We start from the raw sequence: 56,906 nt of genomic DNA on the forward strand, positions 1-56,906 counted from the left end.
GCCCTCAAAAGAAGGCCTAACAAGTACCCGCCCCTGACCGCACCGCGGGGAGTTTACCGGGACAAACCGAACAAGGGAAAAACCAAGCGGGCCGCTTAAGTGAGCGCCATTCGAGCCGGGACCTTATTGTCCCGTTCATTCCCGGCCACACTTTCACTCTCCAATCCCCCTGCTCAAAGGCCGCGGGCGCTGCAGTAAAGGCGGAGCCCCCGGACTTTAACCGGCTCCCGGTCCGTCCAAAGCGACAATAAGGTCGATGCTCCTTATGCGGGGTCGAAATCCGGCCGGACCCAGACGATTCCCACAACATCCCGGCTCTTACCCAACGACTTCGAAATGCGCACGCTGTCCGACTAAGCGCGGCTCAACCAAGAGCGCCAACGCATGCTCGCTGCCTTCCGGACCGATGACCGATGACCTCACGTCCCCGGCTGCTTCTCCGGCTCGACAAACTCATCCACCGCCCGGAAGTCGAGGCGCTTGGTGGTCGGGTTCATGAAGAAGAAGACATACGAGCGGATCTTGTTGTCCACAGGCCAGCGGGTGGTGCTCAGCGCGCGGTCGCCTTCTTTTTCACGCACGCCGAAGCCGACGTCATAGTAGTTCTCCGGCTTCGCACCCTTCGGCGTGAGCGTCTGGCCCTTGCCGGGCTGGAGCACGAAGGTGGCGGTGCCGACATAGCCGAGCACCGGCTTGTCGCCGTGATTGTAGAAATACACGTCGCCCGGCTTGAATGACGGGTCATCCGCGGGAATGACCACCGTCTTGTAACCGGTGGCGGCGGGAACGAGCAGGACGATGAACGACTTCCCATTCTCCGGCAGCGTCACGTTGGTGAGCGAGCCTTCCTTCTCCGCGGCCGTCGCCTGCTTCAGGCTGAACAAGCGGGCCGGCGCGGCCTGATATTCAGAGAGGTTGTTGATCGGCAGATCGAAGGGCGCGGACTTCGCCTCGGGCGTGGCCATGAGGACCTGGCCGAGATCCTTCGGCGCACGTTCGGCGAGGAAGCGGACCTTGAGATCCCCGGATTTGGGGGCGTCCTGAGCCGGAGCCAGGGCGGAGAGAAGCAGGGCGAAAACGGTGGCGAGGCGCATCATGGATGACGAGGTATCAAACTTCTTCCGGGTGGAGCCAGCGGAATGACGTCATTTCGTAGCGGCGGCCGAAGGTCTTGTTCACCTCGGAACTCAGGTTCGCGATCACCGTCTCCGCCTTGTCAGCGGTATCCACGAAGTCCTTGCTGCGCTCGACCGTGGCTTCGCACCAGGCGCGGGCGAGCACCTTTCCTTCCTTGTCCACGCTTTCCCCGTAGGCACGGATGATGAAGCTGTCCGAGCGAGCAGCCAAAACCGGCGCGATCGGGGTCAGGATGTCGGCCTGCTTGACGATGCCCGGCATGCCGTATCCGGAGGGTCCCTCCTCCGCTTCGGGAAAGGCGAAGCGCTTTGTAACATCGCTTCCCACCGCGCGGTCGCTGCTTTGCCACGCGGAATTGATTTCCACCTCCTCTGAATCGAGCGCGCTCTGGATCGCCCCGGCGCGTGCCAGGTCCTTGTCGCTGCCCGGACGACGGTTGACGAAGTCGGAGAGCGAAAGGAAGGGGCCGCGCCTGCGGACTTCCTTCACGATCGCGCGGGCGAGTTGCTCGATCTCGTCCGCACTGAGCACCCGGCGGCCGATCCATTGCTCCGGGTCCATGACCTGCGAATCCTGGCCGTCCGCAACCAAGTCCACCGGAGCCAGCAAGCCGGCCACGGGCACTTCTTCCTCGTCCGCGGCGGCGTTGGACTCTTTTCCTTCAGGCGAGCGGATCACGATCTCGCGACCCTTGAGACCGCCCAGCACGGACTTCCACGCTTCCACCGAGGTGGAGTTGACGTTGAACATGCCATCCACCCGGATCAGCGAGGCAATGAGCTGGGTCGCTGTCTCAGCGGGAGCCGAACCGGAGAACATCGAGGTCACCAACTTGGTGACGTCCTGGCCACCGGTCTCGGGCAGGTAGCGGACCGTCGGGAGCTTGGCGGTGCCGTCGAAGAACTCCTGGGCAACCTGCTTCTGGGCGCGCTGTTTGCTGTAAGTGCGGGCAGGGTTGTTCTGCGGCGAGATGCCGGAGAAGAACCAGTCATCCCACAAGTTGAGATTGGCGAGATAGGAGTGATCGGCCACCGGACGGCCGCCCGCGAGCGAGCTTTCCGTCTGGCTAGGCGAAAGGATGGGCGGTGCCACCGAATTGCCGATCGCGTGGGAAATCTGCGGCATCATCGGCTCGCGGGCATTGAGGCAGGCATAGCCGTCCTTCGGCTTGAAGATTTCAAAGCCGTTGGCGCACGAATGCTGGAGCGCAGCCAGGGAAACGATCGGCTCTTTCGGCACCGAGTGGGTGGTCACGAAGCTGGTGCCGAGTTGGGCATTCAGGCCACCACCGAAGTAGGCATTGCCGGTAGTGCTGGTTTCCAGCGCGCGGTTTTTCCAGCTCACCAAGGGGTCGACGACATACTCGTAGGGCAGCAGGTCACGCTCCTTTTGGCTGAGGTCGTAGAAGTCAACGTGATGGGCCCGCGGGTTGAAGCGCCCGAGGTAGCGGGTCCGGGCGGCAGCCTCGGTGCTGCCCTCCGTCTTCGCATTGTACGACATGATCATGATCGGCGACTTGCTGTTTTGAAGCTGGGCGGAGGTGAGAGGGCGACCCATCGCTTCCGTGATCTCGCGGAATACCTGGGGGTGCGCCTTGGCATTCGTCCGTTGGTTCGTCGGCTTGGTCCCGCCTGCGTTCTCGGCGCGCAGTTCGCTGGTCTTCAGGCGTTTGTTACCAAAGTCAAAGTCCACATACATGCCACCGTAGCCGAGGCTTCCCTCAGGCTTTCCCTTGCGATCGTAACCCACGTAAACCTCGTGGTGGGTCGTCGAGAAATGACGGGTGTGTGTGGAGTAACCGGGCGGCACCAAGCCGCTGCTGCCGTTGGAGCCAGCGGTGTAGGCATTCGGACGGGCCCGATAAGTGACCGAGACGTTTGCGGGGACGGTGATCGTGCTCCCCGCCTCGTTTTTCAGCGGATAGCGCAGGCCATTGCCGATGTTGAAGCCCGCCTTCGCCTGCAGCTCGTGATTGACACCACCCGCGGTCATGCCGCCGGACTGGGACACCTTGATCACCTCACCGGGCTTGAAGACGAGTTGCTGGACTGAGTTTCCGGCAACCAGCGAGAGGTAGTTGCTATCGCTGGTGGAGAACGCCCGGATCAAGGGGCAGACATGCGTGGTGCCGGCGACGTTGACGACGATGTCGTACGGGACCGCGAAGTACTTGATCGAGAAGAACGACGACGTGGGAACCACCACCGGAACATCAAGTGGATTCCAGAACGTGATGATCGGATCCATCACCACATGGAGCTGCTGGGTCGTGACGCCGTTCGTCGTCACCGGCTCGGTCTTCAGCGACAGCACCATCTGATAGCTGGTGATGACCGGCTGCTTGAAAAAGAACTCGTCATCCGTGGCGCAAGTGGCCGGAGTCGAGTCCACCACCACGTGCGGCGTGCCGGACGCCAAGGTGCCGCCGGTGGTGAAGCGATAGCTGCCACTGACGCGGATCTCCTTGTAGAGGTTGTAGTAGGCCCACAGCTCGTGGAGATTGATGCCGTTCTCGCCGCCGACCTTGTAAAGGACGTTGGTGGGGCGGGTGGTGGCCAGTTGGCTGTTGGCCTGAGTGGCGGCGCGCTCCAACTGCATCGACAGGTCCTTGCGGAAGCCGCCGGTGCGGAGATTGGTCAGCAGGCCCGTGGAGAAGGGGGCGATGTCATGGAAAAGGCCGCGCGGCGAATCGCGATCAGCAGCTAGGAAAGCGGACTGCTGCCAGTCGGTCACCATCGCCACCTTCGGATCCTTGAGATCGAGTTTGGCGAAGGGCTTGCCAGCGGTGCCCGCGGAAGCGAGTTCGACGGCATTGCGCGGCGCCCCTTGCGTGGACGAGCGGAGCGCGGCCAGCGACTTGTCTTCAGAGGCCGGTGGCGTGGCCATCGCAGCCTTGGTGCCCTGGTCGCCGGTCCACCAACCAAGGCGGGCGGCACCGCCGGACTGAGAATTCACCGTGAGTGCCGGCACCCGGACTTCACCCTCGGCCTTGTCCCCCACCGTACCAGAGCCGACGAGTTTGATTTCGCCCGTGCCGCCAGCATTGCCACTGCCCTTGGCGGTCTCGACGTCCTCCAGCTTGTTGCTTTCCCCCGACACCAGCCACGAGAGGAACTGCGGAGCCGGGCGCTGGGTGGACGTGGATCCCCACGAGCGGTAAACCCCGGTCCAGTGACGCTGGCCCGGCGCGGCGGCGCTATCTTCCCCGCCATTCGAGCTCAACTGATCCGCCGTGGTGGTCACCCGCTGGTCAGGACCGCTCTGCTTCTGGAGCTGGGCAATGGCCAGGCCGAGCGCCATCCGGGCATTCGCCCGTGCCTCCGCCCGATCCGTTTCACGGGTCGAGGTCTGGAGCGACAGGCTGGATAGGCCGAGCAGGCCAACCGCCAGGACGGTCAGCAGGACCATCAGGGAAAGGGAAATGACGAGGGCAAAGCCACGGGGCCTCCGCCAAGAACCGTTAATGTAAGCGCCAATGCGCGGGTTTTTCATGGGATTTCGTCAGCTTGGGTTTTCAGATGTAAATACACTCCTAAACCTGTCTGACAACTCCTCAGTTGAAGTAGCAGTAAAAAAATTCCCGCGTCACTTCAACAATCTGAAGCGATTTGCCATACAGATACCAACCTCAGCCTGACCTCCGCCCTTAGGTCATTGTCCAAGAATTGGCAGCTTAAAGAGCACTCTGAAGCCTTGGAACGCTCATCGCAGGCTTTTCGCACGACAAAAATGGGAAGCCCTGAAACTTAGTTTCAGGAGAATCCCGCCAAACCGTACCCACCCAGCAAACCGCCGTCAGAACTCGCAGTGTCCCGGCGTGCGCGCAAACGGGATCACGTCGCGAATATTCTGCATGCCGGTGACGAACATCAGCATGCGCTCGAAGCCCATCCCGAAGCCCGCGTGCGGCACCGTCCCATACTTCCGCGTGTCCACGTACCACGAGTAATCCTCCACACTCAGTCCGTGGCGCTCCATGTTCGCCAGCAGCACATCCAGCCGCTCCTCGCGCTGGCTGCCGCCGACGATCTCGCCGATCCCCGGCACTAACAGGTCCATCGCAGTCACCGTTTTGTCGTCATCGTTCAGGCGCATGTAGAACGGTTTGATCTCCTTCGGGTAGTTGAAGACGGTCGTCGGCTTCTTGAAATACTCCTCGGTCAACCAGCGCTCGTGCTCGCTCTGGAGGTTCAAGCCATACTCGACCGGATACTCGAAGGTCTTGCCCGACTTCCTCAGGATCTCCACCGCCTCGGTATAGGAGACGCGCTCGAAAGGATTCTCCGCCACGAACTCCAGCCGCTCGCGCAGGCCCTTGTCCACGAACTTCTCGAAGATCGTCAGGTCGCCGTCCTGACCCTCCAGCGCTTCTCTAACAAGATACTTCACCATCGCCTCGGCGAGGTCCATGTCGCCCTGCAGGTCACAGAAGGCCATCTCCGGCTCGATCATCCAGAACTCCGCCGCGTGCCGCGAGGTGTTCGAGTTCTCCGCGCGGAAGGTCGGGCCGAAGGTGTAAATATTCCCCAGCGCGGTCGCGAAGAGCTCGCCTTCAAGCTGGCCGGACACCGTCAGGTGCGCCGCCTTGCCGAAGAAGTCCTCCTCGAACTTCTGCTTCGCCCCGCCGGTCGGATCGAGCGTCGTCACCCGGAACATCTCCCCCGCCCCCTCGCAATCGCTGGCCGTGATGATCGGCGTGTGGATGTAGTAGAAGGAGCGCTCCTCGAAAAAGCGGTGCACCGCCTGGCTCATCCGGCTGCGGATGCGGAACATCGCGCCGTAGAGATTCGTCCGCGGCCGCAGGTGGGCGATGCTCCGCAGGAACTCCTGCGAGTGCCCCTTCTTCTGCAGCGGGAAGTCATCCGGTGCCTCGCCTAACAGTCGGATCGCCGTCGCCTGCACCTCCCACGCCTGGTTTCCGCCCTGCGACGCCACCAGCCTGCCCTCGACAGTGATCGACGCGCCGGTGCTCATCTTCGCAAGATGCTCCGATCCGGGAATCCCCACGTCAGCGATGATCTGCAAATTCCCCGCACAAGAGCCATCGTTGATCTCCAGGAAAGAGAACGCCTTCGAATCCCGCCGCGTCCGCACCCAACCGGCGGCATGGATCGAGTCGGACGGAGCGGTCGAGCGGAGCAAATCGCGGACGAGGGTGCGCATGGGGGATTTCTAGCAAGGGCCGCGGCCGCTGCAAGAGATCCGGCGGCAAACCCGCTCGCCACGGCTACTTTGGCGAAAGCGACGTCCGGTCCACCACGAACTCAAGCACCTCATCCGGCCATCTCGCCATAAGGCCAATTTCAACTTTCATCCCCGGTTTCAACTCGCCGCTCCAATCGCCCGCCCAATCGAAATCGAAAGAACCACCTGGGGAGGATGTTCCGCTGCGCTTGAACTGAACGGAACCCGAGGAGTGGTCCTCATCGTCGAGAAAAACCACCGGCGTCCAGCGCTCGATCGGCCCGATGGCGGCCTCCGCGGCGCTTCTCTCCGACGCATCCGCCCAAGTGCCATCGAATGAAATCGAGAACTGGTGCGAAGCCGGATACCAGGTCTTCACCGCAGCTCCAACCGGGCCCACCTTCAACGACTTGATCCCCCTCCTCGCATGCTGGGAGGTGATCTCGATCCTTTTCCCGTCCGGCGAAACCTTTCCCTCCAACAACATCGGAATCCCGCGCTTCGGATAGGGATAGTGCGCGTCGTAGTGGATCCGGTAGAGAAACTTGAAGCAATTTTCGTCCGGAGGCATCGGATAGGCCAGCGAGTCCATCGCGACATTCGGCTTGTAGTCCAAATTCATGCTGCGGGTGCCCAAGGCTCCGAGCACTCCGGCATTCGATCCGCGGGCCGGCGGGAAGTCCCCTACCACCGGCAAGTCGCTGCTGAATTCGAAGTCTCCGATCAACCCCTTGCCGCTGTCGGCCATCGTGATCTCCCTCGCCTTCACCAGCCGCACTTCCCAGTGCTTGCCGGTTTTCACCTGCGGCAATGGAGTCGCGGCCCACGACGCCGGCGAACTGCCTGCCGCCGGATTGGGCAGCCGGAATTCCACCGGCGGCTGCCCCTTCATCGTTGCTTGAAAGACCAGATCCTTTCCGCTTCGCGGCCAGCCCGCGAAAGAAACGATTCCGCGGGCTTGCGGATCATCATCGGCTCCGACGGGACCACTGCCATCGATCCACAGGCCACCGCCGTCCGAAAGTCGGAGGACCAGACTACCCGGCTTCATCGTTCCAGGCGACTCTGCAGTGCCGGTCCCGGTCAGATACCGCAGCGACATCACCAGCCGTCCCTCACCCGGCAAATAGCGCACCCCGGCGATCTTCCCACCCATCGTGAAGCGCTCGATCTTCAGATCGCCATCAACGGAGGTGCTCCCCCCCGTTGACCCCATATTCCAGCTTCCCGGCGGCTTGGTCATCACGCCATCCACCCACTCGCTGTCGGCCAAGCCGTAGATCTCGACCTGAGAACCATCATCGAACCGGATCGTGGCGACCGCTGCCTTCAGCGCCATGGCATTCGCCGCTGGCCCGCCCCCGCCAAACAATCCTGCCCGGGCAAGCCACCATCCCGCGGCCACCACCACGATCAACAGAATGATGACACCGGCGACCCGCGATTGCTTCCGCTTCATCTCTGGATTGGCTCATCTCGCCGCTAGAATGACAAGCCGTGCGATCAAGCCTCCAAGCCATCCCGATCGCCGCGGCGCAGCCGCCCTCGGACTGCTGCAATCCTTTGCAGCTCTCTGAATGAAGAGTGAAGCCCGCTGTGCGGCACGACTGAAGCGATCCTCCCGATCACTTCCACCTGCTGGAACAGCGAGCTCAACACTGCACTCAAGAAAAGCGGCAAAGGATTGCCACAGTCCGGAGGCCCGCGGCTTTCATCACGCGAAAGCCGCAGGCAAATCACAATCACGGCACCGTCACCTTCACCCGTCCAAAGCGCGCGTTTCCGTGGGTTGTGTCCGTGATGACATGCTCGCGGCGGCCGTTTGCAACAGGTGCGACAGCCGAGGCAGCGTCGCCGCTCCAGCCAACCGCTCCGGATTGCTCGGCGACCACGGTCCACTCGTCGAGGTCATCGGAGACTTCGATTTGGTAGAGCACATCAGCAGGAATGAACTGCGGCAAGGTGAAGCGCAGGCGCAGGCGGCTTTCATTCGCAACCTTCACCATCTCCGGCCTCACCCGGGTGAGATCACGATCGGAGTCGCCCTCCCGCGGCTCGGTGCCGAAGGCGTACTCGATCACGTTGGCAATCCCATCATCATCGGGATCGGCATCCTGGCCGACGATGGCGGGATCGCCGATCTCCTGCTCGGTGAAGTGGTCGGAGACCCACTCGCTGTAGCTGCCCTCGGGGATCCATTGGACGGCGTCGACCCACGCGGTATCGGAACCCGCGATGCCGCTGCTGTTCTTCATGTAACGCCAGCGGAGCACGTGCTGGCCGGGATCCACGGCGTAGGACTTGAGCTGCCAATCGACTTCGCCGGTAATGCGGCCGGTCATCAGCACCCCATCGATGTAGAACTCAAGGTAGTCACCGCTTTGCGAGGACACCTTCCACGCGAAGGCGATCTCGCCCGGACCATTCACTGTCGTCTCCATCCATGCCTGCTGGCTATGGCCGATGGGAGCACTCTGCGCCGCGTCCTCGCCATCCATGCTGGTGACGACCTGACCCATCCAGAGACCATCGCCGCCGGTGGTGAAGGTCAGCGGGCTCTCCAGCGCGACCGGCAAGTTGACGCCGAAGTGCGCCGTGATGTTCCGGTTCGCGGCGATGGCGAACTGCAGCGGATTGTCCGTGCCGGTCGCACCGACCGACCAGCCGGTGAAGATCAACCCGGCATTGGGCGTGGGAGTGAGCGTGACACTGGTGCCACGGTCATACTTCGGCAGGTTCGGCGACTTCGTCACGCTGCCGAAATTGGCGTTCACCGTGAGGAAGTACTTCGCGGAGTTGATGTCATTCGGGGTCGTCTGATCCGTGAACTCCACCGAGTTGATCACACCATCGCCATCCGGGTCGGTCGTCGCGGTCTGATTGAGATTGCTGAAGTACTGGCGCTCCCAGGCATCCAGCAATCCGTCATTATCCTCGTCCTCGGTACCCGCATTCAGGCCCGCGATGTTGACGACAACGCTCGCAGGAGAAGCACCGTTGTTCAAGATCCGAACATAATACGTCTGCGACGATTGCCAAGGCCAGCCCGTGCTCGTGAGCGCCTGGCTGAGCGTGCTGTTGGCCACGCTGCTGGTGCTGTGCTGGTTTCCCATGAATGCGGGAATCGTCCCCTGCTCCACCCGGATCTGCACCGCAGCCGGATGCGTGCTGGTCCACTTCAGGCGCGTGGCATCGGCAGGCGCGGCGATCTTGTAGAGCACATTGCCGCCGGCAGGGATGCTCGTGTCGATCACGCCGTTGTAGAAGCTCACGGGTATCGCCGCGGGTGCGCTGCCGGTCGTCGTGCTGGTCAGGCTGAAGGTCGCATCGCTATTCGCACGGAAGCCCGCATAGTAGGTGTGGCCGGGACGCAGCGGCGGCGTGTTGAACCCGTACACCTGCGGGGCATCGTAGCCGCCTGTTAGATAAGGTCCTTGGTTCTTGTTGTCGTCCACCCAGCTCTCGATCGAACTGTTCACCGAATTGGTAGGCGAGTTTTGCCCCGAAGGCACGGTATCCCGCACCCACATTACCACGTCACCAACCTGCTGCGTGAAGCCCAGGTTCCACGTGGCCGGAGCATCCACCGGCACGGTGAAGCGGTAGTAGCGCCAGTCGCGGCCGATCAATGTCTGGTTGTTCACGCTGGCGCTCGTCAGATCGAGATCCGTCACATTGCCGGTGGATGCCAGCAGACGGTAGCGCGCATTGCTGCCCCCGCTCGCCTTCACCCCCAGGTACCAGCGGCCGGGGCGAAGCTGGCGCTCAGCCCGCCCATCCACGGGCACCCAGTTGCCATACTCGGAGCCGCTGTCCTTCATCTCTCGATGGACCAGGGAGGCACCGCCCAATTCGCCACCGTTGATATCGTGGTCGGTGGTCGGCACACCGTCCTCGCGGATGAAGAGGTCGGGATTGCCGCTGATCGCACGCAGCTCGGTGCGCAGCAGGCCGGAGTTCCCCTGCGGCACGTCGATCGCGTAAATGTGCCAATCGTCCTGGCCGATGTCCACGCCGCGGTCGCCGGGCAGCGGATTGCCGGAGCTGTCATTGCCACTATCGCCGAAGGTAAAGTTGTGACCCGCGGGCATCTGCCACACCGGGCGCTCCAGCGTCACCGGCTGGCTCGTCAGGGTGTAATTCGTCAAGCCACTGGCCGTCACCTCAACGAACCAGGTTTCGTCGAAGGTGAGAAACGGAGGTACGATGAGTGCCGTATTTCCCGTGACTTGGATCCCGGTGGCGGTATTCCCCCAGGTCCTGTAAACGCGCAGCGTGGTATCGCCCTGGGCGTGATTCACCTTCAGGATCCAGCCGATCACCGGCTGGCCCGTGAGCGTGGCGGGAACCGCAATCTCATAGAACTGCTTCTGACCGGTCGCGAGCTGCTTGGTATCGCTATGCGAGAGACCGTTGCCATTCTGAATCGCGGCAAAGTTCAGCGTCGTGCGCGGCCGTGCCACGATTACCAGATCGCCGGTGGCGTCCGGATAGACTCCCGTGCCAACCTCGTCAGCGCGCACGGTGAGGCTGTAGATTCCCGCCGGCGGATTCGGCACGGTGATCAAGCTGTCCGCCATCACGCGGGCGACACTGCCTGCCGGCGTCGTCGATTGGCCACCGCCGGTGCCGAATTTGTTTGCACCGGTGTCCACGAAGGTCAGGCGGCTGCCCGAGATGAGTGCCATGCGGGGATTCCCGGTGCGATTGTTGAGCTGGAGCTCCAGACTCACCACACCCTCCGGCACGGTGAATTGATAGCCCGTGACCTGAGCACCGGCCAGACTCACGGCATGGTTGATCGGGGTGAGCGAGGCCGTACCGAGGTGGTTTACCGCCGGCGAGCCATTGCTGGCCAGGGTGCCGCTGCTGGTGCCGCTGCCTATCACCCCTGCCGGTGGATTCACTCCCTCGGAAACCACGGCGAGGTAATAGTCGCCCGCCACGATCTTGTCCTCGTTGTTCGGCGGCAGGAGCAAGTAGCGCTCGCCACCCGCCTTCTGCACCTTGACCTGCCGGCTGCCCGTGGCGAGCTGCAGGTCGCCGGCTGCCGCCGCATTGAAGTCGGGGATGTAACCCTGGCGTGCAGCCACCAGCATCTCGCCCGAGGTCGTTGCAAAGGTGAACTCCCAGCTCGGCACATTGTCCGGAATACTAACCTTGTAGTAGTTGGCCTCGCGGGGCGTCAGGTTGTTCACCGCCACGCTGCTACCCGCGGCGAAGCTAAGCGTTCCGATCGGGATCGCCTTGCCCGCCCCGATGAAGCGGCTCTCGATCGTGTAGGAGGACGGCTGGTTGCTGCCAACGCCAAATGGGTCCGACCCTCCATTCAAGATGCCAATGTAATACGTGCCGGCTTCAAGCGGCCGTCCCATCGCCATCACCAGGCGATCGTTCAGCTCGCGTCGTGGTGAGGCCGCGGCGTCATAGCTCCGCTCGGTCCAATCCTTGCCCCCTGCCCACTGGTTGCCGCTCGGCCACGTGGCCGATGACGAGGGGCTCCACGGGGTACTCCCGCCGGTATTGGTGCCGGTGTTCGCGGGAATCTGATCGCGACGGATCGCCCAGCTCACGTCGCCGCCGGTGATGTCCTTGATGCGCAGGTCCCAGCCCGCGATATCGGCCGGAATCTCGACGCGGAAATACTTCCACGAATTCGGCCCGTGGTTTGTCACCTCCGTCGTCCCGCCACCGAGCGGAAGATCCTGCGGCGCATTCGCGCGGATCACGAAGTTCGCGCTCGCCGCACTGACCGCATCGTCCGCTCGCACCGTGGCGGTGTAAACGCCTGCCGGGGGATTCGTGAATGTCAGCAAGCCGCTGCCCGACTGACGGCTCATGCCGCCACCGGCAGGAGCTGCCGTCTGGCCACCGGCCACCCCGTAATCCTGCAACGAACCGTCCGGCTGGGGAATCCGTGTGCCGGAAATGAAGGCCATCTGCGGATTTCCAGTCTTGTTCTCCACACCGATCTCCATACTCACCGTGCCTGCCGGGACCGTGAACTGGAATGCCTTCGTCTCCGCCGCCGCAAGCGCCACCGCCTGCGTGATACCGGCCGTGCTGACCGTGCCGAGATCAGCCACCGCCAGCGGTTGCTGGATCGTGAAGATCGCGCTGCTGCTGCCCGTGCCGATCACTGACGCGTTCGGCGGATTCACCCCCTCGGCGACGATCGCCAAGTAGTAGTCATCCGCCACGATGAAGTCCTGGTTGTTCTCGGGCAGCAACAGGTAGCGATCCATGCCCGCCCGCTGCATCTTCATCGCGCGATTGCCGCTGGCATCCTGGATGTTGCCAGCCTCCGCACCATTGAAGTCCGGCAACACACCGCGGCGCACCAACATCAAGGCTTCACCAACCGTCGGGCTCATATTGAACTCCCAGCGAGCGGTATTCGGCGGCACCGTGATCTTGAAGAAGGCGGCCTCACGGCGCGGCAGCTCCGTCACCGTTGCGCTGCTGCCCACCGCGAAAGGAATCTCGCCCACGGTGACCGGCTGGCCAGTGCCCACGCCACGGCTTTCGATGCTGTAGCTCGCCAGCGTGTTGGCGGTATTCGTCACCGGATCGGTGCCTTGGTTGAGGACACCCACGAGGTAAGTGCCGGGCACCAGCGGACGCCCCATGGCGGCGAAGACCCGGTCTCCCACACCACGCCGCGGGCTACTGGGAAGGTCGAAGCCTCGCCCTGTCCAGTCGCTGCTTCCAGCCCACTGATAAGCGCTCGGCCACGATGAGTCGCCCGAGGGATTCCAAGGCGTGCTCCCGCCCGCGTTGGTTCCCACCGAGGAAGGAAGCTGGTCGCGACGGATGACCATCTGCGGATTGCCGCTGGTGATGTTCGTCAGGCGGATGTCCCATGCCATCACGCCTTCGGGCACCGTCACCTGGAAGTATCGCCACGCCGTGGCCGTGTGGTTCGTCACCGTCTCCGTGCCATTGAAAGCGAGCGGCACCGGCGCATTTGCCATGATCACGAGATCCGCGCTCGCGTCCGGATACACGCTGCTCACATCTTCCGCCCGCACCGTCAGCGTATAGACGCCAGCCACCGGATTGGCGATGTTGAGCAAGTTCCCGGTCGTCACCCGCGCCATGCCACCGGCCGGAGCCGCCGTCTGCCCGCCTGCCACGCCGTAGTCCTGGATCGAGGCATCGGGCTGCGGGATCATCGTGCCGGAAATCATCGCCAACTGCGGATTCCCCACGCGGTTTTCCAAGCGCACCTCCAGCGCGGCCGTACCCACCGGCACCGTGAATTGATAGGCCTTCACCTGGGCACCGCTCAGGCTGATCGACTGGTTGATCCCGGAGATGCTCGCAGCGCCCAGGTTCTGGATGGCAAGCGGGCCGCGGCTCGTCAGCGTCGCGCTCACCGGGCCACTGCCGATCACGTCCCACGCGGGAGGATTGAGACCCTCGCTCAGCACGCCGATGTAATAGTCTCCCTGCATGAGCGAAGCCTGATTGTTGTAAGGGAGGAGCAGGTAACGCTCGCTGCCGATGCGCTGGACCTTCACCTGGCGGGTCCCATTGCTCGCGGTGTCCTGCACATTCCCATTATAGGCGGCAGTGAACTCCGGGATCATGTCGCGGCGTGCGACGACCGCCGATTCGCCCGAGCTCTGCTCGAGGGTGAATTCCCAGCTCTGCGTATTCTCCGGAATACTAACTTTATAGTAGGCCGCCTCGCGCGGCTCGAGATTGTTCACCGTCACGCTGCTCCCTGCTGCCAACCCCAGCGTTCCCACCGGAATATCCAGTCCTTCCCCGATGGCCCGGCTTTCGAGCGTCATGCTCGCGGTTTGGCCGGTGGTCTTGGTCACAGGGTCGGAGCCATCATTGTAGATGCCAATGTAGTAGGTGCCGGGAACCAGCGGACGACCGGCTGCGACCAGGATACGGTCGTTCATCTCGCGGCGTGCGGAACCGGTCACATCGTAGGCCCTGCCGGTCCAATCGTTGCCGCCGGTGATTTGATAGCCGCTCGGCCAGACGGCCTCGGATACCGGCGACCACGGGGTGTTGACGCCGTTGTTGGTGCCGGTAGTCGAGGGCAGTTGGTCACGGCGCACCACCAGGGTGCAATTCCCGCCGGTCGAGTTGGCAAGGAGCAGGTCCCAGGCCAGCATCCCGCTGCCAATGTCCATGCGGTAGTAGCGCCACTTCTGCGATGGAATCGGCCCCACCACCGTGCTTCCTTGGAACGACAGCGTTGAAGGGGCGATCGGATGCACGTCGAGCGTGAAGGCACCGAGAGCCTGCTGGGGAAGGAAGACACCGACATACCAAACATCGGCCTGATGATTCATGCGCTGGATGAATCCATTCGTGCTCGATTCATCCATGTAGGTCGCGGCGGTGTCGGTCACGCCAATGCCACCGTCCACGCGCTTCTGCCAGCGGCCCGGGACCTTGTTGCGGCGCAGCGCGATCTGGGTGCCGGGAACGTGATTGGAAAGCTGGAGTTCCCAGCCAAGTGCACCGACCTGCGAAGGAATGTCGGTCAGCGCATAGAAGCGCCATCCGGACCGCGCGGACTGGTCATTCACCTTGGTGTCGGTGAAGGACAGCGGCGTGATCACCGGGTCGCCGTTCTTCAAGGTGAAGGTGTAGGGCGCATCGCTCCACGTCGTGATGTACCACGTTCCATCGGTCAGGTAATTCGGCACCAGCGTGATGCCTTCCGTCGCGCTGCCCGCCGTGGCGGAGAAGGCTTCGTTGTCGAACTCCGCAGCCACGCTACCCTTGCGCACCGCGATGTCCGGATTGCCCGCGATCGCCACCGCATGGATGTCCCACGCGATCTGGTCCACCGGCACCTGCACGCGATACACGCGGTACGGCGTACCGGTCACCGCCACATTCGAAACCGTGCCGTTGTAGGCAAGGTCGCTGACCATCTGGATCCGTGAATCCAGGCCGATCGACTCGCCAGCCGGAGCCACGATGCTCGCATACCACGTGCTGCCCGTGGTGCCGATCACCGGTGGCACCGCCAGCATGCGACCGGCCTGCTTGCGGACGTAGTTGCTAGAGTGATTGTGGAAGGGCAGCTTGTTCGAGCGCAGCGCGATCTCGCGATTGCTGCCGCCGAGATACAGGCTCCATCCCGGCGTGCCCGTGGGCAGCACCGACTTGTAGAAGCGGATGCCTTCCGGCGGCATCGGCGCGGCCGGAGCATTCTGCGGGGCCACTGCTTCACCGATGTCGTATTGACCGTTCGAGTTCGCATCGGTGAAGGGCAGCGTGCCGAGATCGTGAACGTAGGGCTTGCCGCTGACGAGACTCCACTGCGCGCCTTCCGTCGCGTAAACCATCAGGCTCCACTCTTCGTTCGCGGCGAATTGATCGTCGCGCAGCACCAGGCCATCTGACCCCGTCTGCACCGAGCTGTGGGTGCTGCTGCTCGTCGTCGGAAGCGCGGTCTTCGAGAAATACAGCGCCGCCTCGCCCGAGGTCACCGTAAGTCGCGAGCGCCAACCGCCGAGGTCGCTCGATTGCGTCGTCACCTTGAAGTAATGGCGGCCGGCACGCGTGTTGGTGTTAGAAAAAATCGCCGTGCCTGTTTCCGCGGTTCCCGGATCCCAAGTCAGCGTGTGGATCACCGGCTGCCAGTCATCCAGCGTCACGGTCTTGGAGTTGTAGTTGATCCGGAATGAGCCCCTGTCATTCGCCAGCGTGTAGCGCGAGCCATTCGGCAAGCCCGTGAAGGTCCCGCTGATGCTCAGCCCCTCGAGGATCGTAAAGGTGCCGGCCGCAATGGTGTCGTGGAAGTTGTTCACCAAATCCACCTGCAAGGCACCGGCGATCGTGACCGCTCCGGTGGCGGTGATCTTGTCGTAAGTGCTACCCATCGAAGTGCCGCCGAGCTCGATGTTCGTGGTGGATCCGGCTTGGATAGCCAGCGCGCCACTCACGGACAGCGACCCCGTGGCACCCGGTAGCGCCGGTGAAACGCTACCCGCCACGGTCAAGGAACCCGTGACCGAGCCGGGCATCCTCAGCGACGCCCCCGAAGCAATCGTCAACGAGGACGTGGTGATCACCGGAGAAGCGATGCTTGAGCGGAGGAGCCCGCTTTTCAGCGTCACCGCCCCAGCACCGGCATTCAAGCCGGACCCGAGAATCAGTTCCTCCACCGGATTGAGCAGGATGGAGCCGCCATTGGTCGTGATTCCTTGCGTGATCGTGATCTTGCGACCGGCGTTCAAGGTCAGCGGCATCGCCCCGCCGCTCGCGGACAAGGTCGCATTGATCGTGATGTCGCGCGCAGCATTCCAAACCATCGCGCCGGGACTCGCCCCAGCGCTTTTCGACAGCGCGGACGAGAGCACGATGTCGCCATTGCCAGCGGCCGCACTAGCGGTGTTGATCGTCACACCCGTGCCCGCATTGAGGTCGGTTTGAATGATACTCGCCTGCACGAAGGCCGCGGCATCAACCGGGGTGAACACCCTCGGATTCGTTCCGCTGAACGAGCCGCCCGATGTGGAGGCGGTGGAAATGGTGACGTCGCTTGCCGCGTGGAGCACGGCGGGTAGCAACAGCGATAGGACGACAAGGGTGGAGGATGGGCGGGGCTTCATGATCTAACAAACCGGAGAGGGTCGCGAACAAATTGGGTCGCTTGAATCAAGGCGGGTGACCGCGCGATTCCTTGGCAAATACCCCGAAAAAAATTTCCCCGTCGATGTCGAGTTGGCGGACTACACCTAAAGTCCCAATCGCTCCGCACGCGACGACGACCACCTAACACCCCCCTCTCTTCACCCACAAAGCCCGGATAACCAACGCCATCCAGACACGACCAAAGGAGGCCGGCATCATCCCATTCAAGCACACCGGGCAAGCCGGCCATTCATCCTCGTGGACACGAGATCCGGCAGGAAAATTCGCATCCCGTTCACGAAGCATTCACCTCACGCTCCCAGGATTCCGCACATGAGCCATGGATTCGCCACCGTCTTCCCGCGACGACTTCGCTATTGGTCGCTTCACTGCGCGCTGAACTCGCTTCCCAGCCTCATCATTGCGCTATGGGCCCTGGAGCTCCGCCATAAGCCCCTCGCCATCGCCGCCATGTTCTCGGCGATTGCCACGTTCATCCTTCTCTACGCCACACTCACTTCGCTGCCCGGTCCTCTGGCGGAAGAGTCGAATCTCTTGTCGAAATCCCTCCGGCTTGGAACAAAGATCCGCAGCTGGATTTCCGGCGTGTCTCTCCTCCTGATCCCCGCAAAGGGGCTATTCTTCATGCCCGATTTCTGGTGCGGCTGGGCGGCCATCGGGCTATACAACTGGGTCCTCCGGACACTCGGCATCTGGACCCAGCGATTCCCCATGAACCGGGGAAATCAGCCGGATAGCTTCCTGCCCGTTTACACCGTCACGCTTCTGGAAGGTCTCATCCTCTCCTTCCTGCTGCTGATGATTTCCTTCTTCGCCCTGCTCGTGCTTCAGGCGAAGGAACGTCGCCGTTCTTTCGCCGAAGCACGCCTCTCCGAAAGACTCAGCGCAGCGGATTCGCCGGCACGCCTTCAATAGTCATCTTCACCGGCTTGATCAGGCCCTTCTCGTCGAACTCCATCTTTTCAATGCAGGTCTCGCGGTGGTCGCGCGCGGTGACATTGATCGGGCGGCGGTGATAGACGATGTACCACGAGTCGTCTTTCTTGTTGTGGATCACCGAATGGTGACCTGCGCCGCGAGCGATCTTGTCATCCTGCTCAAGCACCACTCCAATCCGTTCGTGCGGGCCGAGAAGAGTGTCGGAGATCGCATACGCAACCTTGTAGTCCGGACCAGTCCAGCCGCCCTCGGACCACATGAAGTAGTATTTCCCGTTCTTCTTGAAGACAAACGGCCCCTCGACATAGCCCTTCGGCGTGATCGATTTGAACGTCTCGCCGTTCTCGAAGGGAATGAAGCCGGTGAAGTCGTCCTTCAGCTTGGCGATGTTGCAGTGCCGCCAGCCGCCGTAGATGAAGTAGTGGCTGCCATCGTCGTCCTTGAAAACGAAGCCATCGATCGGCTGCGCGCCATGATGGAACTTATCGATCAGCGGCTTGCCGATGAGATCCTTGTAAGGCCCCTGCGGCTTGTTCGCCACCGCCACGCCGATACCGCCTTCCTGCTCGTCGTTCTGGATATCGTTCGCGGCGAAGAAAAAGTAATACTTGCGGTCCTTCTCGATGATCGAGGGAGCCCACATCGCCCGCTTGGCCCACTTGATGTCGCCCGTATCGAGGATCTTCTCATGCTTGGTCCACTTCTTCAGATCGGGCGATGAGAAGGCGTCGAAGTGGAGCTGCTGCTCATACGCCGCGGAGAAGGTCGGGAAGATCCAGTACTCGTTGCCGAATACGATGCCTTCCGGATCGGCGTACCAGCCTTCGAAGACTGGGTTGCCGGGTTTCTTCTCTTGAGCGGAAGCCAGTGGCGAGATCGCCACGGCGGCGGACAGGGCGAGTTTGGAAATCGAGGTCATGCGAGGTGCCGCGTTCATTGATCGAACGCGTTTGAATTCCTAGCAATTGACCGGATTCGTTCAAGCGGCTTCCGCGGGGACCTCTCCCGGCACGCATCCGCACCTCATCAGGAAAGGATTCCCATCCCCTCCTGCGCCATCCAGCCGCTCTCCGGAGATTCGGGCAGAAGCGCCCGCTCCCCTCCACGACCAGTGGCGGAGAGCCTCATTCGATCGTCGTGATGCTTCCGTTCGAGCGGATCGTGCGGTTGAGCACGAAGCTGACGCTAGCCAGCAGTTCCGGGGCACCACCGTTGAAGGGCGTGATCGTCAGCACCTCGATGGTGTAGTCCCCGTCCTCATCCACCAGGGCGGCCAGGTCGCTCAGCGCGAGCTGGGCATTTTGCGGGGCATGGGTGTTGTAAGAAAGGACGGTGGAAGGAACAGGAGCACCCACCGATCCGATCGCCTGCTTGCCCTTGTAGATCTGCGCATAGGTCACGCTTTTCGGATAGAGATCGCGGAGGGTCACGCTGCCTGTTAGAGGAGCGGCATTATAGGTCTTGCCGGCATCGATCCCCTGGATCGAGCCCTCGGCCACCGGCCAGATGGTGACCGTGGCTTTCGCCAGCTCTGCTTGCAGCGCACCGGCATCCGGATGGATGTACACGGTGAAGGACTCTTCGCCCACGGCCTTCGTCGGACGCTGGACGGGCAGGCGCTGCAGGATGGCATTGTCTGTGAAAGTCCCGTTCTCACGGAAGGCGAAGCTGTCGGCATAGGTTCCCGAAGTCCCCGTGGCCGCATAGGTGGTGGTGTCGTAGAGCTTGTAGCTGCGGGCCACCTGGACCTTCTTCAAGTAGTCCGGCACCGTGGGCAGATTCGACATGCCCGCGATCGAGATGCGCATGCCATACGGCTTGTCCGCGCGCGTCCGGGCCGGGAAGTAGGGGTCCTCGGACAAGGCGGTAACCGTCACCTGTGGAAGGAACGTGCCCACGGTCTTTTCATCCAGCTTCTTCAGTGTGGTGTTATTGTTCGTTCCAGCCACCGTGGTGTAGAGTTGGAAGATCGCCGATTCCGCCGTTAGAGGCCTCGAATTGACGCTGCCCTCGTTGGAGGTCACCGGGATGTCGTAGATCACCGACGCGCTGTTCACCGTTTGGATCTGGCGAATGAAATCCGCGCCGTGGGTCACGGGAGCGAGGGAGAGCAAGACCAGGGAAAAGAAAGCTTTCATGATTCAGAGGAGTGTGTCGGTTCAGCGGGCGGAAGGGGCCGCGGCATTGGCCGGCGGCGTGCGCTTGGTCACCGATATCGGATTGTGATTGAGGGTGCCGACGAGGATGAGTCCCGTCTTGCGAGCGACCTCAAGGCGCTCCGGCTTAATCTCCGTCTCTCCGGAAGCCTCGGGCATCGATACTTCGAAGGAGCCGACGAGGCCGCGGTAGCGTGCGCTGAATTCGCTCCAAAGCATGAAGTTCCCCTTCATCGCGGACACCACGTTCGCGCGATAGCGATCGGGGATGTGGAGGATCGAGCCCTTGGGAACCAGGGTGACGGCTCCTTCAAAGGTGATGAACTCGGAGTTCTTCTCCAGATCCCAACCTTGCGGTTCTGTTCCGGCCTTCGCGAAGCCACCGAACTTCTCACCTTGTTGGCGGGACTTGAGATCCTTGTCCGAGATCGCTTTGCCAACGGGTGGCTTCAGGTCCTTGGGAAGGTGTTCGATGCCCAGTCCTCCGCTGGCCGGCGGTTCGGCGAAGGCGATCGAGGAAAATGCTGCAAGCAAGATGGCGACAGATGTTTTCACGGCGAAGTGGTGTGATGGGTGTGAATTATTGACCCGCCAGGAAAACCACTTCCCCGCTCGCGTCGTAGCCCGTGAATGGCGGCGTTTGCGGGGTGCCGCCGGTGCGGTTGATCTTGTAGCCGACGGGAGTGACGTTGTTCCTGAGGATTGCCGTGTTGGACACGGTCAAGCTTCCGGTCACCTGCGGAGCGGTGACGTTGTATTCGGCCACCACGTAGAAGAAGCCATTCGGATTGCGGTTCGGAATCGCGGAGTCTTGGGATCCCGCGAGGTGGAAAACCAAGGTCACTTCCGGATAACCGAACTTCGTCGTGCAATCCCAAGTCTCTCCGTAGAGGCGGACCGGGCCGGAGGTGGAACCGGGACGATCGCCGGTCACTTCGAGACGCCGCGGGTAGAATTGCGCCCAGTTCACCTGAAGCTTCACCGAGGAGTAGATGTTTGTCCGGTCGCCGAGACCGCCAATCCACCAACCCTTGCGGAAGCGCTTGTGTGGATCCCCTGGATCAGGAAAGGCACCGTCACACTGGTCTCCCAGCGTGATCCGGCCGGCGACGCCGAAGATTTTGTAACCGTAAGGACGACCCGCGTAGCTGCCGACTCCCATCCCGTGGGAATCTAGCAGGATCGGCGACGACAGGTGCGGAGCCCAACAATAGACTTGGGCACCGGTTCCCGCCTCGAGGGCGGACAGGGACAAGAGCAGGCCGATGGCCGCTCGAAGAAGGGACGTGATGTTCATGGCTGGGGAGAAGGCCGTTAACCGAAGCGCCGACAAAATTTCTTTGTGGGACCGACGCTCCGTTGAAGCGCCCGCAAGCACTTCAGCCGCCCGGAACCTACCAACGATTCTTGAGCACCAAATTACGCGAAAGCGTAGTTTTGTCCGATTTTCCCCCTTCATTTTAATTGCACAATGCCCGAAAATAAGATATGGGGACGCTAGGTTCGCGGTGTAGAGCGCAATTCTCCGCAGCTTGACCACCATCTCCCCGGCGCTCATCCATAGCCCGGTCGCCATCGCGGCGATGTTCTCCGCCACCGCCACCTTTCGTCCCGCTCTGCGGAACGCCTGACGTCGTAGAAGGGACCCCTCGCCGGGCAGTCGCATCTCCTGTCCAGCTCCCTCCACCTCGGCGCGCGGATCCGCGCCGCGATTTCGATGTTGTCGCTGTGCGCCCTAACAGACCGCGACCGTCAGCTATCCAGGAAGCCCTTCAAGCTGCCAAAGAAATTACCGAGTTCCTCGTCATCCGCCTCGGCACCCATGATGTCGTCGTAGGTGGTGTGAATGAGATACTCTTCGTCGAGCTCCGGGATGAAGCTGCTCGGCTGGCAGGACTGCTCCTGACCCCACTTCATTCGAACGGTACAGTAGGTCATCGCCAGCTTCTGCTGGGCGCGGGTAATGCCCACGTAGAGAAGGCGACGCTCTTCGTCCTTCGTCCCTTCGGTCACGCTGCGCTGGTGCGGCAGCACGCCTTCTTCGAGGCCCACCAGGAACACGCTGGGAAATTCCAGGCCCTTCGAGGCATGCAGCGTGATCAACGTGGCACCGCTCTTCTTTTCAAGGTCGTCATCCTCGCGGTCGGAAGCGAGCGCGCTGTCATCGAGGAATTTCCGCAAGCTCTTGCCGCGCTCGATCGCCTTGGCCAGTTCGGAAAAGACTTCGCTCAGGCCTTCGCCTCGCTGCTGCTTCTCGTTGTCCGTCTTGCAGCCGCGCTCGAGCCACGGGAGGTACTCCATCTCATCCAGCAGCTCCCTCAGGACGTGGTTGGCCGGCATCACCCTCGCATCGACCTTCATCTTCGCGGTGAGGATCTGCGTGGTGAAGGTCTCGATCGAGTTGCGGGCCTTGGTGCCGAGCTGGCTGAGGAAACCTTCGTCTGTTAGAGCGCGCCACACGCTCGCGCCGATCTCGCGGCTGTAGTCGGTGGCCAGCATCGCCGTCGCTTGGCCGATGCCGCGCGGCGGCGAATTCAAAATGCGCAACAAGGGCACGTCGGCCTCCGGGTCATCCAGCAGCGCCGTATAGGCCAAGGCATCCTTCACCTCGCGGCGATCGTAGAAGCTCTGCGCACCGACCATGCGGTACGGGATCTTCCGCTCGCGAAGTGCTTCCTCAATCTTGCGGCTCTGCTTGTTGGTGCGGAAGAGCACCGCGAAGTGCTCCCACGGCAGATTGCCGCGCGCCTTGTCGGCCAGAATTTCCTCGGCGATGAAAACCGCCTCTTCCTCATCACCCGGCATGCCGACAAGCCGCACCGGCTCACCACCGGCGATGGTCGACTTGAGCGACTTCTCGCGCCGCCCCACGTTGCGGCGGATCAGGCTGTTCGCCGTGTGAAGGATCGCGTGCGTGGAGCGGTAGTTCTCCTCCAGCAGGATGATCTTCGGGCTCGGGAAGAAGCGCTCGAATTCCAGGATGTTCGCGCTCTCCGCACCGCGGAAGCCATAGATCGACTGATCGTCATCACCGACCACGCAGACATGATACGGCGGGCCGACAAGCTGCTGGAGCAGCTTCATCTGCAGGCCGTTCGTGTCCTGGAACTCATCGACGGTGACGCGCAGATAAACGCTGCGGAAATAGTCGCGGACATCGTGGTGCTCGCGCAGCAGTTGCTCGGCGAGCAGGAGCAGGTCATCGAAATCGACCGCGTTCTGCGCGCGCAGTTCGTTCTGATACGCGACCCCGAGCGAGGAGAAGAAGTCGTCCTCCAGATCCTCCGGCGGGATGCCGCGGTTCTTCGCGCGCGAGATCTCCGCGAGCACCGCTTCCGCCTTCACCTTCTCGTCGCTGCCGCCCATGCGGACCACGAGTTGCTTCATGATCCCCACCTGGTCGCTGCCGCTGCAGATCGAGAAGTTCTTCTTGTAGCCGAGCTTGTCGATGCCCCCGCGCAGCAAGCGCACGCACAGCGAGTGGAAGGTGCAGACGGTCATCTGCTCCGCCTTCTTCTTCGAGACCATGCCGCCGATACGCTCCTTCATTTCGGCGGCGGCCTTGTTCGTGAATGTCACCGCGAGGATGTTTTCGGGTGGGATGCCCACCTCGAGCATGTTCGAGATGCGGCAGGTCACGGTGCGGGTCTTGCCCGTACCGGCCCCGGCCAGGATCAGAACCGGGCCATCAAGCGAGGCCACGGCATCCCTTTGGGCCTTGTTGAGCGAGTCGAAAGAAAAGCCACCTGCCATGCGCGGGCGGATGGAAGCGCGGCACGGGGACCTTGGCAATGCGCGCGACCAATCTCACGGAAATGGCATCGACTTTGCCATTTCCAATGGCATTTTTTCTGCCATGAAGACGAAGCTCACCATGGACAAGGCGGGACGCATCATCCTGCCCAAGCCGATCCGCGACATGATGCACCTGACCGCAGGCTCCAAGCTCGAGGCCGAGGTGGTCGGCGGACAATTGCAAATCAACGCTGAAGAAGATGAAGATCCCCCTTACAAAATGGTGGACGGCATCATGGTAATCATAGGCGGAGGACCCACCCCTGGAGGACTTGCAAAGGCGATCCGCGACGAGCGCGATGCGATGGCCGACCGAAGCAAGCGCACCCGATGATCTACTTCGATTCCACCGTGCTGGTCGGCGCGACTCGCGAGGACGAGCCTCACCATCTAGCCTGTCTCGCAGCCCTCAAGGGAGGAGGATGCACCTCCAATCACGCCATGCTGGAGGCATTCTCGATTCTCACCGGGGGCAGAAGCTTGCGAAAGTATTCGCCGGCTTTCGCCGCCCGCCTTGTGAGCGTTTCCTTTGAAAAGCAGCTTCAATCCATTTCGCTGAGTTGGCCGGAAACCCACGCGATGCTGGCCGAAACCCAAGCCCGCGGCATCCGCGGCGGCGCGATCTACGACTACCAGCACCTCGTGTGTGCCCGCAAGGCCGGCGCGGAAGTGCTGCTCACGCTCAACTCCCGCGATTTCCTTTCTTTTGCCCGCGAAGGAGATCCCTTGATCAAATCTCCAGCTTGATCGCGTTTTACCCGAAGTTATGAAATTTTATGCAATTCTCCTCCTCTCCGCCAGCCTCGCCCACGCGCAGACCCCGGCCCAAACCCCAGCCCCGGCCGGCTGGAAGCTCGTCTGGTCCGATGAATTCAACGGCAAGGAGATCGATTTCTCGAAATGGGGCGTCGAGGAAAACGGCCACGGCGGCGGCAATGGCGAGCTGCAGTATTACGTGGACCGGCCCGAAAATCTCCGCATCGAAGACGGCCACCTCGTGATCGAGGCCAAAAAGGAGAAGTTCAACGCCGCCGGGGTCCAAAAGGACTACACCTCCGGCCGCCTGCGGACCAAGCGCCGGGCGAGCTGGCTCTACGGCCGCTTTGAAATGCGGGCCAAGCTACCCACCGGCCGCGGCATTTGGCCGGCTTTCTGGATGCTCCCGACAAAGGACGCCTACGGCGGTTGGGCGGCCAGCGGCGAGATCGATATCATGGAGTTGGTCGGCCACGAGCCATCGAAGGCCCACGGCACCCTCCACCACGGCGGCACCTGGCCGAAGAACGTCCACACCGGCACGCCCTTCGAATTGAAGAAAGGCACCTTCGCCGACGACTTCCACACCTTCGCCGCCGAGTGGGAAAAGGGCGAAATCCGCTGGTATGTCGATGGCGAGCTCTACCAGACCCAGACGAAATGGAGCAGCACCGGTGGCCAGTTCCCCGCGCCCTTCGACCAGCCGTTCTACCTCGTGCTGAATGTCGCCGTCGGCGGCGGCTGGCCGGGGCCTCCCGACGCCAAGACCGTCTTCCCCCAGCGGATGACGGTCGATTGGGTGCGCGTTTACCAGCGGCCCTGAGCCGCTCACTCGTTGCGCCGGCCCATCAGCATCGAAACCAGGTAGAGCAACTGCGCGATCGCCCCGACCGCGCCGGCGACGTAGGTCATGGCCGCCCAGAAGAGGGCATTCTTGGCCCGGTCGTGCTCCATCTGGTTCGCGATCCCGCTCTTCTCGAGCCACACCATCGCCCGCTTGCTCGCGTCAAACTCCACCGGCAGCGTGATCACCGCGAACAAGGCCGTGACGGCGAATACCGCCACCCAGATCCACAGCATCGTGACGCTGTGGAACAAACCCGCCCCCAGCATCGCGCCGAACATCAGGTACTGCTGGATCGTGCTCGCGAACTGCACCGCCGGCACCATCTTCGAGCGGAAAGCCAGCCACGCGTAGGCCTGCTGGTGCTGGATCGCGTGGCCGCACTCGTGCGCTGCCACCGCCGCGGCAGCGACGGAATTCATCTGATACACCGGCTCACTGAGGTTCACCGTCTTGCGGATCGGGTCGTAGTGGTCGGTCAGGTGGCCGGGCGTGTGGATCACCTGCACGTCGTTGATGCCGTTCTGGCGCAGCATCGCCTCGGCGACCTGCGCGCCGGTCAGGCGGATCGGAATCTGCGAATACTGGTTGAAACGCTTCTTCAGCATCCCGCTGATCAGCATGCTAACCAGCATCGACGCCCCGATGATCACCCAGTAGCCCACGCCAATCGGCGACGACTGCTGCTGAGCGAGGAGAGAGACTGTCTCGAAAATCATGGCCCTACCGTAGCGAGCATCGTGCCCGCTGCAACTTCCCGCCGGTTGGAAATCCGGCATGCATTTTCAAATCGACCTCCTAGGTTTGTCCCCGTGAAGCACGTTCTCATCACCGGTTGCACCCGCGGCCTCGGACTCGCCATGGCCCGGGCCTTCGCGGCAAAGGGCTGGACCGTCTCCGGTTGCGGCACGAATCCCATCCGCGTTGACGTCCTTTCCGCCGAGCTGGGCGAAAAACACCGCATCCTCTGTACCGATGTCACATCGGAGGCGGACATCACCGCCTTCGCCAATGACATCCTCGCCGGCCCCGGTGCCCCGGACCTCCTGCTCAACAACGCCGCCATCATCAACCGCAGCGCCCCCCTGTGGGAGGTGCCGGCCGACGAATTCTCGCGGGTCATCGACGTCAATCTCAAGGGCATCCACCACGTCCTCTGCGCCTTTTTGCCCGCCATGATCGCCCGCGGCAGCGGCGTGGTCGTCAATTTCTCCTCCGGCTGGGGTCGCTCCACCGCCCCCGAAGTCGCCCCCTACTGCTGCACCAAGTGGGGCGTCGAGGGCCTCACCCAATCCCTCGCCCAGGAACTCCCCCCCGGCCTCGCCGCAGTCGCCCTCAATCCCGGCATCATCGACACCGACATGCTCCAAAGCTGCTTCGGTGAATCCTCCGGAGATTTCCCGAACCCCGCGGATTGGGCAGTGAAAGCAGTTCCCTTCCTCGAAAACCTCGGCCCGAATGACAACGGGCAGGCGCTGACGGCCCCGTGACTCCATGAATTACTGGAACAAGACTCTCGGGACCATCTGCTTGGGGGGGCTCGCAATCGCGGGTCTCGTCTATTTCCTTGTAAAGCCCGCCGATTCTCCGCCTCTCGCAAAAACCGCCTCCATCATGAAGCTTCCAGACGACACCCTCAGCGAAATCGCGACCTATGCGCAGGCGGGTTTTTATGATCGTGACGAAATCATCGAGATCTTCCTCGAGGAACTCTACGCGCCCGACGAACTGAATCCGGAAATGGTGGAAGCTGCGGTCGATGAGGCCCTTACGAACCACAAGAAGGAGCAAGAGAATTGGCCACCGGTAACCGACTGCGACCGCCTCAAGACCGCTTTCAACGCCTTGAACGAACGAGGCGTGATCGCGATGCACAATGCTGGAACCACCCAAAGCGACGGCTACTCGGATTTCCTGGAAGCGCTCGACAGCGTTCCGGACAAATCGAAGATCGTCGGCTACTGCTTCTACCATTGGCAAGACGTTGAACGCGCTGTAAATGGAGAGGGGCTCTACCTCGCCTTCGGTCCGACCCGTTCCAAGGAGGAAAAGACGCGAGGGCCGGAGGTCGGGGAGTTAGTGAGGACTGCACTGGAACAAGCTGGCCTTCACGTCGATTGGAATGGCTCCTTCGACCAAAGAATCATGGTTCCGAAATTCGATTGGAAGCACCGGTGAGGAATTGGGTAGTTCAAGAATTCACCGCCCTAATCTTCCGGATCGTCCCCTCCTGCCCGCGATGATCGCCCGCGGCAGCGGCGTCGTCGTGAATTTCTCCTCCGGCTGGGGCCGATCCACCGCCCCGGAAGTCGCCCCCTACTGCTGCACCAAGTGGGGTGTCGAGGGCCTCACCCAATCCCTCGCCCGGGAACTCCCCCCCGGCCTCGCCGCCGTCGCCCTCAATCCCGGCATCATCGACACCGACATGCTCCAAAGCACCTTCGGTGAATCCTCCAAGAACTTCCCCGACCCCGCCACCTGGGCTCTGAAAGCCGTCTCCTTCCTCGAAAACCTCGGGCCGAAGGACAATGGGAAGGCGCTAACGGCTCCGTGACACTTCGCCCGCAAATCAAAGAGCGCTCAAACGGGTATAACAGGAATCCTAAGAGACTTCGCCCATCAAGCAGTGGCGACGAAATTCAGTGACCCCGGAAGCCTGGCATTTGGCACCCTCTTGGATTGACGCTCGAGGCCTTCTGCTCAAGCTTAGCTAAAGGAGTCCGTCCCTTCCGGATTGTTAGATGTCGGAGTCTCACCGGCCTAATAAATACTATTTTGCAAGAATGATATGACAACCCCCACTAGCGCTCGCCCAGTTGTATTCGTCGGCTCCTCTGTTGAAGGTCTTTCGATTGCACGTGCCCTCCAACAAAACTTGGACCACGAAGCGGAGGTCATCTTGTGGAGCCAAGGTGTGTTTGGGCTGAGTGAAGGCGGCCTCGAAAGCCTAGTCGATCGTCTGAGTCTTTTTGATTTCGCCATCCTTGTCCTAACTCCCGACGACCTTACTACGAGCAGAGAGACTGACGCCCAGTCTCCTCGGGACAATGTAGTCTTTGAACTCGGCTTGTTCATGGGGAGCTTGGGGCGGAGTCGAACCTTCATCGTGTATGATCGCACCGCGAAGCTAAAACTTCCTTCAGATCTTGCGGGAGTGAATCCAGCTACCTACGCGCCGCCGAGCGCAGGGTCATTGCAGTCTGCGTTGGGAGCGTGTTCCGCTGAAATCCTCAATGCCATCCAGACCAAGGGAAGGAAGGAGCGTCCCGACGATGTCAGCGGCTCGCATATCGATCAGGCGACACAGTTCAAGGTCATTGCAGGTCTTCTCGAGCCCGCGGCGTGGCAGTTCTTCATTTTGATGAGAGAAGCCGGAGCTACTCTTCGGCGCGAAGAATGGATTTCGTTGGGAGTTCGATACGAATATGCCATCCAGTCCGAGGTTCAGTACGGAACGGGCAGTGGCTATTTCGGCACTAACAAGCTCTGCCAGCGTCTGGCAGATGCCGACCTTTTGTCCGCTGATTTGCGAGGACGAGTTAGCCTCACTGAGCGCGGTCGCGCCTTTGCTGAATGGCTAGGAGAATCAGGCTACCGGGCACAGTACTTCTGGAGTGACATCGGCACCTGGGGCGAGCGACCACCCGAAGTGATGGGCGAGACTCCGCATCCACGCGACATGCCACGCCAACCGCTGACGGAGTAACCGCCAACGGCTCTATCCCCCTTGCTGAACCGGAAGAATAAATAACCGAACAAGCCATCGCTCCAAACATCTGCCCGACGGCGAGTTCAATCTGCGATGACAACTCAACCTTCTACCCATAGTAGAAGCCTCGCCCTCGGGCAGGCACATTTCCAAAAGTCCCCACGACCAAACCGCGGCACTCTTAAGGCCGGGATGGTTAAGTTTTCTTGAAAATCGACACTTTTTGTCGCGCTTTCCTTAGCAAACGGTTATGGAGCGCCGCACAATGTCCGAGGGTATTCTCAAATCCTCCCCCGACTCGACGGTACTGGTGCGTTCGTTGATCGCGGCGGGGGGCTTGGTGCTGCTTTTGATTCTGGGAAGCACGGTCACGGCAGGCTGGTACCTGCGCGACAGCTCCGGTCCCGAAATCACCGGCGTTCGCTCTCCCATCGTTCTAGCAGCGCTGGTCGCGACCATCGCCCTGACCACCGCGAATCTACTCCTCCGCTGGGTCCGCTGGCATTTCCTCACGCGGCGCTTGGGCGCGCGGCTGGCGGCCAAGACCAGCGTGCGTGTCTGGTTTGCCACCCTGCCGGCACTGCTCACGCCCTTCTATCTGGGAGAACTGGCGCGTGGGGCACTGCTTTTCCGGAAAACGCCCGGGGCGCTTCGCCTCTGTTTCCGCATGTGGCTGATCGAGCGCGGCCTCGATGCCTTTGCCGTCGGCGCGCTGTGGGCGATCGGGGCAGGCCAGTGGCCTTGGGCAGCCCTCTTCCTGGGGATCGGCTGGCTGATCTGCTCCGCGCTCCTCCGCTTCCGCACCGGCAATGCCCCAGAGGTGAATCGCCACTGGCACGCTTCCCTGCTCTTGGCCCTGTCATGCGCCGGCTGGCTGCTGCCCGCAGCGTCCATGTGGCTGGTCGTGACGGCCTGCGGCGGTTCTGCCGATGGCTTCACCGCGCTCCGCGCCTTTGCCTCCGGCACCCTGCTGGGCGGGATCAGCGGGATCCCCCTCGGCACCGGGGTGGCCGGGTCCATTTCCATCTTCCGCCTGATCGATGCCGGGGTCGCGGATTCCGTGGCCATTTCCGCCCTCACGGTCTTCCGCGCCGGGACGGCCTGGTATGCGGTCCTGCTCGGCGGCGTGCTGGCCTTCACCTGGCGGCACCAGTTGCGCAGGCTGTGGTCGAACCTCGACGACGGCCCGTCTCACTTCGACGAACTCGCCGATGACTACCGCGGCCAGATCCCCGAGCACGTCCGCGGCAAATTGCTCGAGCGGAAGATCTCGATGATGACCTCCGCCCTGCCCGCCCCCGACGCCAATTATCAGCCACGGGGCCTCGACCTCGGCTGCGGCCACGGCTGGTACGCCTGCGAAATGGCCCGTGCCGGCTACGCCATGACCGGCGTGGACCTCTCCGCCGAACAGATCGCGAACGCCAAGGAGCACGCCCGCGAGGAAGGCTGCGAGCTGGAGGTCATGACCGCCAGCGCCACCGAACTGCCCTTCCCCGACGCCTCGTTCGACTTCGTCTATTCGATCAATGTCCTCCACCACATCGAGGACCCGCAGGCTCAGGCCCAGTCGTTCCTGGAAATCGTGCGGGTGCTCAAGCCCGGCGGGAAATTCTTCCTCCACGAGATCAATGTGGAGAATCCGCTCTTCCGCCTCTACATGAGCTATCTCTTCCCCGTCATCCGGGACATCGACGAGGGCACCGAGCGCTGGATCCGTCCCAGCCAGCTACCGCAGGTGGAGGGCGGAAATTGGCAGAGGGAAGTCCGCTACTTCACCTTCCTCCCCGACTTCATCCCCTCGCCCGTGCTGAAGGCCTTCGCTGGCGTCGAGCGTGCCCTCGAGCAGTCGTTCATGGCGAGCTGGAGCGCTCATTACATGGCCGTTTTGAGCCCCGACCCGCGAGAAGCAGCGTGAAGGCGAGCCCGATCCCCAGGACCAGCGGCAGCAGATACCACCACGCCCAGAGCTGCGGCTGAAGGGCGATGGTGTCGGCCATGGGCGCCCTCTCGAAGAGATGGAAGGCCACCGGAGGATCATAGAACGGCATAGTGATAAACACGCCGAAGATCCCCCAGCCGACGACCCTCGGGATGATGCTCTTCGAGCCGAACATCAGCATCCACATCGCGGGGATCAGCAGGACCAGATAGTGCGTCCAGCAAATCCCCAGCGGCACCAGCACCAGCGGCAATCCCCCGGCGACCACCCTCCGCAAGTCGCCCCGGTTTTTCCAAAGCGGCCAGGCTGCCAGGGCGGCCACCGCAGCGGCGATCAGGAGCGCTTCCCAGCGAATCTGCGGGTCCACGGTGCGCGAGGTCCACGTACGGATCCCTCCGCCCCACTTCGGATCGGCCATCCGCTCGAGGAAGGAGCGCACCGAGACGTTGTTGAATGCCACGTTGGTCATGTTGACCAAGGACTCGTTCATCCCCTTGTAGTCGTCGCGGGTGGCTTGCGGCAGCAGCGGCGAGTGCGACCCCGCCATCAGCAAAAGCGACGCCGAGACCGCGGTCACAAACGGAGTCCAGCGACGGGACAACCCGAGCAGCGGGGTGAGCAAGATCGCCCACGGCTTGAAAAGCGCCGCCAAGGTGAACAGCAGCCCGGAGGAAACTTGCATCCCCTTCCCCCCATGGGCGAAACGAACGCCCAGCATCACCAGCGCCAGACAGGGGCCGACATTCTGACCGAGCGAGGCGCCATAGATCATCGGCAGGGTGAGCCCGGCCAGCACAGCACCGATCGCGCGCAGCCAGGCAGCCGGGCGGCCTGCCCAAGCCATCGCTTCCCAGCCAATCCAGACAGCCGACAAGATATTGAGCGCGAACCAGAACTCCGTGAACCGCTCGACCGACATCACCTTCGTCAAAGGCGCGACGAGCATCAGATACCACGGGCTATAAACAAACGACCCTTCCCGAAGTTTTGAACGCTGCTCCGTCTTCCGCGCCATCTCCACCCAGGCGGGATCCGCTGTTTTCTCGTTAACGAACACGCTCGGGTGATAGATCGCCTCGTAGTGGCCTTCCGACCACAGGCGTCCCGCCAGATAGGTCGGCTGCAAATCGATCCGCAAGCTGGACGCCGGCTTGGCAAGGGCCAGCAGCCAGTAAGCGGTCACCAGCGCGGCCGCCATGACAAAGAACACCGCCGCCAGGACCCGCCCTCGTGGCCGTGGCGTCGCTTTGTCGGTAGGGGTATCGTTCATCGTTCGTCTCGATTCGCCAGGGGCCGGCTAGCTCACGACCCATCTGTCGAATTCGCGGCGAATTCAGCGGAAAGGTGCCTCCACGCCAAGGATCGTTTCCGCCCTGGAGAGACATGGCGACGCTTGGGGGTTGATGATCCTGCGCCCCCGGCCCAATGTCCCGCGCAAGCGTGATCGAAGTCCGGTTCCAACGCGGTCTCCACCTCCCCGAGCTCGACCTGTGGCTCGATCCGTGGGACCCGAAACCGTGGGCCTTCGTCTCGCATGCCCATGCCGACCACTTCGCCCGGCACGAGACGGCGCTGTGCTCCGCCGTCACCGGCGCGCTGGTCCGCTCGCGCTACGGCGTCGCGGAAAGCCGGATCGATGCGGTCGCCTTTCACGCGCCCATCGTTCGGGACGGCTTTCGCCTGCGCCTGCTGCCCGCCGGTCACATCGCCGGCTCCGCGATGCTCCACGTGACCCGCGTTTCCGATGGCGCCACGCTGCTCTACACCGGCGACTTCAAGGTCCGCAAAGGCCGCACCGCTGAACCCGTCGTCTTCCAACAGGCCGACCTGCTGATCCTCGAGACCACCTTCGGCCTGCCGCAATTCACCTTTCCCCCGGCCATGGAGGTGGAAGGAGCGGTCCTGCGATTCGTCCACGACACCTTGGCCGATGGCGAGGTGCCGGTGCTGCTCGGCTACTCGCTCGGCAAGGCCCAGGAAGCGCTCGCGCTGCTGCATGCCCACGACATCCCCGCGGTGCTCCACCCCAGTGTCGCGGAAATGACCGCCGCCTGCCGCGCCGCCGGGGTGACCTGCCTGCCCGAGCTCCTGGTCCTCGGCGAAGCCGGCAATCTCCCATCTGCCATCTACTATCCCCCATCTGCAATCCCCCCGGGCCACGCCGTCATCGCCCCGCCGAATGCCGTGCGCTCGAAGCTGCTGCGCGCCGTGGGAAACCGCCGCGTCGCGATGCTCAGCGGCTGGGCGCTCGTTCCCGGCGCCACCTTTCGCTATCGCGTCGATGAAGCGATCCCGCTGTCCGACCATGCCGACTATCCCGGCCTGATGGAGTGCCTGCAGCGGGTCCGGCCGAAGAAGATCCTGACCGTCCACGGCTACACCCGCGAATTCGCCGCCGAGCTGAGATTGCGCGGCTACGACGCGTGGTCGATCGCGGGCAACGACCAGCTCGACCTGCCGCTGGCCGCGCCGCCGGTGCGGAATGCCGCCTCCTCCGGCATCCAGACCACCGCCAGCGCCCGCCACGTCCGCCCGATCTGCGCACTGGCCGATTTCACCAGCGTCTGCCGGCTCGTCGGCGAAACCAGCAGCCGTCTGGAAAAGATCCGCCACCTCGCAGCCTACCTACGCGGCTTGGACAATGAGAACGACCTCGCCCTCGCCGCCCGCTGGCTAACCGGCCGGGCCCTGCCCCGCGATTCCGACCGGCGCGCCGCCCAGACCGGCGGGGCCACGCTCCGGCGCGCGCTACTGAAGCTGCCCGGCGTCCGCGAGGAGCGCTACCGCGAGATCTCCCTCTCGCAAAACGACGCCGCCCGTACCACCCGGCTGCTACTCCAGGAACTCTCGCTGAAACCCGAGGCGCTCGATCTCGCCGGCCTGGCCGCGTTTTTCCAGCAACTCGCCACCGCCACCGGCTCGCTGGCACGCATCGACCTGCTGGCCGAGCGCCTCCGCACGCTGCACCCGGCCGAGGGCGAGACCTTGGTGAAACTGCTCACTGGCGACCTGCGGATCGGCCTGAAAGAGGGCCTCGTGGAAGACGCCCTCGCGGAAGCCTTCTCAGCGGATCCCCCCGCGGTGCGCAGCGCCCACATGCTGACCGGCGACCTCGGCGAAACCGCCCGCCTCGCCAAGCGCAAGGCCCTGACCGACGCCACGCTGCGCCCCTTCGTCCCGGTGAAGGTAATGCTCGCCTCCCCAATGCCCGACGCAGCCGCCCTCGTCGTCGCCGCCTCCTCTTCTTCTAACTCTCAACTCTCAACCCCAAACTCTCAACCCCTCTGGCTCGAGCCGAAATACGACGGCATCCGCGCCCAGCTTCACAAGCAGGCTGATCGCGCCGCCCTCTACTCCCGCGACCTGCGCCCGCTCGATGGCGAATTCCCCGAGCTGCTCGCCGCCGCGCTGTCGATCCCCGGCGACTTCATCCTCGATGGCGAGATCATCGCCCACGCCGAGGGACGCCGCCTCACCTTCCACGACCTCCAGACCCGGCTCGGCAAAATCTCCACCGCTCAGGCGGACCTCTTTTCCGCCACCAGCGCCTCCATCCCGCCGGTGCTCTTCGTCGCCTTCGACCTGCTCCATCGCGACGGCACCGACCTCCTCACCCATCCCTTGGCCGCGCGGCGCGCTCTCTTGGAATCTGCCATCTCCCATCCTCCATCTGCGATCTCGATCATCGCGGTGCGCCGCATTGAAGCGGACGCCGAGACGGTCCAAGCCGCATTCAAGCAAGCCCGCAGCGAGGGCCACGAGGGACTCATCGCCAAGGACCCGGCCAGCCTCTACTCGCCCGGCCGCCGCGGCAGGGCATGGCTCAAGCTGAAAACTTCCACCACCCTCGACTGCATCGTTGTCGCCGCCGAACAAGGCCACGGCAAACGCGCCGAGGTCTTGTCCGACTACACCTTCGCCGTGCGCGACGAAACCAGCGGCCAGCTCAAGATCATCGGCAAGGCCTATTCCGGCCTCACCGACGTCGAGATCGAGGAGCTCACCGATCACTTCCAGCGGCACACCCTTTCCAAGGACCGCCGCAAGCATCTCGTGGAGCCGAACCTCGTGCTGGAGATCGCCTTCGACTCGATCCAGGCCTCCAAGCGCCACGACTCGGGCCTCGCCATGCGCTTCCCCCGCATCCACGCCATCCGGCGCGACAAGACCATCGCCGACATCGACACCCTTCAGTACGCCCGGTCACTGGTAGACGGGTGAGCGAGCGGCATCGTCGGGATCTACCTTGGCATCGTCGGGATCTACCTTGGCACCGTCGGGATCCACCTTGGCACCATCAGGATCCATCTTGGCACTGTCGGGATCTACCCCGACACCGTCGGGTATTACCTTTGGAACCTGCGGGAAACACGCGGATCGACCCGGGTTCCTCTTCGTCCCAACGGGACGGCTCATAATAGCCCGGCACGCAGTGCCGGGATTTCAGTCGTCGAGCGCATCGCGTCCTGTAGGGACGCTTCATGCGGGGTTGATGTCGCCATCCGTAACCCGCATGAGCCGCCCCTTCAGGACGGGCATTTGCCGACGTCAAAAACCCGGCACTTCGTGCGGGCTTTTACAAATCGTCCGCTTCGGGACGAAAGACGGCACGGGCACAAAGAGCCTGCCTTCATTCGGTTCCCGCCGTCGCCGGCCAATCCCCCCGCGATCACGTAAGGCATGGCAGCTTGATATTCAGCACCATGCGGGGTATTCATGCGATCCTTTCCCGTCCCCCACCATGAAACTCACCCTGCTCGCCACAGCGGCGCTTTGCCTCAGCCCCGCCCTCGCATCCGCCGACGCTCCTTCTCCTTCCCCCGTAGGCACCTGGGAAGTCGCCCTGTCCGGTGCGGACCAAGGCACCGCCTACGTCACCTTCGAGGAGGACCACGATTTCACCGCCTACGGCCTGAGCCGCGAGTCGCTCGGCCTGTTCACCCTCTCCGGCACGTGGACCATCACGGAAAGCGGCCAGCTTGCCGGCAGCTACACTGAGACGATCAACGGCGGTACCGTCACCGGCTCCCTCGCGGGAAAAGTCGCGAAGGGCAAGATCTCCGGCAGCATCACCGCCACCAACGGCAAGTTCACCTTCAAGGCCAAGCCCGAGACCGATACCCAGAACCTGACCGGCGCCTGGACCGGCATCGCGAGCATCGGCAAGCAGCGCCTGCCCGGACTCTATCAGCTCACGCCAAGCTCACTTCCCCACGTTTACCAGATCGATGGCGGCGGGATTTCGCCGACATCCGGAAGCTACTCGATCCACGGCACCGTGCTGGCCGGGGCCAACGGCAAGGTCGAGCTGGTCGCCTTCAGCATGGACGCCTGGGGCTCGGCGGGTTTCTCCTCGCTCACCGGAACGGTAAGCGCGAAGCGCAAACAAAACGTGTTGAAGGGCAAGCAATCGAACGGCTCACCCGTCAAGATCGCACTGACGCGTTGATCAAGGGGCGCTGATCGTGATCACCAGCGTCTCGGTATCAGTGCCACCCGTGTTGGTTGCAGTGATCGTCACGTTGGTAACGGCCGCGACCGTCGGAGTGCCGCTGATCAGACCGGTAGTCGTGCTAAAGGTAAGCCCGGCAGGAAGGGGGGAAGCAGTGTAGCTCGTGGCGGCCGGAGTCGCTGTGATTTGGTAGCTGAATGCCACGTTCGTGGTGCCGCTCTTGGTCAAAGCACTCGTGATCGAGGGAGGCGCGGTAATCGTGAGCACCAGCACCTTGCTGCCCGTGCCCGCCGCATTCGTCGCAGTCAGAACCACGTTGGAAGTTCCGGCGGTCGTGGGCGTGCCGGAGATCAATCCGGTCGTCGTGTTGACCGACAACCCCGCAGGAAGATTCGCGGCGCCGTAGGCAGTCGGAGTCTGGGTGGCGATGATCTGGTAGCTGAACGAAGCAGTGGTCGAGCCGCTCGCGATCGTGGTGCTGGTGATCGACGGCACGCCGATCCGGATCGTCAGGGTCGCGGTATCGGTGCCCATTCCGTCGGTCGCGCTGATCGTCACCGAGTAGGAACCAACCGTCGTGGGAGTGCCACTGATGACTCCGGTGGTGGTGTCGATGGTCAGGCCGGGCGGGAGACCCACCGCGCCATAGCTGGTCGGTTCCTTGGTGGCGATGATCTCGTACTCGAAGGCTTCGCCGGGCGTTCCACTCGCCGTCAGGGGGCTGGTGATCTCGGTCGCTTCTTCACCTCTGCCGTTGCGGATGCCGAACTCGACGGGGGAAAGGAAGCCGCTGTCGTTCTTGTCGGCCTTGTTGAACTTCTTCGTCAACTGGGCTTCCTTGGTGCCGCGGTTCAGCGTCAGCGCATATTCGTAGATATCGAGGTAGCCGTCGGCATCGCCGATAGAGCTGAATTCATCCGCCAGGGTGAAAGCCTGCGCCTTCGAAGGCCGCTTCACCGTCTTGCCTGCAAAGTGGGCGATGTACTCGTCCACCGTCAGGTCACCGCTCTCGTCGTCGTCGGAGGAATTGAAGCGGTGGATCATCACGATCTCCGGCAGCTTGTTCGGAAAGGCGACGAGGTATTCATCGAAGTCCACGATGCCGTCGAAATCACCGTCGGCCCGCTCGAATTCACGGGTCCACACGGCCTCGCGCTTGCTGCCGTCACCTTTCGTGGTGACTGCCACTTCGGCCGATTTGGCAGAGTCGCCGGAGGCATTCGTGGAGGCTACCGAATAGCGGTAGGTCGTCGCCGGCTCGATGTCCGTATCGATGTAGGTGGTCGTCGTGGAAGTATCGATCTCCGTGCCGTTGCGGAAAATGACGTACTCGATGGCGCCGCTGACGGAATTCCATTGCAAGGACACCTGGTCCGTGCCGCGGGTGGCCCGCAGACCTGTCGGCGTGCCCGGCGTGTTGGGCGTGGTGACGGTCGCAGCGACCGATTGCGAGGAAGCTCCGTCAGTGTTGAGGGCGGAAACGGTGTAGCTGTAGGTCGTGCCGGGCGTCAGGCCGGTGTCACTGAAGGTCGTGGCACTGACATCCGTGCCGGTCTGGGTGCCATTGCGGAAGACCCGGTAGGTGATCGCGCCAGTGCCGGTCGAGGCAGTCCACGTCACCGTGACGGCGGACCCGCTGGTGGCGGTGGCTTGGACGTTGGAGGGGACCGTCGGCCCTTGCGAGAAAGCGGGAATCGCAGTGAGCGCCAGCAGGAACAGGATGAGGAAACGCATAAGTATGGAAAGACTGGGGAGCCGGAACTCCGTGACGCGGAAACTAGGAGCGGGAAACCCGTGCCCGCAAGCGCCGAGTCAAACCGTCCCCCGCGTAAAACCGCCGGGGGCCGGATTTGTGTCTGACTTTCTTGTGAATGACAGGATGTGCCGATCGGCCCGCGTGGTATTTCCCGGGAAAGGTGCTTGGATGAAGGGATGAAGGAAACCCGCACCGAAAGTGACTCCATGGGCGAAATGCAGGTGCCGGCGGCGGCACTCTACGGCGCCTCGACGGCACGCGCGGTGGAAAACTTCCCCGTTTCCGGAACCCCCCTCCCCGCGGAACTGATCCACGCCTACGGCCGCATCAAGCGCGCCGCGGCCGAGACCAATGCCGAACTCGGCCTGCTGGACCCCGCCATGGCGGAGAAAATCGCAGCCGCAGCGGCGGAGATCGCGGAGGGCAAGCATGATGCCCAGTTCCCGATCGATATCTACCAGACCGGCTCCGGCACCTCCACGAACATGAACGTGAACGAGGTGATCGCCACCCTCTGCAAGCCGATGGCCGTCCATCCGAACGACCACGTGAACCTCGGCCAGTCGTCCAATGACACCTTCCCGACGGCCATCCACGTGGCGGCCGCCCTGGCACTGCGCGACGACTTGATTCCGGCGCTGCTGGACTTGGAAAACGCCCTCAAGCAAAAGGCGGCCGATTTTTCCGGCGTGCTCAAGATCGGCCGGACCCACCTGATGGACGCCACCCCGGTGCGTCTCGGGCAGGAGTTCGGCGGCTGGGCCCGCCAAGCGGGGCAGTCCGCCTCCCGCAGTCACAAGTCACTGAGCGCCTTGATGGAACTGCCGCTGGGCGGGACCGCGGTGGGCACCGGCATCAATGCGCATCCGAAGTTCGCGGAGAAGGCGATCGCCCGGTTGGCGGCGGATACCGGGCTACCGTTCCTCGAGGCGGAGGACCATTTCGAAGCGCAGTCGGCCAAGGACGCCTGCCTCGAAGTCCATGGCCAGCTCGCGACCATCGCCGTCTCGCTGCACAAGATCGCCTGCGACCTGCGGTTGCTCGGCTCGGGACCGCGCTGCGGCATCGGCGAACTCCGCCTGCCGGCCACCCAGCCCGGCTCCTCGATTATGCCGGGAAAGGTGAATCCGGTCATCCCGGAGTCCGTCACCATGGTCGCAGCCCGGGTGGCGGGAAACCAGACCACGGTGAGCTGGTGCGGGGCCGGCGGCTTCCTGGAGCTGAACGTGTCCATGCCCCTGCTCGGAGCCTGCCTGCTGGAGTCGATCCGCCTGTTGGCAAACTCGGCGACGATCCTGCGGGTGAAATGCGTCGATGGGATCGAGGCGAACGAGGCCCGCTGCCGGGAACTGATCGAGCTGTCGCTGTCGATGGTCACGTCGCTGGTGCCGAAAATCGGCTACGACCGCGCCGCGGCGATTGCCAAGAAATCGGTCGCCACCGGCCGCACGGTGCGCGAACTCTGCCGGGAATCCATCGGCGACCTCGGCCTGACCGCCGCCGAGCTCGAAGAATTGTTAAATCCGCGGCGAATGAGCGGCAATAGTTAGCATTTCATGAGACAATAAGTCTTCGTCTTCACGATTTCACCTCATCTTGACTCAAAGCTCCCATGAAGGATAATGCTATGCGGTGAGCACCCCCCTGAGGCTTTACCGCGCCATCTTCATTTCATTGGCAATCATCGTCGTTTTCATTGCGAGCCGTTGGGAACGAGATGCCCTGACCTCCAGCCAGGCAATTCCGGAGGAAACGAAAGAGCGACTGCATGGAGAGGAATTAGAAGACCCCCCATCCCTTTCGACAGATGAACGGGGAAACGTAAAAGGTTTAACCAGCCTTGACACCAGACAACGTTATCAGTTCCTGGGAACTTCCTATCCCGTCAAAGGCTTCCGGGAGATTTCCGACTCCGGCGACCAGGACGAGCGGCGAATATGGCTGATCGATACGGAAAGTCTCCACGGTTTGGTCCGGGTCGAGGAGCGCTTCCGAAAGGATGGCACGGGCTCCTCCGGGTTGGTAACGCAGGAGGTCTTTATTGCCGGCGAGTTCCTCGTGGTGCCGCGGGATGATGCCCCACCTGCCGAAGTTGAAAACGCCTTGCAAGCTTCCGGGGCGGAGTCATGGGAAAAGATCTATGGTGGCAGGGAATTCCTGGTGCGTTTCGCGCATCCCGACTTGGACACGAAACAACGCGTGCTCGACGAGTTTGCCAAACACGCGCGTGTGATCGAGCTCGCCGAGGGGAATGGCATCTGCTTCGGCACCGCGATCCCGAACGACCCCCTTTTCCGGGTTCAGGACTCGCTGCACAATACGCGGGCACCGTCCTCGGCACCGCGCGATATCCGGGCGGTCGCCGCGTGGGACATCGCCTCCAGCAGTCCGGATGTGGTCGTCGCAGTGGTGGATAGCGGCCTGGACTTCACCCATCCGGACCTTGTCGCCAATGTCTACCTGGATGCCACGGAACTAGCGGCGAACGGCATCGACGACGATGGGAATGGCAGGATCGACGACTATCGAGGCTGGGACTTCGTCCAAAACGACAACAACCCCGCAGACGATAATGATCACGGGACCCATGTGGCGGGAATCATCGGTGCGGCGGGCAACGACGCCTACGGCATCTCGGGGGTCACTTGGAGTTCCCGGATCCTTCCGGTGAAAGTGCTGGGAGCTTCCAACAGCGGATCTCATAGCGATGTTATCGCTGGCATCAACTACGCCCGCGGCAAGGGCGCGAAGGTGATCAACATGTCCTTGGGCGGCCCCACCAACAGCAGCTCGATGGCGAACGCCATCCAACTGGCGATGGACGCCGGCATCCTTATCGTGACCTCCGCGGGGAACGACGCGATCAACATCGACAGCAGCCCCAAGTATCCCGCCTCTCATCCTCACGAGAATATAATCACGGTGATGAACACCACGGACCTCGACAGGCTTTATCCGGAATCCAACTACGGGGTGACGGCGTGCGATCTCAGCGCCCCTGGCGAATCGATTTATAGCACGGTTCGGGGCGGAGCTTACGACGTAATCACGGGCACCTCGATGTCCGCACCGCATGTGAGTGGCGTGGCCTGTCTCATGGCATCCTTGAAGCCCGACATTTCCGTTGCGGACATTCGGCGCTACCTGTTGGAGAACGTGGATCTATTGCCGGACTTGAACGGCAAGTGCGTGACCGGCGGGCGCTTGAATGCGGAGAAGGCTCTTCTGGCCCTGATCAGTGAGCACGGTGCCGCTCCCGCCTTCACCATGCCCCCCGAGGAGGCCCATAGCTTGGCTGGCGAAACGGCGCGTTTCTCAGTGGGAGTTTCAGGGCATCCCGCCCCGCGGCTGCGCTGGCAGATTTCTACCGACAGTGGGACCACCTGGGTGGACCTCAATGACTTCGGGATCTTCTCCGGCACGAAGACCGGGACCCTCACCATTCGTTCGGTGGACGGCACTTTGGACGGACATCTGTTCCGCGCTGTCGCAGAGAACCGCGTCGGCGCGGAGGTCGCTGGCACCGCGGCGGAGCTGACGGTGGATGCTTCCCCGGCGCGGGCCATCGCACCGGTGCCGACACCAAACGGTGGCAAGCACAGCAGCGGCCCGTTGCAGGTAACGGTCTCAAGCCCCACCGAGGGAGCGACCTTTCGCTATACCTTGGATGGCAGCGAACCAAGCGAGAACTCCACGGAATACAGTGGAAGCATCGAGATCGCCGCGGATGCCACGCTTAAAGTCCGTGCATTTGTGAGCGGACTGGAACCGAGCACGGTCAGCACCTCCGTCTTCAAGGTCGGCGGCGCTACGGCAACCCCCATCAGGATCTGGGGGAGCAACGTCTATTCGCAACGGACGGTCCCGGGTGCGGTGGGTGATGCCGTTGCCGTTTCCTGCGGAGATGGCTTCTGCGTGGCACTGCGGCGGAACGGCACGGTCGCAGCGTGGGGAAAAACAACATCCGGCGTGAGCACGGTGCCCGCGGGGCTCAGCGGCGTGATCGCGATTGCCTCCGGTTCGAATCACACCCTCGCACTCAAGTCCGACGGCACGGTCACCGCCTGGGGCCAATCGACCTCTGGACAAACCACAGTGCCAGCCGGACTGACCAACGTGGTGGCCATCGCGGCAGCCGTGAGCCAGAGCCTTGCCCTCAAGTCCGATGGCAAGGTGGTGGCATGGGGTTCCACCACCCAGCCGCCGATTGGCTTGGAAGAGGTCGTCGGCATCGCCACGGGAAACAATTTCTCCGTAGCCCTCAAACAGGACGGCACGGTTTCTGCCTGGGGCAACAGTTCGAACGGCGTGCTCACCGTTCCCGCCGGCCTGACCGATGTGGTTTCAGTGGCTGCCGGGAATTCCCATGTCCTTGCCTTGAAGCGCGACGGCACAGTGGTGGGCTGGGGCGACAATAGCTCGGGACAGAGGAGCATTCCCGCAGCGGCCAAAGGCATCGTGGCCATCGCGGCAGGCAATTCCCACAGCATCGCGATCAAGGGGGACCGCACCATCATCGCCTGGGGATACAATGCCTACAACGAAGGCGAGATCCCCAAGTATCCGATCAATGCGGATGCAATCTACGCGGGAACATCGAACGTGATGGCCTTGGTGGCGACCGATCCTCCTGCGTTCGACTTCCAAGCGATGCCCGTCACCGTGGCCACCGGCCAGCGGGCCAATCTGGTCGCACGGGTGACCAGCGCCACCCACTGGCAGTGGTATGAGGGCAATACCGGGGATACGACCCGGCCGGTGCCCGGAGCCGTCTGGCCTTGGCTCGTCACCCCGCCTCTAACAGAAGGCCAAACCTATTGGCTCCAGGCGTGGAATTCCATGGCCTCAAGTTCCAGCCAGCCTGCGGTGGTGTCGGTCATGCCAGGGGCTGACATGCCGACAATCTCGCCACCTCCGGGTGCCTATGTCACGGGGCAGCTCATCACCTTGGGAAGCGCCACCGCAGGAGCGGAAATCCGCTACACGCTGGACGGCAGCCTGCCGGGCGCGGCCTCCCCGCTCTACTCCGCGCCATTCGCATTGAATGCCAATGCCACGGTGCGGGCGCGGGCGTTCCGCAATGATTTGCTGACGAGCCGGGCGGCTACTTCGGACTACGTGATCCAGGCCCCCGCCACGATCACCGTCCAGCCGCAAGACATGCATGGCGTGACGGGTGACAGCACCACCCTGAGCGTGACCAGCACCGGTGCCCAGCTTTCCTACCAGTGGTATCAGGGCGAAAGCGGCGACACTTCCCAACCCGTGAGCGGCGCGACGACGACCACACTGGCCCTCCTCTTGCCCGCGGAGGGTACTTCCCGCTATTGGTTGCGGGTCAGCAACGCTGCCAGTTTCGCGAATAGCCGGGCACCCATCTTGAGCAGCGAGCCTTCGCCGATACGGGTGATGCCGCTCCGCCCTGGAACTCTCCCGAATGCCTCCGGTCTCGTGGACGTGATTTCTGTCTGCTGCGGCAGCGGCCACATCCTGGCCATCACCGCGGAAGGGAAGGTTATTGCCTGGGGAAACAACACCTACGGGGAATGCACTGTTCCGGCCGACCTGACAAATGTGGTGCAGGTGGCCGCAGGCGAGGATCACAGCGTGGCCTTGAAGGCGGACGGCACCGTGGTGAGCTGGGGACGAAACAATCTGGGCCAACGCGGCATGCCCGCTAATTTGGGCAGCGTGGTCGCCATTTCGGCAGGCCGGACTTACACGCTGGTACTGCGTCAGAATGGAGGTATGCTTGCCTGGGGGCGCAACGAGGGCCTGATTAGCAATCCTCCGACCGGCACGAACTTCCGCGCCATCGCTTCCGGCGGTCACCATCACTTTGCGCTCAAGGCGGACTCGACGCTCTCCGCTTGGGGAGGACAGAACAACTCGGGCCAGCGAACGATTCCCGCCGGCCTCACCTCAGTGGTGGGAATGACAGCGGGCGATCACCACAGCATTGCGGTGCTGGCGGATGGCGGAGTCCGGGCTTGGGGAAACAACAACAACAACATGACGGTCATCCCCACGGAACCCTTGAACGCAGTTGCCGTGGCCGCCGCGGGTGATGCCAGCCTGGCCCTTACCACCAACGGCAACGTGCTGATCTGGTCGTCGATCGCGTTCTCCTACAATCTTCCCGGGCCCGGTAATCCCGCCTGCTCTATTTCAGCAGCCAACACCAATGTGTTGGCATTGATCACTCACGTTCCGCCGCAAATCGTTTCCTTGCCACCCTCCTCCACCATCACTCCCGGAGAGGTCAGGGTCCTCCGGATCGTGGCCATGGGCGCGGCTCAGCACCAGTGGTACGAGGGCCAATCGGGCGACACTAGTGCACCGGTCGCCTTGGCGGACCGACCTTGGCTCCAGACTCCGGCGCTTGCGGGGACCACCCGCTACTGGGTCCGCCTCACAAACGCGCTCGGCCATACCGACAGCCCCGCAATCACCCTTGCAACGTCACCTCACGCAGCTTGGTTGACCGAGCACTTCACTTCGGCGCAACAAGCGGACCCCATGGTTTCAGGAGCCGATGCCGATCCGGATAAAGACGGTCTCGTGAATCTCCTCGAATACGCGTTCGCCCTCGATCCTTGGTCCGGCGATCTTGAAAGCCTGCCGCGTGCAACCCTTGCTCCCGACGGTTCGAAGCTGCAATTGAACTTCAACCGGCGAGAAGATCTCCACTATGAGATACAGGTAAGCCGGGATCTTGACGAATGGATCGATAGCGATCCGGCTCTGTTCGTCACCGAGCAGGGAGCCACGACAAATGTTGAGCTTCGAGTCAGCATCGGCTCCCAATGCTACATGCGAATTGCCGTATCCTACGCTGACCCTTGAATCGCTTCAATGTGGCGACCCGGAGCCACGCATTCAAGTCCCAGGGGGAGGAGCCGGCGCCGCCGAGCTGGAGGATCTGCTTGATCCCCAACGAATGAGCGGGGGCGACTGATCTGTAAAACTTGCAGGTATTTTTTGGTCGCTCCGACTCGCCGGAATTAGTAAGCAAACCCTAAATGCCTGCCACTCTCCGGCCAGCCTCCTCCTCCGATCCGATCCGACCGTGGTTTGAGGCCTTGGAGTCGATGGGCGAGTTCGTGGGGATCCGCTTCGGCCACATCAAGCCGGGCAGCAAGGAGGTGGAATGGTATTTCCTCTCCCACATCGAGGTCGATGGCATCGGCGGCTTCGCCAAGCTGCTCCGCGACCGGGGGGCGGAACTCCACGATCTTCCGCAGATCACCCACCCCGCGCCGCTTTCTTGGGGAGCTTTTGTCCGCACCATTCCGCAATTGCTGGCACCGCGGCGGCGGCTGAAATGGAAGAAACTTCCCGCCGGCCAGCCCTCGCCCACCAATGCACCTTCGCCCGCGGTCGCGTGGCATGCGTTCGACGAGGAGCAGACTTCGGACATCCGCCGCTCCGCCCGGACCAGTCAGGTCACGGTGAATTCGATGCTGCTGAAATACCTCGACCGGGCGGTGCGACCCTACCTGGAAGACCCCTCGCAGGCCATCCCCTGGATGGTGCCGGTGAACATGCGCGGCAAGGCGGACCAGCCACAGGACACGGCGAACCATTCCAGCTACGTGGGAATCCGCGTATTCGCCTCCGAAGGCGCCCGCGACGTCCAGCGCCACATCTACGAATCGCTGGCCAAGGGCCGGCACTGCGCGAATTGGAAGGCCTTCGACGCCACCCGCTTCACCTCGCCCGCGATGAAGCGCCACCTGATCCGCACTGACCGGGCCACCTCGCAGTGGAATCTCGGCAGCTTTTCCAATCTGGGCGTGTGGGACGCGGACAAGCACATCGATGCGCCTGACTGCCAGGGCACGTGGCTGTTCGCGCCGCCGACGCTCTCCATCCAGTTGATCGGGGCCGGCTGTGTGACCTTCCAAGGGAAGCTCAGCCTCACTCTGCACGTCCACCCCGACCTGACCACCGCGCCCGAAGTTCCCGCCGAATGGATGCGGCGCTGGGTGCGCGAGATTGAAACCGGCTTTCCCGAATCGCGATGAACCAAACCCGACTGCTGCCACTCGCCCTTGCCGCCACCTGCTTGTCCCAGGCCCACGCCGTTGGCTACCGCCTGCCAAACCAGGACCCGGAGGGTATCGCGCGGGGAAATGCCTTCGCCGCCACCGCGGACAATCCCTCCGCCATCTATTATAACCCGGCCGGAATCACCCAGCTCGAAGGCCATGACATGAGCTTGGGCGTCTATCTCATTTCGACCGACGTGGGATTCCAGTCCGCTGGTGGCGGCTCGGCGAGCACCCAGTCCGATTTTCAAGCGGTCCCGCAGATCTACTACACCTACTCGCCAGCGGATTCGCCGCTGTCCTTCGGCCTAGGGATGTATGCGCCGTACGGCCTCGGCATCGACTACGGCCGCTACACCCCCTTCCCCACCGCCGCGCAGGACGGAGCGTTGGCCTACGTCACGGTCAATCCGGTGGTCGCCTACGAAATCACGCCATGCCTCTCCGTCGCGGCTGGCCTTACCCTGAATTACTCCGAGGTCCGGTTCGAGCGGCGCATCGGCCTGCTGCCCGGTTTCGATCAGTTCCAGGTCGAGGGTGATGGCTACGCGACCGGCTTCAATCTCGGCGTGTTGTGGCAGCCGGTGGACGAGTGGTCCTTCGGCCTCAACTACCGGTCGCCCACCGAGATCGATTACGAAGGCCGCTCGATCACCGCGCCGGTGCCGCCCTTCGGCGGCGGCACACCGACCGATGCCTCGCTTCATTTCCCGCAGTACATCGTCGGTGGCGTTTCCTTCCGGCCGAATGACGACTGGAACTTCGAGTTCAACCTCGACTGGACCGACTGGGACCAAGTGAACGACACGGTCTTCGTCGGCACCTTCGGCGGCAATCAGACCTTCCCGTTCCGCTACGAGTCGACCTTCATGTACAACTTCGGCGTCACCCGCCAACTCGGCGACGGCTGGTTCGTCAGCGCCGGCTACATCTACAGCGAGAACTCCGCGCCGGACGCAACATTCACCCCTCTCAACCCCGACTCCGACCTCCACCTCGGCAGCATCGGCTTCGGCCACCGCGGGGAGAAGATCGGCTGGGCGCTCGGCTATCACTTCGCCTACAACGGCGGACGCACCGTCACCGGCAACTACAATCCGACGGTCAACGGCGAATACGAGACCTTCAACCACGCCGTGAACGCGTCGGTGCGGTTCCGGTTCTGAGTTCAAGTGGCCGCGTCGCGGTCGCAGCCGACGCGAACGGCAGCGGGCTCCACTGGGAACGAGGAATTCATTCCGCCCGAACAGTCGAGCCGCCGGCCGTGCGAAGCGGGATAAATTCCAATGCCTTTAAGGACTGGAAAAAAGCATCACCGCGGATTACGCGGATATCGCTGATAATAAGAGATATTGAAGATATCGAACCAGATGCCTTCAAGCTCCCGGCTATTGCTCCCGGTGCTACTTTCTCCATCCGTGCTATCCGCGCAATCCGCGGTAAATCAATCCCAACTTGATCCTCGATTCCCTCTCCGAGCGTCCAATCCTTAAAGGCATTGGGGTAAATTCCCCGCTCCCAGGGTGCCGCTATTGAAAGCAATCCCTCACTCCAACCGCCGGTCCCGCTCGGCATCGTGACGGCGCTGGAATTCCGTCGGCGTGACCTCGTGCAGGATCAGGAACTCGCGGCTGAAATCCTTCGGCGTCGGAAAGCCCAAGATCACCGAGACCTCCTTCACCGCCATCCCCTCCATCAGGAGTTGGCGCGCTTGAACGATGCGGTCACGGCGCAGCCAATCCTTCGGGCTGATCCCGAGCGAGTCAGTGAAGATGCGATGGAGCTGGCGCTCAGACACCTCGAAGCGATCGCACAGCGGCGAGACCTTGAAGCCGGTCTCACGGGCGATCGGACCAAGTGGCTCGGGTTCGAGTTCACGCGGCCGGATGGCAACGACGCGGCCGCTGCGATAGGCTATCTGGAGTTCAGGACGCTTCATGGGTTGGCAACGTCCCCGCACCGGAACCGGCATGATGGACGGCGAGCAGACTAGGCAGTCCAGTTATCGTTAGAGAAGTCCCAATGCAGAAGAAATCAACAGATCGTCATCGAACAGCCAGCGGCCCACATCGGACCCGGGCGAGCTTTCTTCCGCGGCACCATTGGCACGAACTTGTAACAGCAGCGACTCGCCGCGCTGGCGGGCGACCGAACCGCCGGCATCGTAGACACCGATGAGGGCCGCTAGGACCGGCACCGCTTCCTCGCCGCCTTGGCGGGAGAGACCGAGCAGGCCCGCGAGCAAACGGGGGAAGGCATCACTCGCGGATTTCAGGACGAAGCCATCGCCATCCGCGGTGACCTCCAGGGCTTCACCGCCCGTCAGCGATTGCGCAAGGGCATTCACGCGGTCACCCAGCGAGCTGCCGGCAAAACCGGCCTTGAGCTTTTCCTCCACGGCGCCCGCGAGCTTCTTCTGCTCCTCATGGACCTTTTTCCACGAATCGACACCCATCTCCATGGTGCCACTGCGACCACCGGCAGCCGTGCCGAAGGCTCCGATCCGGACGAATGAAGCAACCGCTTCCGCCACGTGCTTCGCGGGCAAGCGGGCCGCCAGCGGGGCCAGCGCGAAGGCCGCGAGCCGCGACGAGTAGATGACATTACCCATCGCCTGCAGCTTGGACCCCATCAGGCCGTTCAGTTCGCGCTTCACCAGGTAGAACTCCATCGCACGGCGCAGCGTGACCTCCAACTCGCTAACTTCCCATGGCTTGGTGATGTAGCGGTAGATGCCTCCCTTGTTGACCGAGCTGATCGCCGCATCGAGGTCAGAGTAGGCGGTGGAGAGGATCTTCACCACATCCGGATACTGGTCGGAAATCCTGGCCAGGAAGCCGACGCCGGTTTCGTTCGGCATGCGCTGGTCGGTCACGATGATGCCGATTTCCGCCGCGTGGGCGCGGAACACGGAAAGCGCCTCGACACCGTCCGACGCCTCAAGGATGCGGAAGGTTTCGCCATACAGCCGACGGAAGTATTTCCGCGTCTTCTCTTCGTCATCCACGAAGAGAATGGCATAGCGCTGATAGTCGTAGTTGAAGTCGCTCATGGTTCGGAGTCGCTGGGAGTTTCGGGGTCGGCGTCGCCATCATCGACATCTGGATCGGGAGGCGAAAAGAAAATCGTGAAACATGTGAATTCGCCCGGCTTCGTATCGACTTCGATATGGGCACCGTGGCGGCCGAGGATCTGGTGGGTGATGCTGAGACCGAGCCCCATCCCCTTGCCCACATCCTTGGAAGTGAAGAACGGATCGTAGATCTTGTGAAGGATCTCCCGCGGGATGCCGGCACCGTTGTCCCAGATGGTGACTTCCCACCCGCCGGCTGCGGCGCGCAAGCCCACGTCGATGCGTCCCGGGTCGCCGCCGTTCTCCGCCTGCCGCTGGTGGATGGCATCCACGGCATTCTGGAAAAGGTTCACGAAGACCTGCACCAGTTGGTTCGGATTACCGGTGGCAGAGGCTCGCTCCGGACCCTTGTAGGTAAAGGCAATCTTCTCGCCGAGCTGGTGGCTCACCAGCCGGCGCGAGCGCTCGACGACATTCGCGAGGTCGGCCTCGCCACCGATGCGATCGTCGTCCCGGGTAAATTGCCGGAGGTCGGCCACGATCTGGGCAACACGCTCCACCCCTTCGCTGACGTCTCCGACGATCTCGGCGTAGTCCTCATGATCGTCCGCCGGGAGCGAGCGCTTGAAGGAGTTCAGGGCATGCAGTCCGGCGCGGGCGTAGTTGAGCGGATTGTTAATCTCGTGGATGATACCGGCACTCATCTGTCCGAGCCCGGAGAGCTTTTCATTCCGCACCAGCAGCACCTCGTTTTCCTTGAGCTTCTCCATGGCCGCCCCGAGCTCGCGATTGAGGTCGGCCAGCTCGCGGCGGATCGCCGCCATCGCGAGTTGATTGCGCAGGCGCAAGACCAGCTCAGTGCTGGAGAAGGGCTTCGTCAGGAAATCGCTGGCCCCGGCATCAAGCGCCTGGAGCTTGGTCTGTTCGTCCGCGCGGGCGGTCAGCATGATGATCGGCATCTCGCGCGTCGCATGATTCTCGCGGATCGCGCGGCACACCTCCACGCCGTCCATCTCCGGCATCATGTGGTCGATCAGGGCGAGCACGGGCACGTGTTGCTTGGCGAGCGCCAGCGCCTCCGCACCGTCACGGGCTTCCACGACATCGACATTGTCGAGCTGCATCACCAGGAAACGGCGCATGTCCGGCTCGTCATCAGCGACCAGCACCAGCGGACGGGTCGAGGCCGTCGAGCGGCCGATGCCCCGGATGGCGACAGGCGCCTCACCGGTATCGGCCGGCCGTGCGACGGAAAGCGCAGCACGGCGGTGAAGTTCTTCAATGTGTCTCCCGCTCTCGACCCCCGCCACGTCCGTCGCGGCCGACGCAGGCACGTCCGAAGCCACCACTGGCAGCTCCACTTCAAAGCGGGTGCCGACGCCGACGGTGCTCTTCGCCTCGATGCCGCCGCCCATCGTCTCCACCAGGCTGCGGACCAGCGCCAGACCGATGCCCGCTCCTTGGAACTTGCGGGTTGAAGACGAGTCCACCTGCCAGAAGCGCTCGAAGATGCGCGGCAGCACTTCCGTGGAAATGCCGACCCCGGTATCGGCCACCGAAATCCTCAGGCGATCGCCATCGCGAGTCGCGTCCACGTCGATCCTGCCACCCGGCGGGGTGAACTTGATCGCGTTGATGGTCAGGTTCAGCAGGACCTTCTCGATCTTGTCGCGGTCGAGCATCACGTGCCCCTGCTGCCCCATGGATCGCCACTCCAGTGCCACACCGTTCTGGTCGGCGAGGTGACGCATCGACTGCATCAGGCCATCCAGCATTCCACCCACATCCGTGGACTGGAGCTTCAGGTCGGCGTGGCCGGTGTCGAAGCGCACCAGATCGAGCAAGTCGTCGATCAACTTGAGCAAGCGCAGGCCGTTGTGCTCGGTCATGGCGAGCATGTCCTTCACGTCCTTCTCCGCGCTCGGCCTGAAGCGGTCGGAGAGCCGCTCGGTGAGGCCGATCATCACGGTGAGCGGCGTGCGCAGTTCGTGGCTGATGTTGGCAAAGAACCGCGTCTTGGCTTCGTCCAGTTCGCTCAGCTGTTTGTTGGTCGCCTCCAGTTGCCCCCGGGCATCCTCGACCTCCTTGCGCAAGACGAACTCGCGGAAGCGCAGGCGCTCGTAGAAATAGCTTCCCGCACTCACGAAGACCGCGGTGACAACAAGGAAGTACGAATTGTTGAAGAGCCAGCGGTGATCAGGGCGTTGCTCCGAAATCCGAACGCTGCCAAAATAGCAGGCCAGGCAGAGAAGGATCATTACCACCGAATCCTTGAAGGAGCTCCGCAGCAAAAGCGAAAGGCCGAGCAGCACGAGATTAAGCCCGGCGTAATACGGCGACTCCCCCCCACCGGTCACCGCGATCATCCAGCAGATGCTCACGGTGGGCGCCATGAAAAGGCCATACGCGATGAAGCGCCGGGACTGCTCGCTGGAAAACTTGCCGAGCATCCAAAAGACCACGCAGAGCAGCAGCGCGACGACGACGCGGATCAGAAAAAATTGCCACGCCTGCTCGGGAAAGACCATCCAGTCGAGCGTGGTCCCCGCGAGCATGAAAAGCGCGGAGAGCAGGGCGGTACGGCGGGCATTGCCCACGAACACGCCGTTTTCATAGCGCTTGAAGGCCTGATTCAGCTCGGCCCCTTCGGCCGACATGTAAGGCACTGTGGCGACGTCAGCCATCGGCCAGTTCGATTTCCAAGAAGAGATTCACCCCGGTCGCGTCTGACTTCACTTCCACGCGCTTGGTAGGAAGACCGGCTGGGACTAGGTCCAGCATCTCCTCCTTGCTGCGGTAAATCAGGTTCCAGTCCATCAGATACTCCATCCATGCCTTGCGTGGATTGGTGTCTGCGACGTTGGTGACGACGACTAGCCCCCCCGGGTTGGCGATCGAGCAGAAAAACTCGACCAAGCGCTTGCCGACGCGCTGGGACAGGTAGTCATACAAGCCGGCGCAATAGACCACGTCGTAGTTCGCGAGCTCGGGGTCGCCGCCGGGTTGCGCTGCTGCCTTCAGGATCTGGTGGACGGAGCGCGGGATGAAGCGCATGCGGGTATTCCTGCCTTCCGCCATGCGCACCTTGTCAAGGCGCTCGCGGGTATATTCCAAGGTCTCCGAGTTGAAGTCCAGCAGGTCGAACTCCATCAGCTCGCTGGCGTCGTGCTCGCGCAGGAAGCGCAGGACTTCTTCCGCCGGGCCGCAGCCTAGGTTGAAGGCGCGCGCGCGGCCCTTACCGATGCGCCGGTTGGATTCCCGGTCCAGCATCTCCACCAGATAATCGATGCGGTTACGGTGGGCCACCACCGGCTCCGTATTGAGAATCGCATAATTGAGCATCTTCGCGAATGACGACGCTCCCTCGTAGGGATCACGCATCATCATATTGACCATCTCATAGTCACCCGCGTAGCCGAGCGGCTTCGCGTAAGTGCGATAGACAAAGGGCGAACAAAGGACGATCGGGTGCATCTCGCGGCGGATGTACGATTTGTGCGAGGGCACCTCATCCTCGCCAATCTGGTCCGCCACATCCTCGAAATTTTCCATCGAGGGGATCATCTGTTCCAAGACCTTCTCCTGGACACTGCTGAAGATCTCACGCTCCAGTTCGTCACGCTTGCGGGTGGCGGTGGAGCGGATGCCGATGTCGATGCTGCCCATCCAGTGCTGCACGCCGGCGAGGGCGCTTGCCATGTCCGCTACGGCAACCTTGAAAGGATCCTGGACGAGGTTGGCAGCTTTCCACTCCGACATGAAGGAGGTGAACTGGGCGCCGAGATCGGCCTCGCCGTTGACGGCGGATAGGAAGTCCACCTCCTGCCAGCCATCTTCCAGACCCGCCTCGCAGACCAACACCAGACCGGTGTTGAGGATGTTGCTGACGACCGCCTTGCCGCGATAAACCAACCGCCTGTTAGCCAGGATGCGGAAGTCCGAAAGGACTTCGGAAAGCTGGAGGATGCTATAGGGATTATAGACCTCGAATACCACCGAGTAGCGGGTCAGGCGCAGCAGGTTCGCCTGAACCTCCAATCCCTGGCTATTCCTGCATTTGATGACGCTCTGCGACTGGTCAGGGAGGATCTCCATCAGCTCTTATTTTTTCTTGCACGCCACGACATCCAAAATCGGACAAGGGAGCAAGCCGAACTACTATTCCTGCAAGAGTTGCAGGATCACAGCCGCACCCCGAAGAAGTCCAACATCACCTGCCGATAGACGTCCCTCTTGAAGTCCGGCAGCCAGTCCAGATCGAACTCCTCCGGCAGGATCCACCGGTAGGCGCCGAACTCCCGCGGCCGCTGGTTCACGTTCACCTCCGGCGCATCCGCCTTCACCAGGCAATGGTAGTAGGTCTGCTCCTGCCCATGGCAGCCATGCTTGCGCATCTTCTTGAAGCGCACCTCCTCCGGGTAGAGGTAGCGGTAGCCGGTGCGGTAGCTCAGCAGCTCATAGTGCTGCGGCGAAAATCCGATCTCCTCCCTCACCTCCCGGAACAGCGCCTGCTCCAGCGTCTCCCCGTCGTCCACCCCCCCCTGCGGGAACTGCCAGGCCCCGGGAATGGTCCAGCGCTCGCAGACGAGCAGTTGCCCCTGCGGCTTCACCATTAACGCCGCCACATTTGGACGAAATCGAACCACGGGGCGTAACGTAGAATACGGACACCGCCCGTCTCAATGCTTAACTTTCCCGAAATAACGTCCACACTCGCCAAACGCCACGCCACCCTTCACCTTTCCGCCACGATGAAAAAGACCGCCCTCCTTTACCTCTTCGCCGGCCTCCTGCTGGCCACCCCCTCCTACGCCCAGCAACCCGCCCCTGGCGGCGGCGGCTCCGAAGAAAACCAAGGCGACGACGACGAGAAGTCCAAGGCCGAGGAAAGCGACGACCACAAGCGCTTCTGGCAAGCCAGCGTCCCCGGCGGCCACTACATGGTCGCCATTGACCGCATCGCCTCCATCAGCATGCACGAGTACCTCCTCGACGGGCAGTTGGTCGTCAATGAGCTCGTCGTCGACACCAATGGCCGCGGCCTCGCCCGCTTCTATCACGTCGTCACCGTCGCCGAGAACTCCGCCTCCGGCACCGCCCGCCGGGTCGTGGAAAAAGGCAGCGAACTCCTCGACCGCGCCGGCCAGAAAGCCGGCACCGATGTCCACGAAATGGCCCAGAAGAACTACCCCACCACCAGCCACGCCGGCATGATCGAGTACCGCATCCTCGACCTCCGCGACCTCAACGCCATCTACAAGAGCGTCAAGAACGCTTGGGAAACCGGCAAAGGCCGCAAGATCACGCTGAAGTAGGGCAATTGCCTCTGCGTAGGCGCGGTGGTGACACCGCGGAAGTCACCACCGAAGCGAACCTCACCCTCGCCTCCTGCCGGCCATCACCGAAGCCGTCACGAGGCGCGTTGCGGTTACGCGAGTAGCCGCGTTGCCCAGTCTCCGGCCGGGGCCAGCCAAACAGGGTGTTCGTAGCCGGGAAGCCGCATAGACTTCGTTCCGAAAATAGGTTGGCACGTCCAACGCTATTGGTTGGCGCGCGAGTTCATTTACGCCGAATGGCTACGAAACCACTTAAAAAAATGCGCTAGCTCGGAGGAGAAACAGTTCCATCCGAATATGGCACATCTCGAATTTGCACTTTGATCTTCCCCTCCTCCATCCACCTTTTCACCGCCTTATACAAGGCGTCGCCGCTGTACTCTTTTACTTCGGCATTGGTTTTAACGACAAACGAGTTCGGCATACAATACACCAACCGGCCGGAACTCATCGAAAAATTAATATAAGTCGCAGTGGCAAATTTTTCACCCTCTGAGAGAACCTCAACCGGGCTTTCCTTTTCAAGGCGCCCAACGAGTGCAATAAACATGCTTTTCACATCACTATCCAACGAGTGATCCGAAACGCTCCATTCAGTGATTCGACTCTTATCAAGATCAACAATCCGTAATTTACCACTGACTAACACTTGGTCCCCAGCTTCAACATTATTTTGGTTATTTGTCGATTGATGACAACTCACACCCAGCACCATTAGAATCAAAAGTATCGCTTTCATAATTAGAAACCATTGATCTGAATGGGGTCAGTCCCGAATGGCACGGGATTAAGCCACTTTACGGGCGGCAGGGGTGACGGAAAGCCGGCCGAAGTACGGTAGTTGTAGTTGTGAAGCAACAACCCGTCCTGGCCAACTTTCCGTCGCACGTCTTTGCCACCGCCCGCCGCAGGTTTCAAGCCGGTATCCGCAGGCTTCGCGAGTCGCTGGCCGGCGTGGAATGGGGTCAGTCCCCGCATTGTAACATTCTTTCAATCTTGTCGCGACGTTTGGTGAGCGCCGGATCGTTTCGCACCACCCCGATCAGGCGGCTTACCGAGCCCGGATGGCCCATTGCCAGACGGTGGGCAATCCAGTCGGTCCCCACTCCAGTGCGCTTGCGGACCAAGGCGGCCAGCAATGCCTTGCGCTCGTCTCCCTTCTTCAGCCCCGCCAACTCGCCCGGCTCCCCCGGCAATCCAAGCAGGCGAGTTCCCTCTTGTACCAGCCGCTCCGCATCCCTCTCGCCGTGATCGCGGGCCATCAGGGCGTCGCCGCTCTCCCCCCTCCGTCGCTTCCTCTGCCCGCTGCTCCCGACTTTCACTTTCTCCACCAGCGACAGCAAGCGATCGCGGAACGTCTCTTCCCCCAGATACCAGCCGCGTTTGAGGGCCGCCGTCGCAGCGGCATCGATGGCACCGCCGGGATTCGCGGCGCGGGCTTCCAGCCATGCCGCGTAGGCGCGCCGGCCACGACCGTCGCGGGCCAGCTCGAATGCCTTCAACACCCGTTCCATCTCAAGCCACGCCGGAGCCTTCCCGGTGGCATAGGCCGCCAGACTGCTCCAGCGGTAGGCTGCCAACTCACCCTTCTTCCCACCGGCTAGGCTGGCCCGAGCGGGATTGAGATGGATGTAGTCCGCCACGATGCGCAAATAGTAGGGATCCGCGTCCGACGAGTTCACTGGCACCGACTTGTAGCGCCCTTGGAAGACATGGCCACGACGCTTTCTCGCACGGTTCCAACCTTGGCTGAAGGTGCCGAGCAGCCACTTCATCCCCGTCACCAGGTTCGGCTGAGGGGTTTCCAACAGCAGGTGGAAATGGTTGCTCATCAAGACCCACGCATGCACCCGCCAGCCATGGCTTGCGCACGCCTCACCCAAGCGGGCGATAAACACCGCGCGGTCTTCATCGCTTTCAAAGATGCTCTTCCCGCCGTCACCACGGGCCATCAAGTGATACACTGCTCCGGGATACTGGAAGCGCAACGGGCGGGCCACGGGCTCGAAACAAACCGCCCCAGCCTCACAAGTCAACGAGATTATGTTTCAATGCGGGGACTGACCCGAATGGCGCTAACTTAAGGCGGATTTGTGAGCCGTGATGAACTACTGGCATTCTAGTAGCTGCTTGCAAACAAT

General features: G+C 62.4%; 35 protein-coding genes and 1 pseudogene. 16 read left to right on the forward strand and 20 right to left on the reverse strand.

Annotation, left to right across the window (positions count from 1 at the left end):
* Window positions 1-419 precede the first annotated feature (419 nt).
* From OKA05_RS28160 to OKA05_RS28180, 5 genes are all read right to left on the reverse strand, one after another.
* The gene (locus OKA05_RS28160) at window positions 420-1,097 is read right to left on the reverse strand and encodes a hypothetical protein (RefSeq protein WP_264490561.1); all 678 of its coding nucleotides are present in this window, start codon (window positions 1,095-1,097) and stop codon (window positions 420-422) included.
* Between the two features lie 13 nt (window positions 1,098-1,110).
* Entirely contained in the window at window positions 1,111-4,629 is a 3,519-nt protein-coding gene (locus OKA05_RS28165; protein ID WP_264490562.1) for a hypothetical protein, read from the reverse strand.
* Window positions 4,630-4,932: 303 nt separating this feature from the next.
* Window positions 4,933-6,300, reverse strand: a complete 1,368-nt coding sequence (gene asnS, locus OKA05_RS28170) for an asparagine--tRNA ligase (protein WP_264490563.1) — start codon at window positions 6,298-6,300, stop codon at window positions 4,933-4,935.
* A 64-nt stretch (window positions 6,301-6,364) separates the two neighbouring features.
* Entirely contained in the window at window positions 6,365-7,780 is a 1,416-nt protein-coding gene (locus tag OKA05_RS28175) for a hypothetical protein (protein ID WP_264490564.1), read from the reverse strand.
* Between the two features lie 283 nt (window positions 7,781-8,063).
* Complete coding sequence (locus tag OKA05_RS28180) at window positions 8,064-16,913, reverse strand: InlB B-repeat-containing protein (RefSeq protein ID WP_264490565.1); 8,850 nt, start codon at window positions 16,911-16,913, stop codon at window positions 8,064-8,066.
* A 355-nt stretch (window positions 16,914-17,268) separates the two neighbouring features.
* On the opposite strand from OKA05_RS28180, the gene OKA05_RS28185 reads away from it, so the two are divergent.
* The gene (locus OKA05_RS28185) at window positions 17,269-17,871 is read left to right on the forward strand and encodes a hypothetical protein (RefSeq protein WP_264490566.1); all 603 of its coding nucleotides are present in this window, start codon (window positions 17,269-17,271) and stop codon (window positions 17,869-17,871) included.
* Here the strand turns inward: OKA05_RS28185 and OKA05_RS28190 are convergent.
* From OKA05_RS28190 to OKA05_RS28210, 5 genes are all read right to left on the reverse strand, one after another.
* The gene (locus OKA05_RS28190; RefSeq protein ID WP_264490567.1) at window positions 17,837-18,814 is read right to left on the reverse strand and encodes a glycoside hydrolase family 43 protein; all 978 of its coding nucleotides are present in this window, start codon (window positions 18,812-18,814) and stop codon (window positions 17,837-17,839) included. The two genes, OKA05_RS28185 and OKA05_RS28190, sit on opposite strands and share 35 nt — an antisense overlap.
* A 205-nt stretch (window positions 18,815-19,019) precedes the next feature.
* Window positions 19,020-20,033: a hypothetical protein gene (locus tag OKA05_RS28195; RefSeq protein ID WP_264490568.1), complete on the reverse strand. Its 1,014-nt coding sequence runs from the start codon at window positions 20,031-20,033 to the stop codon at window positions 19,020-19,022.
* Between the two features lie 21 nt (window positions 20,034-20,054).
* Window positions 20,055-20,606, reverse strand: a complete 552-nt coding sequence (locus OKA05_RS28200) for a hypothetical protein (protein ID WP_264490569.1) — start codon at window positions 20,604-20,606, stop codon at window positions 20,055-20,057.
* Between the two features lie 25 nt (window positions 20,607-20,631).
* Window positions 20,632-21,348, reverse strand: a complete 717-nt coding sequence (locus OKA05_RS28205; RefSeq protein ID WP_264490570.1) for a hypothetical protein — start codon at window positions 21,346-21,348, stop codon at window positions 20,632-20,634.
* Window positions 21,349-21,803: 455 nt separating this feature from the next.
* The gene (locus tag OKA05_RS28210; protein ID WP_264490571.1) at window positions 21,804-23,804 is read right to left on the reverse strand and encodes an ATP-dependent helicase; all 2,001 of its coding nucleotides are present in this window, start codon (window positions 23,802-23,804) and stop codon (window positions 21,804-21,806) included.
* Here OKA05_RS28210 and OKA05_RS28215 point away from each other — a divergent pair.
* From OKA05_RS28215 to OKA05_RS28225, 3 genes are read left to right on the forward strand one after another with little or no spacing between them, the layout of a single operon-like run.
* The gene (locus OKA05_RS28215) at window positions 23,803-24,180 is read left to right on the forward strand and encodes an AbrB/MazE/SpoVT family DNA-binding domain-containing protein (protein WP_264490572.1); all 378 of its coding nucleotides are present in this window, start codon (window positions 23,803-23,805) and stop codon (window positions 24,178-24,180) included. The two genes, OKA05_RS28210 and OKA05_RS28215, sit on opposite strands and share 2 nt — an antisense overlap.
* Window positions 24,177-24,593, forward strand: coding sequence for a PIN domain-containing protein (locus OKA05_RS28220; RefSeq protein WP_264490573.1), 417 nt, complete (start codon window positions 24,177-24,179; stop codon window positions 24,591-24,593). The genes OKA05_RS28215 and OKA05_RS28220 overlap by 4 nt, the downstream gene beginning before the upstream one ends.
* 19 nt (window positions 24,594-24,612) lie before the next feature.
* A complete protein-coding gene (locus OKA05_RS28225; RefSeq protein WP_264490574.1) occupies window positions 24,613-25,425 on the forward strand; it encodes a glycoside hydrolase family 16 protein in 813 nt (270 codons plus the stop codon).
* 5 nt (window positions 25,426-25,430) lie between these two features.
* On the opposite strand, the gene OKA05_RS28230 is transcribed toward OKA05_RS28225, so the two are convergent.
* Window positions 25,431-26,165: a zinc metallopeptidase gene (locus OKA05_RS28230; RefSeq protein ID WP_264490575.1), complete on the reverse strand. Its 735-nt coding sequence runs from the start codon at window positions 26,163-26,165 to the stop codon at window positions 25,431-25,433.
* Between the two features lie 93 nt (window positions 26,166-26,258).
* Between OKA05_RS28230 and OKA05_RS28235 the strand changes: the two genes are divergently transcribed.
* From OKA05_RS28235 to OKA05_RS28255, 5 genes and pseudogenes are all read left to right on the forward strand, one after another.
* Window positions 26,259-26,936: an SDR family oxidoreductase gene (locus OKA05_RS28235; RefSeq protein ID WP_264490576.1), complete on the forward strand. Its 678-nt coding sequence runs from the start codon at window positions 26,259-26,261 to the stop codon at window positions 26,934-26,936.
* 124 nt (window positions 26,937-27,060) lie between these two features.
* Window positions 27,061-27,624, forward strand: coding sequence for a DUF6891 domain-containing protein (locus tag OKA05_RS28240; protein WP_264490577.1), 564 nt, complete (start codon window positions 27,061-27,063; stop codon window positions 27,622-27,624).
* A gap of 43 nt (window positions 27,625-27,667) precedes the next feature.
* A pseudogene (locus OKA05_RS28245) lies at window positions 27,668-28,000 on the forward strand (SDR family oxidoreductase); the annotation flags it as partial.
* Between the two features lie 234 nt (window positions 28,001-28,234).
* Window positions 28,235-29,152, forward strand: coding sequence for a nucleotide-binding protein (locus OKA05_RS28250; RefSeq protein ID WP_264490579.1), 918 nt, complete (start codon window positions 28,235-28,237; stop codon window positions 29,150-29,152).
* A gap of 253 nt (window positions 29,153-29,405) precedes the next feature.
* Entirely contained in the window at window positions 29,406-31,073 is a 1,668-nt protein-coding gene (locus OKA05_RS28255; RefSeq protein ID WP_264490580.1) for a methyltransferase domain-containing protein, read from the forward strand.
* On the opposite strand, the gene OKA05_RS28260 is transcribed toward OKA05_RS28255, so the two are convergent.
* Window positions 31,009-32,367, reverse strand: coding sequence for a glycosyltransferase family 87 protein (locus tag OKA05_RS28260; protein ID WP_264490581.1), 1,359 nt, complete (start codon window positions 32,365-32,367; stop codon window positions 31,009-31,011). The two genes, OKA05_RS28255 and OKA05_RS28260, sit on opposite strands and share 65 nt — an antisense overlap.
* Window positions 32,368-32,522: 155 nt before the next feature.
* On the opposite strand from OKA05_RS28260, the gene OKA05_RS28265 reads away from it, so the two are divergent.
* Window positions 32,523-35,318, forward strand: coding sequence for an ATP-dependent DNA ligase (locus tag OKA05_RS28265; RefSeq protein WP_264490582.1), 2,796 nt, complete (start codon window positions 32,523-32,525; stop codon window positions 35,316-35,318).
* A 520-nt stretch (window positions 35,319-35,838) separates the two neighbouring features.
* Complete coding sequence (locus tag OKA05_RS28270; RefSeq protein WP_264490583.1) at window positions 35,839-36,546, forward strand: hypothetical protein; 708 nt, start codon at window positions 35,839-35,841, stop codon at window positions 36,544-36,546.
* Here the strand turns inward: OKA05_RS28270 and OKA05_RS28275 are convergent, their stop codons facing one another.
* A complete protein-coding gene (locus OKA05_RS28275) occupies window positions 36,547-38,283 on the reverse strand; it encodes a putative Ig domain-containing protein (protein WP_264490584.1) in 1,737 nt (578 codons plus the stop codon). It lies immediately after the preceding gene.
* A 198-nt stretch (window positions 38,284-38,481) separates the two neighbouring features.
* On the opposite strand from OKA05_RS28275, the gene OKA05_RS28280 reads away from it, so the two are divergent.
* From OKA05_RS28280 to OKA05_RS28295, 4 genes are all read left to right on the forward strand, one after another.
* On the forward strand, window positions 38,482-39,855 hold the full coding sequence (locus OKA05_RS28280) for a class II fumarate hydratase (protein ID WP_264490585.1): 1,374 nt from the start codon (window positions 38,482-38,484) through the stop codon (window positions 39,853-39,855).
* A 418-nt stretch (window positions 39,856-40,273) separates the two neighbouring features.
* Window positions 40,274-45,151, forward strand: coding sequence for a S8 family serine peptidase (locus tag OKA05_RS28285; protein WP_264490586.1), 4,878 nt, complete (start codon window positions 40,274-40,276; stop codon window positions 45,149-45,151).
* Window positions 45,152-45,327: 176 nt separating this feature from the next.
* Entirely contained in the window at window positions 45,328-46,332 is a 1,005-nt protein-coding gene (locus tag OKA05_RS28290) for a hypothetical protein (protein ID WP_264490587.1), read from the forward strand.
* Entirely contained in the window at window positions 46,329-47,522 is a 1,194-nt protein-coding gene (locus OKA05_RS28295; protein WP_264490588.1) for an OmpP1/FadL family transporter, read from the forward strand. Before OKA05_RS28290 ends, OKA05_RS28295 begins: the two co-directional genes overlap by 4 nt.
* A gap of 380 nt (window positions 47,523-47,902) precedes the next feature.
* Here OKA05_RS28295 and OKA05_RS28300 read toward each other — a convergent pair whose 3' ends face one another.
* The 5 genes from OKA05_RS28300 to OKA05_RS28320 all read right to left on the reverse strand — a co-directional run bounded on the left by OKA05_RS28300 (window position 47,903) and on the right by OKA05_RS28320 (window position 54,075).
* On the reverse strand, window positions 47,903-48,295 hold the full coding sequence (locus tag OKA05_RS28300; RefSeq protein ID WP_264490589.1) for a helix-turn-helix domain-containing protein: 393 nt from the start codon (window positions 48,293-48,295) through the stop codon (window positions 47,903-47,905).
* Window positions 48,296-48,364: 69 nt separating this feature from the next.
* Entirely contained in the window at window positions 48,365-49,408 is a 1,044-nt protein-coding gene (locus tag OKA05_RS28305; protein WP_264490590.1) for a response regulator, read from the reverse strand.
* Window positions 49,405-52,113: an ATP-binding protein gene (locus OKA05_RS28310; RefSeq protein ID WP_264490591.1), complete on the reverse strand. Its 2,709-nt coding sequence runs from the start codon at window positions 52,111-52,113 to the stop codon at window positions 49,405-49,407. The genes OKA05_RS28305 and OKA05_RS28310 overlap by 4 nt, the downstream gene beginning before the upstream one ends.
* Window positions 52,106-53,524: a class I SAM-dependent methyltransferase gene (locus tag OKA05_RS28315; protein ID WP_264490592.1), complete on the reverse strand. Its 1,419-nt coding sequence runs from the start codon at window positions 53,522-53,524 to the stop codon at window positions 52,106-52,108. Before OKA05_RS28315 ends, OKA05_RS28310 begins: the two co-directional genes overlap by 8 nt.
* Before the next feature lie 86 nt (window positions 53,525-53,610).
* A complete protein-coding gene (locus tag OKA05_RS28320; RefSeq protein ID WP_264490593.1) occupies window positions 53,611-54,075 on the reverse strand; it encodes an NUDIX domain-containing protein in 465 nt (154 codons plus the stop codon).
* Window positions 54,076-54,180: 105 nt separating this feature from the next.
* Here OKA05_RS28320 and OKA05_RS28325 point away from each other — a divergent pair, with 105 nt between their 5' ends.
* The gene (locus OKA05_RS28325; RefSeq protein WP_264490594.1) at window positions 54,181-54,744 is read left to right on the forward strand and encodes a hypothetical protein; all 564 of its coding nucleotides are present in this window, start codon (window positions 54,181-54,183) and stop codon (window positions 54,742-54,744) included.
* A 286-nt stretch (window positions 54,745-55,030) separates the two neighbouring features.
* Here OKA05_RS28325 and OKA05_RS28330 read toward each other — a convergent pair whose 3' ends face one another.
* Together OKA05_RS28330 and OKA05_RS28335 are read right to left on the reverse strand one after the other, a co-directional pair.
* The gene (locus OKA05_RS28330) at window positions 55,031-55,504 is read right to left on the reverse strand and encodes a hypothetical protein (protein ID WP_264490595.1); all 474 of its coding nucleotides are present in this window, start codon (window positions 55,502-55,504) and stop codon (window positions 55,031-55,033) included.
* 226 nt (window positions 55,505-55,730) lie between these two features.
* The gene (locus OKA05_RS28335) at window positions 55,731-56,765 is read right to left on the reverse strand and encodes a transposase (protein WP_264490596.1); all 1,035 of its coding nucleotides are present in this window, start codon (window positions 56,763-56,765) and stop codon (window positions 55,731-55,733) included.
* Window positions 56,766-56,906 lie beyond the last annotated feature (141 nt).

Origin of the sequence: Luteolibacter arcticus (genome assembly GCF_025950235.1) — a bacterium.
Taxonomy (GTDB): domain Bacteria; phylum Verrucomicrobiota; class Verrucomicrobiia; order Verrucomicrobiales; family Akkermansiaceae; genus Haloferula; species Haloferula arctica.

What these genes read in the sequence shown, in the direction of transcription:
- OKA05_RS28255 (WP_264490580.1), top strand. Translation starts at nt 29,406, where the DNA reads ATGGAGCGCCGCACAATGTCCGAGGGTATTCTCAAATCCTCCCCCGAC.
- OKA05_RS28250 (WP_264490579.1), top strand. Translation starts at nt 28,235, where the DNA reads ATGACAACCCCCACTAGCGCTCGCCCAGTTGTATTCGTCGGCTCCTCT.
- OKA05_RS28205 (WP_264490570.1), bottom strand. Translation starts at nt 21,348, where the DNA reads ATGAACATCACGTCCCTTCTTCGAGCGGCCATCGGCCTGCTCTTGTCC.
- OKA05_RS28195 (WP_264490568.1), bottom strand. Translation starts at nt 20,033, where the DNA reads ATGAAAGCTTTCTTTTCCCTGGTCTTGCTCTCCCTCGCTCCCGTGACC.
- OKA05_RS28165 (WP_264490562.1), bottom strand. Translation starts at nt 4,629, where the DNA reads ATGAAAAACCCGCGCATTGGCGCTTACATTAACGGTTCTTGGCGGAGG.
- OKA05_RS28265 (WP_264490582.1), top strand. Translation starts at nt 32,523, where the DNA reads ATGTCCCGCGCAAGCGTGATCGAAGTCCGGTTCCAACGCGGTCTCCAC.
- OKA05_RS28220 (WP_264490573.1), top strand. Translation starts at nt 24,177, where the DNA reads ATGATCTACTTCGATTCCACCGTGCTGGTCGGCGCGACTCGCGAGGAC.
- OKA05_RS28280 (WP_264490585.1), top strand. Translation starts at nt 38,482, where the DNA reads ATGAAGGAAACCCGCACCGAAAGTGACTCCATGGGCGAAATGCAGGTG.
- OKA05_RS28305 (WP_264490590.1), bottom strand. Translation starts at nt 49,408, where the DNA reads ATGAGCGACTTCAACTACGACTATCAGCGCTATGCCATTCTCTTCGTG.
- OKA05_RS28310 (WP_264490591.1), bottom strand. Translation starts at nt 52,113, where the DNA reads ATGGCTGACGTCGCCACAGTGCCTTACATGTCGGCCGAAGGGGCCGAG.
- OKA05_RS28260 (WP_264490581.1), bottom strand. Translation starts at nt 32,367, where the DNA reads ATGAACGATACCCCTACCGACAAAGCGACGCCACGGCCACGAGGGCGG.
- OKA05_RS28240 (WP_264490577.1), top strand. Translation starts at nt 27,061, where the DNA reads ATGAAGCTTCCAGACGACACCCTCAGCGAAATCGCGACCTATGCGCAG.
- OKA05_RS28290 (WP_264490587.1), top strand. Translation starts at nt 45,328, where the DNA reads ATGCCTGCCACTCTCCGGCCAGCCTCCTCCTCCGATCCGATCCGACCG.
- OKA05_RS28330 (WP_264490595.1), bottom strand. Translation starts at nt 55,504, where the DNA reads ATGAAAGCGATACTTTTGATTCTAATGGTGCTGGGTGTGAGTTGTCAT.
- OKA05_RS28270 (WP_264490583.1), top strand. Translation starts at nt 35,839, where the DNA reads ATGAAACTCACCCTGCTCGCCACAGCGGCGCTTTGCCTCAGCCCCGCC.
- OKA05_RS28230 (WP_264490575.1), bottom strand. Translation starts at nt 26,165, where the DNA reads ATGATTTTCGAGACAGTCTCTCTCCTCGCTCAGCAGCAGTCGTCGCCG.
- OKA05_RS28185 (WP_264490566.1), top strand. Translation starts at nt 17,269, where the DNA reads ATGAGCCATGGATTCGCCACCGTCTTCCCGCGACGACTTCGCTATTGG.
- asnS (WP_264490563.1), bottom strand. Translation starts at nt 6,300, where the DNA reads ATGCGCACCCTCGTCCGCGATTTGCTCCGCTCGACCGCTCCGTCCGAC.
- OKA05_RS28210 (WP_264490571.1), bottom strand. Translation starts at nt 23,804, where the DNA reads ATGGCAGGTGGCTTTTCTTTCGACTCGCTCAACAAGGCCCAAAGGGAT.
- OKA05_RS28160 (WP_264490561.1), bottom strand. Translation starts at nt 1,097, where the DNA reads ATGATGCGCCTCGCCACCGTTTTCGCCCTGCTTCTCTCCGCCCTGGCT.
- OKA05_RS28295 (WP_264490588.1), top strand. Translation starts at nt 46,329, where the DNA reads ATGAACCAAACCCGACTGCTGCCACTCGCCCTTGCCGCCACCTGCTTG.
- OKA05_RS28175 (WP_264490564.1), bottom strand. Translation starts at nt 7,780, where the DNA reads ATGAAGCGGAAGCAATCGCGGGTCGCCGGTGTCATCATTCTGTTGATC.
- OKA05_RS28215 (WP_264490572.1), top strand. Translation starts at nt 23,803, where the DNA reads ATGCGCGGGCGGATGGAAGCGCGGCACGGGGACCTTGGCAATGCGCGC.
- OKA05_RS28325 (WP_264490594.1), top strand. Translation starts at nt 54,181, where the DNA reads ATGAAAAAGACCGCCCTCCTTTACCTCTTCGCCGGCCTCCTGCTGGCC.
- OKA05_RS28300 (WP_264490589.1), bottom strand. Translation starts at nt 48,295, where the DNA reads ATGAAGCGTCCTGAACTCCAGATAGCCTATCGCAGCGGCCGCGTCGTT.
- OKA05_RS28275 (WP_264490584.1), bottom strand. Translation starts at nt 38,283, where the DNA reads ATGCGTTTCCTCATCCTGTTCCTGCTGGCGCTCACTGCGATTCCCGCT.
- OKA05_RS28180 (WP_264490565.1), bottom strand. Translation starts at nt 16,913, where the DNA reads ATGAAGCCCCGCCCATCCTCCACCCTTGTCGTCCTATCGCTGTTGCTA.
- OKA05_RS28315 (WP_264490592.1), bottom strand. Translation starts at nt 53,524, where the DNA reads ATGGAGATCCTCCCTGACCAGTCGCAGAGCGTCATCAAATGCAGGAAT.
- OKA05_RS28190 (WP_264490567.1), bottom strand. Translation starts at nt 18,814, where the DNA reads ATGACCTCGATTTCCAAACTCGCCCTGTCCGCCGCCGTGGCGATCTCG.
- OKA05_RS28225 (WP_264490574.1), top strand. Translation starts at nt 24,613, where the DNA reads ATGAAATTTTATGCAATTCTCCTCCTCTCCGCCAGCCTCGCCCACGCG.